This window comes from Robinsoniella sp. RHS, from assembly GCF_001029355.1.
Lineage (GTDB): Bacteria > Bacillota > Clostridia > Lachnospirales > Lachnospiraceae > Robinsoniella > Robinsoniella peoriensis.
This window is the reverse complement of the sequence record NZ_JNGB01000025.1, coordinates 1-57,671: the sequence shown is the minus strand read 5'-3', so window position 1 is coordinate 57,671 and position 57,671 is coordinate 1. Positions and strand designations below refer to the sequence as shown.

Here is a 57,671-nt window from a genome sequence, read left to right as displayed (position 1 = left end):
GATGCGGCGAAGATCGGAGGCGTGACCTATGGGGTACCAAATGAAAAGGAGATCGGCAGTTATCCAATGTGGGTATTTACCAAAGAATATGTGGATAAATATGATATTCCGGTTTCGGACATCCACACATTAGAAGATCTGGAACCATGGCTGCAGCTGATCAAAGAAAAAGAACCGGACGTAGTGCCCTTATATCTGATTAAGAGCTTTACTGCGCCAACCTATATGGATAAAATACAGGATCCCGTAGGAATCGAATATGGGGATGAATCATTGACGGTGAAAAACCTGTTTGAAACGGACCAGATGAAAAATACCCTGAATACCATAAGAAGGTATTATCTGGCTGGATATATCAATAAAGATGCGGCAACCGCAACGGATGACAAATCGGTGAAACGGTTTGTGACAAAAGGGGATGGACAGCCCTATGCAGATGTCGTCTGGGGAAAAGACCTTGGATACGAAGTGGCAATCTCTCCCATTATGGATATGCAGGTAACCAATGCTTCAGCCAGAGGTTCCCTGACTGCAATATCAAAGAACTGCAAAAACCCAGAGAAAGCGGTGGCGTTTTTAAATCTGGTAAACACGGATGAATATTTGAGAAATCTTCTAAACTATGGAATCGAAGGCGTACATTATGAAAAAGTTCCGGTATCGGCTGAAGAGAAAGAGGCCGTGAAAGGAAAGCCATATGTATATGACACTAAAGTGAAGCTGATTGAGGAAAAAAGAAAAGATTACTCCGTTCCGTACTGGATACAGGGGGGCTTGTTCAATACTTACGTGCAGGATACGGAACCGGCAGATAAATGGAGTACGTTTAAAGAGTTTAACGATCAGGCTGTTAATGCTCCTTCCTTTGGGTTTGATTTTAATTCCGAACCGGTAAGTACCGAGATCGCAGGTTTCCGGAATATTCTGGATGAATTCGGACCGTCCCTGTTTACCGGAAGTGTTGAACCTTCCGAATATCTGCCGGAGCTGCAGAAAAAACTGGAGGCGACAGGATTACAGAAGGTAATTGATGAGATGCAAAAGCAGATTGATGAATGGAAGGGGAAGGCGGCAAAATGACCCCATCTGCTCTCACCAAACACAGCCTCCATCTGCACAGCTGGTTTTCTCATCATGGCGGGCTTTAGAATTTATCCTGAATTCAAACAAAGTATCATTGAGGTATTAGTAAACTTGGTTTATAATATAAGTATTAACAGGAACATAAAAGGGTTTCAGGGTTTACAAAATAAAATTCAGGAGGAGAAAATCTATGGTTACTCAGATGTTACAGGATAACTTCAGAATGCGCAGGCTGGAGGAAGGGGAATGGCTGCCAGCGATTGTACCGGGAACGGTTTACACCGATTTGCTCTTAAACGGGGAGATGGAAAATCCATTCTGGAAAGACAACGAGGATCAGGCGCTAAAGCGAATGGAATTTGACTATGAGTACAGTACCATGTTCCGGGTGGATTCTGTGGTGTATGAAAAAGAAAGGGTATTACTCCGGTTTGACGGGCTGGATACGATTGCCGACATCTATGTAAATGGAGAACTTGCGGGGCAGGCTTATAATATGCACCGGATCTGGGAATTTGATGTAAAGAAGCTTTTAAACCCGGGGCAGGATAATGAGCTGCATGTAGTTCTGCACTCTCCCCTGCAGTATATCCGGGAAGCATTTGAAAAGTCTCCTACCCGGGGATCGGAAGATGCCATGGATGGATTTGTTCATATTCGAAAGGCACATTGTATGTTTGGCTGGGACTGGGGTGCACACCTTCCGGATGCGGGAATATTCAGACCGGTCAGGCTGATTGGAATAGACCATGCCCGCATTGACAGTGTTTATATTACCCAGATACACGAGAATGGAAAAGTACGGCTTCAGATCCGGGTGGAAGAAGATAAGTGCGACAGCGTTTCCACTACCTATGAAGTAAAGGTGACCGATCCCGAAGGCAATTGCTGGGACTATGAGAATTCACCGGATGAAATCACTATTGAAGAGCCAAGGCTCTGGTGGCCAAACGGATACGGCGCCCAGGATTTATATGAGCTGGAAGTAATTCAGAAAACTGGGGGAACCGAGACGGATTCCTGGAAACGCCGTATCGGGCTTAGAACCATGACCATGCATATTGAAAAAGACCAATGGGGGTCCTGTTTTGCACACCAGGTAAACGGGATATCTATTTTTGCCATGGGTGCGGACTATATTCCGGAAGACCATCTTCTTGGGAGAGTGAACAGCAAAACTACAAGAAATCTTCTGGAACAGTGCAAATCGGCAAATTTTAATGCTATACGTGTCTGGGGCGGCGGATACTATCCCGAGGACTGGTTTTATGATATCTGTGATGAATTAGGGCTGGTGGTATGGCAGGACTTTATGTTTGCATGTGCCGTGTATGATCTGACTCCGGAGTTTGAAGCGAATATCCGTCAGGAATTTACAGATAATATAAAGCGTCTGCGGCATCATGCATCACTGGGACTGTGGTGCGGAAACAATGAGATGGAACTGTTTGTCAAAGAAGGCAATTGGGTGAGCAGACACTCAGAAGTAAGGGATTATTTTCTGATGTACGAACGCATCATACCGGAGCTTTTAAAAGAATATGACCCGAATACGTTCTATTGGCCGGCAAGTCCTTCCTCAGGCGGATCTTTTGATGAACCAAATGATCCAAACAGAGGCGATGTACATTTCTGGGAAGTATGGCACGGAAATAAGCCGTTTTCTGAATACCGCCGGCATTATTTCCGTTATGCTTCGGAATTTGGTTTTCAGTCATTTCCAAGTGTTAAGACGATAGAAACGATAACGGATGATCCAAGAGATATGAATATTTTTTCATATGTGATGGAAAAGCATCAGAGAAATTTTGGCGCTAACGGGAAGATTATGAATTATCTTCAGCAGACCTACTGCTATCCTTACAGTTTTGAGACAGTAATCTATGCGTCCCAATTACTTCAGGCAGACGCGATCCGTTATGGAGTTGAGCATTTCAGGAGAAACAGAGGGCGCTGTATGGGAGCGATTTACTGGCAGCTCAATGACTGCTGGCCCGTGGCTTCCTGGGCATCCATCGATTACTGCCAGAGGTGGAAAGCACTTCACTATTATGCAAAGCGATTTTTTAGTCCGTGTATGATATCCTGTGAGGAAGAAGGACTTCTAACACAGGATGCAGATATGAACCGCCAGCATTACCATATTGAAAAATCGATTCATTTGAATGTTGCAAACGAAACCAGGGAAGATGAGAACGTAACAGTAAAATGGCAGCTGAGAGATGCCGGTGCCATGGTATTAAGAGAAGAGAGCAGAGAAATTATGGTTCCGGCATTGACCAGTGTATGGCTGGATAAGGAAGAGTTGCCGGACGTGGATATGTTTACAGAATATGTCAGCTATCAGTTGATGAAAAATGGAGAACTTATATCAGAAGGAACCGTAATCTTTTCACTTCCCAAATATTTTAAATACCAGGATCCGCAGCTTACGTGCCGGGTAGAAAATGGAGAGATCATTATTCAGTCGAAAACATACGCAAAAAATGTAGAGATTTTAAATCAGAAGGAGGACCTTATTTTATCCGATAATTATTTTGATATGAACGCAGGAGAGAAGCGGATAAAGATAATCAGTGGAAAGCCGGATAAACTGCGGCTCAGGAGTGTTTATGACATTGGATGATGAAAAAACAACACCCCCATAAGGAATTTGTCAAGGGCTAAAAGTTGACATAATTTTTTTCATATTTGAATATTTGAGAGCCATAATGTGAATCATTCTATTAAACAAATTAATAGGAGGATGAACGTTATGGCTCTTAATAAAGTAGAAATTTGTGGTGTGAATACATCAAAGCTTCCCCTTTTAAACAATGAAGAAAAAGATGCACTTTTTGCCCGGATTCAGGAGGGCGATGAAGAAGCAAGAGAACTATACATCAAAGGAAACTTAAGGTTGGTATTAAGTGTAATTAAACGTTTTTCAAGCAGCAATGAAAATGCGGATGATTTGTTTCAGATAGGCTGTATCGGTCTGATTAAGGCAATAGATAATTTTGACTCGACCTTAAATGTAAAATTTTCTACTTATGCGGTTCCGATGATTATTGGTGAGATCCGCAGATACTTAAGGGATAATAATTCAATAAGGGTAAGCAGGTCACTGAGGGACACGGCTTACAAGGCGATTTATGCAAAAGAAGGCTATATGAAGAAGCATTTAAAAGAGCCTACCATTAATGAGATCGCAGACGAGATTGGTATCGCAAAAGAAGACATTGTATTTGCTATGGATGCGATCCAGAGTCCGGTCAGCCTTTATGATCCGGTTTATACGGAAGGCGGAGACACCCTCTATGTAATGGACCAGATCAGTGATAAGAAGAATAAAGAAGAGAACTGGGTGGAATCCATCTCTTTAAATGAAGCAATTAAAAGATTGAACGAACGGGAACGCCATATTATTGAACTGCGTTTCTTCCAGGGGAAAACACAGATGGAAGTAGCAAATGAAATTAATATATCCCAGGCACAGGTTAGCCGACTGGAAAAAAATGCGTTAAAGAGCATGAAGAACTATTTAAGATAACGTAGTGGGGAATATCCTCATAATATCAGGCATGAAGGTGAGCACATGGAATCAATTTGGAGTAAAACAGCAGAAGTAACAGCTATGCCATCCCTTGCGGATAACCTGGAAACAGAGGTAGCTGTAATTGGTGGAGGTATGGCGGGAATTTTAATTGCATATTTTCTACAGCAGGAAGGCAAGAAAGTCATTGTATTTGAGGCGTCCAGAGTAGGCAGCGGACAGACGAAGAATACAACTGCAAAGATTTCATCCTCCCATAACCTGATCTACCATAAATTAATACGCGATTGTGGTATCGAAAAGGCGAGACAATATGCCCTTGCCAATCAGAAAGCTATCAAGGCTTATCAAAACCTGATTGACAAATACCAGATCCCCTGTCATTTTCAGGAGCTTCCTTCGTATCTTTATTCCGTAACCAGATCTGATAGCCTGGAAGCAGAAGTAAAGGCAGCTCAGAAATTAGGAATACACGCAGAATTCACCACTCAGACAGAACTGCCTTTCCCGGTTGCAGGAGCAGCCAAGTTTTATGGACAGGCGCAGTTTCATCCGTTGGAATTTCTGGATAAGATGATTAAGGAACTGACGATTTATGAAAATACAAAAGTAAAAAGTGTGGAAGGGCAGGAGATCGTTACCGACTCTTATGTAATTCATGCGGAACAGATTGTATTTGCCACTCATTATCCTTTTATCAATGTACCGGGATACTATTTTATGCGTATGCATCAGGAGCGAAGCTATGTACTGGCGCTTGAAAATGCTGTGCAGTTAGACGGCATGTATCTGGGTATTGATAAAGAAAACAGTTTTTCTTACCGCAATTACGAAGATCTGCTATTGATTGGCGACAGCGGGCACCGCACAGGAGAAAATAAAGTGGGAGGCTGTTATCAGAAATTGTGGGAAGAAGCATCCAAATACTGGCCTGGGAGCAGGGTATCAGCTTCCTGGTCGGCGCAGGACTGTATGACGCTGGATGGGATTCCTTATATCGGACAGTATTCCAGCCAGACTCCGGACTGGTATGTAGCGACAGGATTTGGGAAATGGGGAATGACTTCTTCTATGGTTTCCGCAATGCTGATTTCTGATTTGATCATGAAGCGGGAAAATCCTTTTATGGAAGTATTCTCACCCCAGCGATTCCATTTGTCGGCTTCCGCTAAAAATGTGGTAACGGATGGGTATAAAGCAGCGAAAGGAATTCTGTATGAGAATTTAAAAATCCCAAAAGAAAATATTGAGGAACTTCCGCTTTCCCATGGCGGTATCGTAGAATATGAAGGGAAGAAAGCCGGTGTTTATAAAAATGCAGAAGGGGAAGTCTTTATCGTTGATACCAGATGTCCTCATCTGGGCTGTCAACTGGAATGGAATCCCGATGAACTGTCCTGGGATTGTCCCTGCCATGGTTCCCGGTTTGATTATAAAGGAAATCTGATAGATAACCCGGCACAGGAAAATCTGAACACGGAATAAAACAAAAAGGGGGAAAAAGATGAAAAAAGTCCGGCAGTATCTGACCATACCCAGGAAAAGTTTCCATGGGGAGAAGAAGAAAAAAAGTTTTTTTGAAGGATGGTATCTGAAGCACCAGTCAGGGAAAGAGTCCTTAAGTTTTATTCCGGCTTTTCACATTGATGAAGAAGGAAACCGTTCGGCATCCATACAGGTAATCACCAATGATGAATCTTTCTACACAGAGTTTCCGGTGGAGTATTTTTATGCCAGTCCTCTGAATTTTTATTGCCGGATCGGAAAAAATACCTTTTCCGAAAAAGGGATCATTCTGGATATTAAAACAAAAGATTTAAGGGTTATTGGAAAAATAAGATATGGAGAACTGAAAGCACCCCGGAAAGACATTATGGGGCCTTTCCGCTTTGCACCGTTTATGCAGTGCAATCATGGGGTGCTGAGTATGCATCATGAACTGACTGGTACGGTAGTAGTAAATGGGCACAGATATGATTTTGCAGGCGGTACCGGATATATAGAAAAAGATTGGGGCAGCAGCTTTCCAAGCGAATATCTCTGGACCCAATGCAGCTGGAATGGAGGTGCCGGCGGTGACCTGATGCTGTCACTGGCAAAAATACCTTTGCTAAAAGGAAGCTTTACCGGTTGTATCTGCTGCATCATGCAAGGCGGAAAGGAATACCGGCTGGCAACATACCGCGGAGTCCGGATACTGATCTTTAACGATAAGGAGGCACTGATCCGACAGGGAAAATACTGGTTTCATGCGGAAGTCCTGAAACAGAATCCCTCTGATCTGAAAGCACCTGTAAACGGCAGTATGGGCAGGGCAGTGAAAGAGAGCCTCTCCTGTGAAATGCATTACCGTTTTTGGAAACGGGACGAATTAATCTTTGATGTGATCAGTCCACAGGCAAGCCTGGAAATAATGAAGGAATAATCATCGTCACATATCTAACGGGCCACTGCCTGCGCATATTGCGCAGGCAGTGGCTCCTTTCCGTTTGTCATCAACCCCTCTTTGCGTCATCCGAAAAACAAGCTTTACGTCAGTTCATGAGGCAGGTATAATGGGAACATAGAAAGACAGCAAGAACGAATAAACAGTCTGGATGGTGAGTGCAAAATGAATATGATGAAAATAACACAATGTCTCTACAAAGACGGATATTTCCATACCCTCCGGGCGGAAACGGAATGTTACCGCTATATGGGGGTTACCGATGGGAGAATCAGTTATCTTGGCGATGAGAAGCCCTATGGATATGAGAAAGAAGTTTCTTTAAACGGCAGGCATGTCTATCCGGCCATGATAGATGCACATCTGCACCTGATGTATACCATGGTGCTGGGCGCAAATAGTTTTTCGGTCTGCAAAATTGAGGATGGCAGAATATATCCGGATAAGCTGGAAGACGCAGCAAAGCTCATAACGAAAGAATGCCGGGAGAGAACCGGGAGGGATATCATTACAGCAAATCAATATATTGCTTCAGCAATTCCGGAAAAAAGGCTTCCCAACCGCCATGAGCTGGATGAATGGGCCAATGGTAAAAAAATTGTAATTTACAATATAGACGGGCATAGCAGCAGTATGTCAACAGCATTGCTAAAAGAACTGAATATTTATAAAGAGAACCATACCGGAATACTGACAGGCAGGGATCATGAAATTATACAGGGCAAAGTGATGGAGCTGATTGGAAAATCAGTAACACCCGCAGTATGGGCTAAAGGAATCGCAAGCTTTACAAATCTCTGTATAAAATACGGAATTGGCATTGTCTGTGCTATGGATGGAAATGGAGATGTAAATAAAGACAAGCAAACCAGAAGGTTGGCAAAAATAGCATCTCATATGGAGATTGGTGTGCGCCTTTTTCCACAATTTATGGATTTGAAAAAGGCCCGTTATTACCGAAAGTTTCAGAGGACGCCCAGGGTAGGAGGATGCGGCGACTGGGAAATGGATGGTTCTGTGGGATCTGGCAGTGCAGCATTTTACAGTCCTTATAAAGATACGAATGAGCTGGTGGACTGCTATTTCACATCAGAAGTAATTGCGGATAAATTAAAAGAAGCGGATGAGGCAGGATATCAAATCAGCAGCCATGCAATAGGAGAGAAGGCAATAGACGTTCTGTTAGACGGATATGACCGCTTTTGCCCGGCTAGAATGCATCGCATAGATCATTTTGAATTTCCGGATAAAGGAGCCGTAGAACGGGTTATGGAGAAGAACCTGGCATTGGCCGTGCAGCCGGGCTTTTCATGGATTGATAAAAATTATCTGAAAAGTTATGAGCAGTCTCTGCCGGAGCATATGATCAGTCAGCAGATTCCTTTGCGTACACTGATGGATCATCAGGTATGTATCTGCGGATCCAGCGATGCTCCGGTACAAGGCATCAATCCTTTTAACCAGATGCTTGGAATGATCGATTTTTATATACCGGAACAATCACTGACCATGTATCAGGCGCTCTGTACCTATACCAGGAATCCGGCGAAGATGCTGGGTGAGGAAAAGGAGCTGGGTACACTTGAAGTGGGAAAGCGGGCAAACTTTATGGTATCCGATAAAGATCTGTTAAAGATGGATAAAACCAATATAGCACAAGCTGAAATACAGTGCCTCTATCTGGATGGAATAAAGTGTAAAGAAAAAAAGGGAACGATTGGGGAGCTCATCCGGATGATGGCAGGAAGAAAACGCAAAATTTAAAATTAAATTCTATATAAATAGGAAGAAATATCGGATAAAAGTAAGAGATTTGCATTCATTTAAATTTCCAGGAAATAATGAATATATGAGGAAAAACAGAAAGGTTTGACAAGTTAGCATTTTACCACTTTATCTTAATACAATCTTAATGGTAAATCGAGAATTTAAATGCATTTTTAATATAGAAAACAGATAAATTATCACCGCCTTAACGAATAGTTTATTATAATTAGAACTTGCAGCAGGATGATTTAAGTTAAAATTTTTAAAGTGCGTATGAAGGAAAGGACATAAATAAAATGCTGAAGCTATTGTATAAAAAATTAACTCAAACCCAGATGATTGCAGTTGGGTTTCTTACAATCATATTGGCGGGTGCGCTGCTTTTGACTCTGCCGATTTCAAGTAAGGATGGACAGATGACCAATTTCCTGGATGCTTTTTTTACAGCAACTTCAGCCTCTTGTGTTACCGGCCTGGTGGTTAGCAATACCGTGGAGAAATGGTCACTGTTTGGACAGCTGGTTATCCTTGGAATGATTCAGATCGGCGGACTGGGATTTATGACCATCGGCGTATTTTTTTCAATTATATTAAGAAGAAAAATAGGACTCCGAACCAGAGGTATCTTACAGGAAAGTGTAAACACCATGCAGATTGGCGGTATTGTCCGCCTGGCAAAGAAAATCATAATCGGCACTGTCTTTTTCGAAGGACTTGGTGCTATATTATTAAGTATCCGGTTTATACCTGAATTCGGAGTGCTGCGGGGCAGCTTTTATGGAATCTTTCATTCAATTTCCGCATTTTGCAATGCTGGATTTGATCTGATGGGGAAAGAGATTCCCTATGCTTCCTTTACCGGATATTATGATGACTGGATTATAAACCTGACCATAATGACGTTAATTGTAGTAGGAGGTATCGGATTTCTGGTTTGGGATGATATCTGGACCCATAAATGGAAATTCCGCCAGTATAAACTGCATACGAAAATCGTAATTTCAGCAACCCTGGTATTGATTTTCGGCGGGGCGGTATTATTTTACTTATTTGAAAACAGCCACATCATCAGTGATATGTCCCCAAGCGGTAAAATTTTAAGTTCGCTGTTCAGCTCTGTTACCGCAAGAACTGCCGGATTTAATACCGTGGACACAGCGGCGCTTCAGGACAGCAGTAAGCTGCTGACCATAGTACTGATGTTCATAGGCGGCAGCCCGGGGTCTACAGCAGGCGGTATTAAGACAACAACGCTGGTAGTCATGATCTTCTATTTAAGAGAAAATATTACACAGAACCGCTGCTGTAATATATATGGCAGGAGATTGAGCGATGACGTAATTAAAAAAGCAAGTGCGGTTTTGTGCACTAATCTCTTCCTGTCTGTGGGAGCCGTGATACTGATCACTGCTATACAGCCAATACCAATGACAGACGTTTTACTGGAGGTATTCTCAGCAATTGGTACCGTAGGTATGTCTACCGGAATTACACGGGATCTGAATGCTATTTCTAAAATAATCATTATCTTTCTTATGTACTGCGGACGAATCGGAAGTTTATCGTTTGCATTATCATTGAGAGGGAATAAAAAAACGACACCGGTAGTACAGCCGGTTGAGCAAATTACGATAGGATAAGAAGGAGATAAACATGAAGACGATATTAATTATAGGGATGGGGCGGTTTGGCCACCATTTATGCATCAATTTATCGAAAATGAATAATGAGGTTATGATTATCGATAAAGATGAAGAGAAGGTTTCTGACCTTTTACCCTATGCAACTACAGCAAAGGTGGGAGATTGTACAAATGAGGAGGTCTTAAGAAGCCTTGGAATCAGTAATTTTGACCTTTGTTTCGTCTGTATCGGATCGAATTTCCAGAGCAGTCTTGAAATTACCAGCCTGGTAAAAGAAATGGGCGGTAAATATGTTGTAAGTAAAGCAAACAGAGATATTCATGCTAAATTCCTTCTTCGGAACGGAGCGGATGAGGTAGTTTATCCGGATCGGGATATTGCAGAAAAGATAGCGGTACGCCATAGTGCCAATCATGTATTCGACTATGTAGAATTGACAGAAGGATATTCTATTTTAGAGATCCCTCCCCTGCCATCCTGGGTAGGAAAGAGTATTAAACAGGTAGATGTAAGGGCTAAATACCATGTAAGTATATTAGGGATAAAGGTAGAGAGGGATGTGAAATTACTTCCTCATGCAGATTATGTACTGACCGGAAATGAACATCTGATGATTATCGGTCAGCGAAATGACATCGACAAGATATTGGCAAATATTAAATAACATGTTAGAATAGGATGAAAGAAGGAATTAAACGATTAAAGAGGTTTGGAAATGGATAAAAAAATATATCTTCAGCATATGAAATATATTGGCAGAGTCGTGGCCATTGTAGCGGGTACGACTCTTTTTTCCGTTCTGTTAAACAGTGCCGGAATTGCAAAAGAAAATACGCTGATGATCTATATGATCGGGGTACTTTTGACAACGGCATATACCAATGGTTATCAGTATGGAGTGGCGGTATCCTTTATCAGCGTTATGTCATTTAACTTCTTTTTTACGGCACCGCTGCATACCTTCCGGATTGCAGATATTAATGATATTGTCCTGATTATCATATTTCTGATTGCATCCCTTATTTCTTATAATCTGACAGTTAAATTCCAAAAGCAGCTGTTGATCGCACAGAAAAATGAACAGGCGGCCAGACTTTTGCATGAGATGTCGAAAAGTTTTATTAATGTGACGGGAAAGGAAAATATCGTCCGCCTTGGAATCCGCTATATTTTTGAGCATACCAAATTCGAAAGTGAAGTGGAGCTGATCGGAGACAAGAGTACCGAAATGCGGGACAAAAACCACAGGCTGGGTGACTATATGATGGTGCCGATCATTGGATTAGAAAAACAGTTAGGTGTTTTGAAAGTATATAACCGGAACGAGGGTCTTTCCATAGAGCAGGAGCTTTTGATCAAGACCGCTGCGAATCAGATCGGGATTGCACTGGACCGGGAACTGGTGTACCAGCAGCAGGAGCAGATCAAGGTGGAAATGGAACGGGAACATATGAAAAGCAGGATGCTGCGCAGTATTTCCCATGATTTTCGAACACCGCTTACGGGAATTATCGGCGACTGCGGACTAATTCTGGATTCCGAAAAATTGGAAAAAGACAATATCCAGTTATTAGCAACGGATATTAATGAACAGGCACTCTGGCTGATGAAGATGATGGAAAATATTTTGAATATGACTAAGATAGAAAGCGGAAGCCTTCATATTAATAAACAGCCGGAAGTAATTGATGATATTATCTACGAGGCGGCAAGCCATATCAGAGATCTTCATCAGAAGCGGAAATTTACCGTCTCCCTTCCCGATGAAGTGATTGTGGCGAAGATGGATGGGAAGATGATGGTTCAGGTGATGATCAATCTTCTGGACAATGCCATGAAGCATACAAAAGAGGGCGGGCGAATATCGGTACTTGCCAGCTTCCGGAACAAAAAGGTCTTCATACAGGTTGAAGATGATGGCGAAGGGATCGCAGATGCAATGATGGGAAAGCTGTTTGATGAATTTGTTACTTCCGCAAGCGGGGATTCCAAGCAAAAGCAGGGCATAGGCCTTGGGCTGGCGATCTGTAAGGCAGTTGTCACAGAACACGGCGGTGAGATATGGGCAGAGAATAAACCGGGCGGAGGCGCCAGATTGACATTTTGGCTGAATGCGGAAAGAGTGAATGCAGATGGAAGATAAGAAAAATATATTGATTGTGGAAGATGATAAATACATTATTAACTTTATTTCAATGAGCCTGAAGAAAGAAGGCTACCGATTCTGTGTGGCAAAAGAAGTGCAGGATGCCGTAAGCCTGTTCTATGCAAATCGTCCGGATATGATCATCCTGGATCTGGGGCTTCCGGATGGAGACGGTATGGAGGTTATTGAGAAAGTCAGGGAAGTATCGGAAGTACCGATTATTGTGGTTTCCGCACGTCAGGAAGAACAGGAAAAGATCAGGGCATTGGATGCCGGAGCAGACGACTATGTGACAAAGCCCTTTTATATGGGAGAATTGATGGCAAGAGTCAGAGCTGCACTTCGTAAACGCACCGGAGGTGTGGAAAAGATTCCGGAAGAGATCTTCCAGTGTGATTATCTCACGGTGGATAACGAAGCACATAAGGTTCTGATCGATGAAAAAGAAATCCATCTGACTCCGATCGAGTTTAAGATACTGAATTTATTAATAGAAAACAGAGGCAAGGTCCTTACTCATAATTATATTCTTCATCAGATCTGGGGTTATACAGAGGGCATAGAACCTGGGAACCTCAGAGTATTCATGGCAACGCTCAGAAGAAAAATCGAAAAGGATCCTGCCGATCCTAGATTTATTCTGACAGAAGTGGGAGTGGGTTATCGTTTTACTTCGTAAAACGGCCCTATTCGCACTTCTTTCTTATTTTTTCTTCATCAACCTCTACCAGGATGATGTCAGTGCCGATTTGTGTAACACATTCCCAGGGGATGATAAATTCGGTATCGCGGCCCAGAAATGAGCAGATTTTTCCGGGTCCCGGTACAATTAAGAAGAGGATTCGGCCGGTACGGGGGTCAATATCCACATCGCTGACGCATCCAATACAGCCGCAGGTACATACATTAATAACTTCCTTTTGTTTTAAATCACAAATACGCATAAAAGCTCCCCGGTCAGAGGCTATTTTAAAATTATGCACCAATCAGAAGGTACTTCCTGGTACAAGCATCTTTCAAACATACTCTGGATATTTTTACATTATATTGCACCACCCCGGCGATTATTCATATTTTTACATGAAATTGATTGACAGGGATTAAGGGATTGGATATACTCAAAACAGAAAATGCAATCTACATAATATTGGCAGGGGAGATATGCTCAAGAGGGGCAGATAAGGAGGTAATAATATGAAGTGTCCATTTTGCAACCAGGATAATACAAGAGTAGTGGACTCCAGACCGGCAGATGATAATAATTCCATCAGACGGCGCAGGCTGTGTGATGAATGCGGGAAGCGTTTTACTACATATGAAAAAGTTGAGACCATTCCGTTAATTGTAATCAAAAAAGATCAGAACAGAGAACAGTATGACCGGTCTAAAATAGAAGCAGGAGTACTTCGGGCATGTTATAAAAGACCAATACCGGTTCTTAAAATAAATGAAATGATAGATGCAGCAGAAACAGATGTTTTCAATCGGGAAGACAGAGAGATCGAAAGTACCATAATCGGCGAGATTGTCATGGACAAGTTAAAAGAACTGGATCCCGTGGCGTATGTCAGATTTGCATCGGTATATCGGGAATTTAAGGATGTAAATACATTTATGGATGAATTAAAGAAAATTTTAAAATAAGAATCAAAAAGAATCCGAAAGGATGTAATCGCCGGACGGCGGTACATCTTTTCGGATTCTTTTTAGATCAGTTTATATCTTTTTCCAATTCACTCAAAAAATGTCTGAGTGAAAAATCTTCTTCTTCCTTTTCTCTCCCAGTGATTTTATAAATGCCAGTATAGACTGATATTTGTAGATTAGCTGGAAGCAGATCAGGTTCAGAACCAGTGCAGCTATAACATCTATGATTGTGTGCTGTTTCAGGAAAACGGTTGCCATTACAATGGAGACTGTCAGCAAAAATACGCAGGTCTGTAAAATTCTGTGTTTTTTCAGTGCGCTGCTGCTGCGGATTGCGATGCAGCAGGCCACGGAATTAAAGACATGGATGCTGGGGAAAATATTGGTAGGTGTATCAATTGTATAAAGATATCTGACCATGTCGACAAAAATATTATCCCGTTCAAAGCTTCTTGGGCGCAGCGTATGTCCGTTGGGCCATAACAGAGAGATTACTAAAAACAGTGTCATCCCAATTGCAAGTGTGGCAATGAGGTGATAGTAATCTTTTATGTTTTTTTGAAACAGGGCAAAATAAATTACAGTTGCGGCTATGTACAAAAACCACAGAAAATAAGGAATTACAAAGATTTCTGAAAATGGGATCAGGTCGTCTAAACGGGATTGGATAATTTCCCTGTGATCAACAACGTGATTTTCCAGAAAGGAAAACGACAGCATATAAAAAATGCCGTACACTGGAATAATCCAGAGATGTTTACTGTTCTTTTTTGTATTCACGTAAAAGGTTCCTCCCATTGAATAAAGTTTTTCATAAGCACCGTAGAATCAAAAAAATTATACCATAATGAGCAGTTTTGAACAATGTAGTTCACGTTAAGTTCACAAAGTTCAGAAAATCTTAAGAGGAAGGTGATGGAAAGTTGAGGAAAAACAACCAAATCTTAACGGGCAGTAATTCCTTAAAAATGTCAAAAACAAAAACAAATTGTCGTTTAGACAGTTGCGCGTCATATACCTAAAGTGTTATACTCTTCATAGATTAAATAAAGTGCAGGTGATTCCTTTGAAAAGAAGAATTGAACAATTACTAAATGGTATTTTTGAATATAAAGCTCCCACGATGAACATTTCTGTTGATGAAATCAGGGTATTGGTCAAAAAGGGAGAGTCATACAGGGGCAGTTTTGAGATCGGCAATCCGGAAGAAAAGAAGATGAAGGGATTCATCTATTCTTCCAGCGCAAGAGTTGCCTATGAGCCATCTGATTTTTTTGGAAACAATGAAAAAATTGTATATGAGATCGATACGACAGGAATGGAAGAAGGCGAGGTATTAGAAGGCGCCTTTACGATTTGCTCCAATCTGGGAGAGTATCGTATTCCATTTCGTTTAGAGATAGAGTATTCTAAGGAGCAGGAACTGGCAGTGGCATATAAGAGTCTGGATGAATTTACGGCTTTGGCAAAAGAAGATTTCCAGAAAGCATATGTGCTTTTTATATCATCCGAGTTTTATCATATGCTGCCCAAATGGACGCCCTCCTTTGCATCGCTCTATGAAGGCATCCGTGGACAGAATTTCAGCTATCGCAGTCTGGAAGAGTTTCTGGTTGGCTGTGGAAAGAAAAAACCGGTAAAACTGCATATGTCTGAGTTGTCCAGAAGTTTTCCTGTTATGACCCAGTCTACGAAAGAAGTGTTGACACTTACCAAGGACAGCTGGGGATTTTTGCGTTTGGATATACAGGCAGATGCAGATTTTATAACAATTGATCATGAAACGGTTACCACGGATGAGTTCGTGGGAAGTACGTATTCACTGGAATATGTGATCGATTTGGAAAAACTCCATGGCGGGAAAAATTTTGGAAGGATTACCCTCTCTTCCGGATACGAAACACTTGTTTTTGAAATCGAGGCATTTAAGGCGGTAAAAGGTTCCGGGGAAAGGAAGGGATATAAGCAGCATCGGGCGGTTGCCAGGATGATGTCCGCTTATATGGACTTTCGGCTAAAGCGGAAAAAGCTGGGGGAATGGCTGGATGTATCCGAGAGGGCGCTGGGGGATTACCGCAACGCGGGAGGAAACCATGTATTTTTCGAACTTTATCAGGTGCAGCTTCTTTTCGCAAGAGAGCGGATGGTAGATGCATGTATGGCATTGGAAGAGATCGAGAATCATAAAGACAGGATAGACAGGCCGGAACTGGAGGGCTATTACCTTTATCTCACTACATTTTATAACCGGGATACGAAATATATTGATTATATAGAAGAGAAGGTATATGAACTATATCTGCAGAATAAGGAAAACTGGATGCTTCAGTGGATTCTTCTTTATCTGCAGGAACCTTCTGTCTGTGGTCCTCTGGATCGGATGTCAGCGGTGCGGGATCAGTATATCTGCGGATGTACAAGTCCGGTTATGTATGTGGAAGGTGTACAGATTCTTCAGAAGGAACCCCTGATATTAAAGCGTCTGGATGACTTTGAAATCCAGCTTCTTCGTTTTGTGTGCAAGGAAGAAGTTATGAACCGGGAAATCGCTGAGCAGGCGGCAGAACTAACCCTGCGTCACCGGGAATTTAACGAAGGACTTTTCGCAGTGCTGACTTACTGCTATGAGAAGTATCCGGTTAAGAGCATCATAACGGCGGTTTGCAGTCTCTTAATCAAGGGGCATAAAACAGAAAAGAAGTATTTCAAATGGTACGCAAAAGGGGTGGAATATGAACTGCGCCTGACAGGACTATACGAATATTATATTGAAACGATGGAGGATGATACGGATAGAATCCTGCCTCAGATGGTGCGGATGTATTTTGCCTATAATAATACTTTGAGCTACAATAAAAAGGCTTTTGTGTATGCCAATGTAATCAGAAATCACAGTAAAGATCCGGAGACCTACAAGAGTTACCGCCCTGCTATGGAGCGGTTTATGGTTGACCAGCTGGCACTGGGCAGAATCAGCAGGGATCTTGCGTTGATTTACGATACCTTTCTGACAAAAGCGATTATGAATAAACGGATGGCGGATGGTCTTGCCAGAGCAATTTTTACTTATGAATTAAAGTGTGATATTGCCCGCATGAAGTCAGTAATTGTAATTCACAGCCAGTTAAAGAATGAGATACGATCTGTTATTCAGGATGGAAAAGCTTATGTTCAACTGTATACCGGGGATTACCGGATCTTGTTTGAAGACGAAGAGGGTAACCGGTATGCTTCAGAGATTCCATATACATTGACAAAATTGATGGATCGACCGGCTTTTCGGGAATATTGCAGAGAACTTTGTCCGGATAATGCGGGCCTTGTACTAAACAGCTGTTATCTGGATTCCAAAGAAATTCTCATAACAGCAGAAAATGCGGACAGCTATGGAAGGCTGTTGGAAATTGAAGAGATCAGGGAGACTTATAAAGAACAGCTCAGGTGTAAGATTCTGGAGTATTATTATGAGAATCCTGCCGCTGAGCAGCGCTATGAGTATCTTCACAGGATTGATTACCATGAGTTTGTGAAAACTGACAAAAAGAAATTAATTGAGCTTCTGACAGAGGAAGGCATGTGCCAGGAGGCATTCGGACTTGTGAGTATCTATGGCCCGGAAAATATAGATCTGATTCAGCTGGTCCGCCTGTGCAGCAGAACGATTCTGGAAAAGGAATATGGGACGGATGACATGCTGCTGTTCCTGTGCGCTTATTGTTTTGCCAGCCAAAAATACGATGAGACAATCTTAGCCTACCTTCTGATGTATTATGATGGTCCGATTGAGATTATGAAAAACATCTGGAAAGCAGGCAGGGAATTTGGGCTGGATGGATTTGAAATGGAAGAGAAGATCCTGATATTTGTACTGTTTATGAGAGTAGGGTCGGAAGATACGGAAGAGATTTTCGATTCATACCGCAAAAAGATGGGGAAAAAGCAAATCTGCCTGGCATACGTTATCCTGAGTGCTTATAACTATTTTGTAAAAGAAAAGCAGGTTGCCCAGCCGGTATTCGACTATATTGAGCGTCTGGCTGTGAAGCAGCAGGTTCCGGAACGCATATGTGAATTGGCGCTCTTAAGAAACTATGCGGAAAAGCCGGATCTGACGGATGGGCAGGAAACTGTAATTAACCGTATGATGGAAGATATCTCCTATGAGGGACTCCGTTTTGCATTTTTTGAGGAACTGCCGGATGCCTTCACAAGGCCATACCAGCTATCTGATAAAACCTATGTGGAATATCGCGCCAATCCAAAGTCCAGAGTTGTGCTCCATTACCGTTTGGGCGGGGAAGAAAATGGATTTAAAACAGAACCGATGAAGAATATGTACGAAGGTATCTTTGTGAAAGAATTTACGCTGTTTTATGGAGATGAACTGACCTGGCATCTGGTGGAGGAATTGGATAACCAGACGATTACAACAGAAGATCAGACCATTTATTATACCAAAAAGTCAAAACCGGAAGGAAACAGCCAGTATGATTTGATTAACCATATGATGGAAGCGATACAAACTGGTAATAAACAGGCGGTAGAAGACAATAAGCAGACTTATATAGAGCAGAATTATTTTATCGGCCGTTTATTCGGCGGTTACACAAATTAGATGGAGGCACCTATGATTAACGAAATAAATGAGGTCATTGTCGGATTTGATCTGGGCAGAAATTTTTCGCTGATTACATTTTATAACCACAAAATTTCAGATCCGATTACGATCAGCACGGAGGAGGGACAGGAGAAATACCTGATTCCCACCCCCAGGGACATCTTCCCTCTGGTGGAGGGGAAAAAGGAGCTGGGAGATGTCCTTTTAAGTAATTTTTTTAAGGAGTGCTTTGACATGCTGGGAACAGAGGAACCGGCAAAAGATATCAGCATTATGGTTACAATGGAAAAAATGGAAGAACCCTGGGTGAGTGCAATTCCATCTTCCCTTGCCATGCTGGGGATAGAGAGAAGCCATGTGTTTCTCCAGGATTACCGGGAAAGTTTTTTCTACTTTACCCTGAACCAGAAAAAAGAACTCTGGAATTATAAAGTTGCGTTGTTTGAATACGAAGATTCTAAAATTACTGCATTTGAACTGGATATAGATTATAAGACCAGGCCGGCACTGGTACGGGTTACTAAAATGGCGCAGCTTTCCCTTGACAAAAAAGTCAGAAGAGGAAAAAAAGATACGGATTGGGATTTGGAAAGAGATCGTCTTTTTCTTGGTCTGATACAGAAGATATTTGCAAATAAGATTTTCTCGTCCACCTATCTCATTGGTGATAATTTTGATAAAACCTGGGCGGTACGTTCCCTTCAATATCTCTGTAATAACAGAAGACATGCTTTTCAGGGCAGGAATCTCTATACAAAAGGAGCCTGCTATGGAGCCATGCAGAGAAAAGGGATTGGCAATATCGGAGACTTTTTGTATGTCGGTGAAGATATGGTGGAAGTCAATGTGGGAATGCAGATGCTGATCCGGGGAAAAGATAATTACTATCTCTGCCTTAATGCAGGTATGGACTGGTATGAGGCATATCATACTTACGAACTGATTCTGGATGACACGGATGAATTAATCCTTTACTTCAAACCCATCGATTCCAGTCCCGCCAGAACTCACAGCATTTTGCTGGAAGGGCTTCCGGTACGGCCGAATAAGACAACCAGACTTGAAGTTAACATATCTTTTCAGTCAGTTCATAAGTGTAAAGTCTTTATACGGGATCTTGGATTTGGAGGACTGTTCCCTTCCTCAGGGAAGACCTGGGAAGAGATTATAGATGTATAGAAAGGAGATAAAGCATTGAGCGGATACGTATTATGCCAGATAAAAAAGGCGAAAAATCCATATTATATCGAGAGTATCAGTACGAATATTTATTCTATCGAAGAACTGTGCTATTATCTTCAGCAAAATATTTATCTTATTGATAATACGATTATCAACGAAAAACTGTGTGACTGGATAAGGGATGAACTGGGGCTTGATAAGCTTTACCGGAAGCTCTACCAGCAGTTAGATAAAGACGAGAGTATCGGAAACTTTATTCTTCCTATTTTCAAGGAAATCGGATATCTTTCCCATCAGGAGTTTCAGCAGATACAGGAGGAAATTTCAAAAATTGAAATCCAGCCCGACGATTTAAGAAGAAAGATGAAAGCCGATTACCTTGTGGAATATGGGATGTATATCAATGGGATACAAGAATATTATCAGATACTGAAAGACCGCAATCCGGGAAATCTTGGAATTCAGTTCTACGCTTCCATACTCTGCAATATGGCAGGCGCATATGCAAAACTCTTTTTATTTGAAGAAGCAGCAAACTGCCTGTGGCAGTCCTACGGCATTGTGAAATCAAAAGATACATTCCAGAAGTATCTTTCCCTTCTTCCGCTTTATCTGTCACAGGAAGCATACGAAAAACGTCTTGAAGAAGTCAAGGCGGATAAGATCATGGTAGCGGAGCTTCAAAAGAGGAATGCGCAGATTTGTAAAGAAGCAGAAGACAGTGATCTGGCAAGGAGCCTGAAAGGGATGGAGCCGGAGGAAATTGTAGAGAAATTAAAAGCGCAGTATCATAAAAGTACTTGTTCTTAGTACTACAGCGAACAATTTCTTGAATTTGGGTTTAGCTGATTAAGGGACGCTTTGTAGATGGAGATGGTGCAACAGAAAGATGGGAGTGGAAAACTTGTATGGACTCCGTTAGCTGGCCGCAGAACTGGTATTTTCTAACCTTTCCGAAGCGCTTTTTGGCGGCACGCGGGCATTCACCGAGAAATCCTGATGCATTTCTCGGTTCAGTGCCCGCTTAGTATCCGATGGGAGCCAGTCGAATACTATCCGCCAAAAAACACTTCGGAAAGGTAAGTAAATACTCAGCTCTGCTCTACGCTTCCTCCGTCCATACAAGTTTCCCACTCCCATCTTTCCGAGATTCAGGTTGCCGCCACAAAGCTGGTTTTCTCAGCAGGGTGTAGACCCTTGGGTTGTGGTCGGCTGTTCTTTTTTGGATGTAGCAGAGTGTGTTTCGTTTCTATTTGGAAAGGAGAAGGATTATGGCTAAAAGAATATTCTTATTATTAGTGACATTTATTATCTTCTGTTCAGTGATATTAATTGCATCGGCTGATGAGAATAAAGCAGAATCAGAGGATAATTTTGTTGTGTATGAGGGGCAAAAGTACGATAAAAATAATCTATCTGACGAAACATTAAAATGGTTAGATTGGTATAATGGTTTACCCGATGATCTGAAAGAGACGATAAGCTATGTTCCATCAGAGTTATTTACTGATAGCTTATACCAACAAAAAGCAAGGGCTTATGAAGCATCTGATTTTAAAAAAAATTGCACTCTGGAAAATATTTCTCCATTTTTAGCTCCTACAGGAGGCGTTGAGCCACCATATGATCCTAGTTATTGGAATGAATGCTGAAAGTTCGATACCGCATAGGGGTTGAACATATTCTGTGATGTCGCTCAGCCATTTCTCATTGGGTTTTGTAACACCGAGGTCCTGTTTGAGCAGGTTTTCGCTCTTTTGTGCTTTTGGATTTGCTTTTGTAAGACCATTCGGGTGCGTTTTTTCTTATCCGTTCCGGAACGGTATATTTTCACAATTGACAGTCATATCATTTTATGTTAGTATGATTTTACTGATTTACCAGAGCAGAGTGATCACTCGGTAAATATAAAAAGCGTTTGGTATAAAATGGAGGAATTGTTATTATGAAAAAGAAAATCTTAAGCGTTATGTTAGGGGCTGCTTTAGCAGCAGCTATGATGTCAGGATGCGGCTCATCCGGTACAGGTGAGACAAAGGCGGCGGCTGAGAGTGGAACTTCCAAAACAACAGAGGCAGCATCTTCCGAAGCAGCAACGACAGAAGCGGCATCTGAGGCGGGTACTACGGAAGCAAAGACAACGGAAGCAGCATCTGCAGATGGAGCAGCAGAAGGCGGCACCTTTACCGTAGGATTCGATCAGGATTTCCCACCAATGGGATTTGTGGGAGATGACGGTGAATTTACAGGATTTGACCTGGCTACAGCAGCTGAGGTTGCAAAGCGTATGGGTAAAGAAATAAAATATCAGCCCATTGCATGGGATGCCAAGGATATGGAATTAAATTCCGGAACAATTGATTGTATCTGGAATGGATTTACCATGAATGGACGTGAAGATGATTATACATGGTCTGATCCATATATGAAAAATGATCAGGTAATTGTCGTAAAAGCAGATTCAGGGATTGAAGCGTTAACAGATCTTGCCGGCAAAGTAGTAGATGTGCAGACAGATTCCAGTGCCCAGGCGGCATTAAATGACAAACCGGATCTCTCAGGCAGCTTTGGACAGTTAATTACAGTAGCGGATTATAATACCGCATTTATGGATCTGGAATCCGGAGCAGTGGATGCAATTGCAATGGACAATGTAGTAGCAAGCTATCAGATCCAAAAAAGAGATGCAGATTTCAAAGTGCTGGATGAAGCAATTGCAGCAGAAGAATATGGAATCGGATTCAAAAAAGGAAACGACGCATTAAAAGATGCTGTTCAGAAAGCTTTAGAAGAAATGGCAGCAGATGGAACGCTTGCTAAGATTTCCAATGAATGGTTTGGCAAGGATATTACAATTATAGGAAAATAAATAAAGACGCAAAACAATCAGAGGGGAAGATTCCCCTCTCTTTTGCGATTGATACAAAATGGAGGAAGCAAACATGGATTATGCAATGATGTTAACAAAATTATCGGAGGGAATGCTGACGTCTGTTGCAATATTTGGACTGACCCTATTGTTTTCCATACCGCTCGGACTGGTAATTACATTTGGCCGGATGTCGAAGAACGGTGTCATTCGAAATATTGCAAAAATTTACATATCAATCATGCGCGGAACACCGCTGATGCTGCAGCTTATGGTGGTTTATTTTGGACCATATTACCTGTTCGGCATAAAGATACAGGCATCATACCGTTTTATAGCAGTTATTATTGGATTTGCACTGAATTATGCTGCATATTTTGCTGAGATATACAGAAGCGGCATCGAGTCAATGCCCGTTGGACAGTACGAGGCGGCAAAGCTTCTGGGTTATAATAAAGTGCAGACCTTTTTTACCATTATACTGCCGCAGGTTATTAAGAGAATTCTTCCGTCTATTACAAATGAAGTGATTACATTGGTTAAAGATACTTCCCTGGCAATGGTAATTGCTGTATCAGAGATGTTTACGGTTGCCAAGGCACTCTCATCATCCAGTACAAACGTGATGCCCCTGGTGGCGGCTGGTATCTTCTATTACATTTTTAACTTCATTGTAGCATTTCTGATGGAGAAGGCAGAGAAGAAAATGAATTATTACCGATAAATATACCATAAGAAAATTAAGAATAGAAAGGAATGCCCGCAAGGATTCGATCCTTACGCAAACGGGCAGTGCTGCAGGTATTTCTGCGGCAAAGGTATGTCAGATGAATTATTTGGAAATTCATAACATAGAGAAGAAATTTGAAAATCTGGAAGTTCTGAAAGATATTTCACTTACCGTAAAACAGGGAGAAGTGGTGGCAATTATAGGTCCTTCCGGCTCCGGTAAATCCACGCTTTTGCGATGTGCAACCCTGTTGGAAACCATGGACTCCGGTGAGCTTTCTTATCTGGGGGAAAAAGCGGTTACTACGGGACCGGACGGAAAAGCAGTTTACGCAAAGGCAGACCAGCTGAAGAAGATTCAGCAGAACTTTGGACTGGTATTCCAGAATTTCAACTTATTTCCGCATTTTAATGTTCTGAAAAATGTGATGGATGCACCTGTCAGAGTACAGAAACGGGATAAAGAACAGGTGAAAAAAGAAGCAAAAGAACTGCTTGCCAAGATGGGATTATCCGAAAAAGAAGAGGCATATCCTTTTCAGTTATCTGGGGGACAGCAGCAGCGTGTGTCTATTGCAAGGGCACTGGCGCTGAATCCAAAGGTTTTATTTTTCGACGAACCAACATCCGCACTGGATCCGGAGCTGACAGGAGAAATCCTCAAAGTCATTAAAGATCTTGCGGCAGAACATATGACCATGGTCATTGTTACCCATGAAATGAATTTTGCGAAGAATGTGGCAGACCATATTATCTTCATGGAAGGCGGCGTGATAGTGGAACAGGGAAAACCTGAGGAATTATTTCGCTCAGACAATGCAAGAACTCAGGAGTTTTTGGGCAAATTCCACTAAAATGTAAATGCGTGTCGTATTTTAGAGAATTATTCTTGCTTTATAAATTACAATGTTATATAATTTTGTAGGTGATCGGTCGATTCTGGTCATGATACTGATAACTATATGAAGAAGGATAGGTGGATTCAAAATGGAAAAAAGAGAATTACTCTATGAAGGAAAAGCAAAAAAAGTTTACACAACGGAAGATCCGGATGTATTAATTGTAGACTACAAAGATGATGCGACAGCATTTAATGGCTTAAAAAAGGGTACTATCGTTGGTAAAGGTGTTGTTAATAACCGTATGACCAATCATGTTTTTAAAATTCTCGAAGCAGAAGGCGTTCCAACACATTTCGTTGAAGAGTTAAGCGACAGAGAAACAGCAGTTAAAAAAGTAGAGATTGTTCCATTAGAAGTTATCATTAGAAATGTTGCAGCAGGAAGCTTTTCAAAGAGACTTGGCGTACCGGAAGGAACGAAATTCTCAGCTCCTACTTTAGAGTTCAGTTATAAGAATGACGATTTAGGCGATCCGCTTATCAATGATTATTTTGCAATCGCATTAAACCTGGCAACAAGAGAAGAAATCGAAATAATTTCCAAATATGCTTTGAAAGTAAATGAAGTGTTAAAAGCATATTTCTTAAAAGCAAATATCGAATTAATCGACTTTAAGATTGAATTCGGAAGATATCATGGACAGATTATCCTGGCTGATGAAACTTCACCGGATACCTGCAGACTCTGGGATGCAGCAACCCATGAAAAATTAGATAAAGACCGTTTCAGAAGAGACATGGGAAATGTAGAAGAAGCTTACAACGAAGTTTTCTCTCGTCTTGGATTATAAGAAAAACAAAAGACACAGTGGATATTACATCCACTGTGATTTTCGTAAGAGCACTGTATTTTAAGACCCCTGGCCATGTAACCTGAATGCGGGGCAGATATGCCGCAAAGCGGGGCGTGCAGACGGCGGGAATGACTTTTCAAACGGGATATGGTAACAAGGTAACGGGTGCATGTAGAAAGGCTAGACGGATGAACAATCATTTACATGAACAAGTGGAAGAGTTTGACGGATTAAAAGAAGAATGTGGTGTATTCGGTATCTATGATTTTGATGGAAACGATGTTGCGTCCACCATTTATTATGGATTATTTGCATTGCAGCACAGAGGACAGGAAAGCTGTGGAATTGCGGTAAGTGATACCCAGGGTCCAAAAGGCAGGGTACAGTCCTACAAAGGAATGGGACTGGTAAATGAAGTATTTACAGAAGACAGTTTTGACAATCTGAAAGGTGACATTGGGGTTGGACATGTCCGCTATTCAACAGCGGGCAGCAGCACGCGTGAGAATGCCCAGCCGCTGGTATTAAATTATATAAAAGGAACGCTGGCTCTGGCGCATAATGGCAATCTGATCAATGCGACGGAACTTCGCGACCAGCTGGCTTATGACGGAGCTATTTTTCAGACCACAATCGATTCTGAAGTAATCGCGTATCATATTGCCAGAGAACGGGTAAAATCAAAAACGGCAGAAGAAGCTGTGAAACGTGCTATGATGAAAATTAAGGGAGCCTATTCCCTAATAGTCATGTCTCCAAGAAAATTAATGGGAGCAAGGGATCCCTATGGATTTCGACCCCTGTGCATTGGTAAAAGAGATCATGCGTACATTCTGGCAAGCGAGACCTGTGCTCTGGATACGGTAGGTGCAGAATTTGTAAGAGACGTGCTGCCCGGTGAAATTGTAACCATTACGAAAGATGGCATACAATCGGATACCAGTATGTGCCTTCCAAAAGAACAGGAAGCCAGATGCATTTTTGAATATATTTATTTTGCCAGACCGGACAGCAGGATTGACGGAGTCAGCGTTTATCATTCCAGAATACTTGCCGGAAAATTTCTTGCAATCGATTCACCGGTGGAAGCCGACCTGGTAGTAGGCGTGCCGGAATCAGGCAATGCTGCGGCTCTTGGGTATTCTCTTCAGTCCGGTATTCCATACGGTACGGCATTTGTCAAAAACGGATATGTGGGACGTACCTTTATTAAGCCAAAGCAGAGCAGCCGTGAGTCCAGCGTCCGTGTAAAATTAAACGTATTAAAAGAAGCAGTTAAAGGAAAAAGAGTTGTCATGATCGATGATTCCATCGTTCGCGGTACTACAAGCGACCGGATTGTAAGCATGCTCAAAGAAGCAGGAGCGGCCGAAGTACATGTAAGAGTCAGTTCGCCGCCGTTTTTATGGCCATGCTATTTTGGTACCGATGTACCGGCAAGAGAACAGCTGATTGCTTATAACCGCTCTATCGAGGAGATCAGACAGGTGATCGGAGCAGATTCCCTGGCCTATCTGGCGATCAGACGCCTGGGTGAAATGATTGGCAACCGCCCCATCTGCAAAGGATGTTTCACAGGCGAATATCCAATGGAACCGCCGACAGAAGACATCCGCGGTGAATACACGAAATAGGGAATACCCCTTAAATTCTACAGATAATAGAGGAGATATAAAATGAGTACAGATAGATATCAAAGTCCGTTATCGGAACGTTATGCAAGCAGGGAAATGCAGTATATTTTTTCTCCGGATATGAAATTCCGCACCTGGAGAAAATTATGGATTGCATTGGCAGAGACAGAAAAAGAACTGGGTTTGAATATTACACAAGAGCAGATAGAAGAATTAAAAGCTCATGCAGATGATATCAATTATGATGTTGCAAAAGAAAGAGAAAAAGTAGTACGTCATGATGTAATGTCCCATGTGTATGCATACGGTGTACAATGCCCGAAAGCAAAGGGGATTATCCATTTGGGAGCAACATCCTGTTACGTTGGGGATAATACAGATATCATTGTAATGACTGAAGCTCTAAAGCTAGTAAAGAGAAAATTAGTGAATGTAATTGCAGAACTTGCAAGCTTTGCAAATGAATATAAATCTCTTCCTACACTGGCATTTACGCATTTCCAGCCGGCACAGCCAACAACTGTGGGGAAGCGCGCTACACTTTGGATGCAGGAATTTATGCTGGATTTAGAAGATCTGGATTATGTTATTTCTACCATGAAACTTCTTGGCTCCAAGGGTACTACCGGAACACAGGCAAGCTTCCTGGAACTCTTTGACGGTAATCAGGAAACAATAGACAAGATTGATCCTATGATTGCATCAAAAATGGGATTCAGTGAATGCTATGCAGTATCCGGACAGACATATTCCCGTAAAGTAGATACCAGGGTGGTAAATGTATTAGCAGGAATCGCTGCAAGTGCACATAAATTTTCCAATGATATCCGTCTGCTTCAGCATCTGAAAGAAGTAGAAGAGCCATTTGAAAAGACCCAGATCGGTTCATCCGCAATGGCATATAAGAGAAATCCAATGAGAAGTGAACGAATTGCATCTTTATCCAGATTTGTAATGGCAGACGCTTTAAATCCTGCTATTACCTCTGCGACTCAGTGGTTCGAAAGAACGCTGGATGACTCTGCTAATAAACGTCTTTCTGTTCCGGAGGGATTCCTCGCGGTTGACGGTATCCTGGATCTGTGCCTGAACGTGGTAGACGGACTGGTGGTATATCCAAAAGTAATCGAAAAACGCCTGATGTCAGAGCTGCCGTTTATGGCAACGGAAAACATCATGATGGATGCAGTAAAAGCAGGCGGTGACAGACAGGAATTACATGAGAGAATCCGTGAACTTTCCATGGAAGCAGGTAAGAATGTGAAAGTGGAAGGAAAGGATAATAATCTGTTGGAACTGATTGCAGCAGATCCTGCATTCAACATGTCTCTGGAAGAATTGAAGAAGACCATGGATCCTTCTAAATATGTTGGACGTGCTCCATTACAGGTAGATAATTTCCTTACGAAGAATGTAAAGCCGGTTTTAGAAGAAAATAAAGAAATTCTGGGTATGAAAGCAGAAATTAACGTATAATATAAGCAGGTGAAATGCCGCAGGGGCCGTCGTACATATGTCTTGTGCGGCGGCTCTTTCAGCATTGATTTTATTTGGGAGGATCCCATGAAAATCTGTAACATACATGGGCAAAAGACAGGAGAGAAGAGATGATGGTAAAAGAAAATAAAAAAGAAAATCAATCAGAAAATAAAAGAGGAAACCCGGGGGCACTTCTGCCTATTGGTGTGTTTTTAGTTATATTTATCGGAATGGGCTGTGTGACCGGAGATTTTTACAGTATGCCGGCAATCGTTGGATTTTTGATTGCTCTGTTAGTAGCCTTTGCTCAGAACCGTAAACTGCCGTATGCGCAAAAAATCAGTGTTATTACAAAAGGAATCGGAGAAGAAAACATTGTTACCATGTGCCTGATTTTTCTGGTGGCAGGCGGTTTCTCCGGAGCGGTTAAAGCGGCAGGCGGTGTAGAGAGCACTGTGAATCTGGGCTTATCCATTCTGCCTTCCAATATCGCTGTTGTAGGGTTATTTTTAATTGGCTGCTTTATATCTATTTCCATGGGAACATCCATGGGAACCATAGCAGCTATGGCGCCAATCGGTGTGGGTATCAGTGATAAAACCGGGATTGCCCTTCCGATCTGTATCGGTGCAGTTGTGTGCGGTGCTATGTTTGGGGACAACCTATCCATGATTTCCGATACCACGATCGCCGCAGTACGTACCCAGGGATGTGAAATGAAGGATAAATTCAAGGAGAATTTTTTTATTGTACTTCCCGCTGCAATTATTACTATGGTGCTGTTCCTGGTTATCTCCGGGACAGGTGGAAAACAGGACTTTGGCAATCTGGAATATGATATTCTAAAGGTTGCTCCCTATCTCATAGTTTTGATCGGCGCATTAATTGGATTAAATGTATTCGTGGTGCTAATCAGCGGCATTGTATTATCTCTTGCAGTAGGTGTTGGTACCGGAACAATTCCCATAGGTGATATCTTTAAAGTGGTAGGTGAAGGTGTTACCGGAATGTATGACATAACAGTAATTTCATTAATTGTTGCGTGTATAGTGGCTTTGGTAAAGGCCTATGGCGGCATCGATTACATCCTGTACGTGATCAAGAGAAGTATTCGTGGTGAGAAGGGCGGAGAATTTGGAATTGCATTCCTGGCAGCAGCAGTAGATGCCTGTACCGCAAATAATACGGTAGCAATTGTAATGGCAGGTCCCATTGCAAAGGAAATCAGCGAGGAATACAATATTTCACCCAGAAGAAGTGCTTCTCTTCTGGATATCTTTGCTTCGGTAGGGCAGGGACTGATCCCTTATGGAGCGCAGCTGCTGTCAGCGGCAAGTCTGTCGGCACTCACACCGTTTCAGATTATGCCATACCTTTTCTATCCCATACTGATGGGGATCAGTGCAATTATTTTTATCATTTTCAGAAAAGGCACAAACAGATAAGGCGCAAACAGATAAGGCACAAACAGAGAAAGCACAAACAGAGAAAGCACGTTAACCCATTGCAAATGAATACGTAAGAAAAGCAGGGACATCCATGAATATAAATTTGGAGTATTATAAGATATTTTATTATGTTGGAAAACTTGGAGGAATCACCCTGGCTGCGGAAGAGCTTTCTATAACCCAGCCGGCCGTCAGCCAGGCGATTAAACAGCTGGAAAAGCTGCTTGGCATCACCTTGTTTGTCAGAACCGGAAAAGGTGTGCGGTTAACATCAGCGGGGGAGATGCTCTATTCTTATGTTGCCAGAGGATATGAATATATGATGTTGGGAGAGCGCAAACTCCGGGACATGCAGAATATGGAAACCGGTGAAATAAGGATTGGAGCCAGTGATATGACGCTCCAGTTCTATCTTCTGCCTTACCTTCAGCAGTTTCATGAAGCATATCCCAAGGTAAAGCTAACGGTAACAAACGGACCGACTCCGGAAACCCTGCGCTATATGCAGGAGGGGAAAATAGATTTCGGAGTTGTAACGGATCCGCTTCCGGCAAAGACAGAGCTGGAAATCCGGCCGGTACGTGAAATTGCAGATGTATTTGTGGCAGGCAGCAAATTTATGGATTTAAAAGAGCGTGAAATTTCTTTAAAGGAACTGGAAAGTCTCCCTATTATCTGTTTGGAGAAAAAGACCAGTACAAGAGCATATATGGATAAATTTCTGCAGGAAAACGGAGTTGTCCTGAATCCGGAAATTGAATTGGCTACCAGCGATATGATCGTTCAGTTTGCAGCCAGAAATCTGGGAGTGGCTACAGTTATGCAGGACTTTGCCAGTGCGTATATCGAAAACGGAACATTGTTTCAGTTAAAATTAAAAAAAGATATTCCAAAGAGAAATATATGCCTGGCAATAGACCGGAGAAATCCATTGTCGGTGGCGGCTCAGTGCCTGATTGATATAATGTGGAGTTATACAAAGCATAATCAATATTAATTTTACTTATGCAAAGAAAAGTAGTATACTATATCCGTAACATTGATTTAATACGATAACTATTTAAAAAACAGATACAGGAGGATCTCATTATGGTACAAGCAGTTGTAGGAGCAAACTGGGGAGATGAAGGCAAGGGCAAGATCACAGATATGCTTGCCGAGAAAGCAGACATAATCGTAAGATTTCAGGGAGGCGCAAACGCAGGTCATACTATCGTTAATAACTATGGTAAATTTGCTTTGCATACGCTGCCGTCAGGAGTATTTTATGATCATACAACCAGTGTAATAGGCAATGGCGTAGCATTGAACATTCCTGTATTATTTAATGAAATAAAAGGGATTGTAGACAGAGGGGTTCCGGCTCCCAAAATTCTGGTTTCCGACCGTGCACAGATGGTAATGTCTTATCACATTCTATTTGACCAGTGTGAAGAAGAACGTCTGGGAGGAAAGTCCTTTGGTTCTACAAAATCAGGAATTGCACCGTTTTATTCGGATAAATATGCCAAGATCGGCTTCCAGGTAAGTGAGTTATTTGATGAAGAAGCTTTAAGAGAAAAAGTGGAGCGCATATGTGTTCAGAAAAACGTAATCTTAGAGCATTTATATCAGAAACCTGCATTAAACCCGGATGAAATCCTGGCAGAATTAAAAGGCTATAAAGAAATGGTAGAGCCTTATGTATGTGATGTATCTGCTTTCTTATGGGATGCAATTCAGGAAGGAAAGACTATCCTGTTAGAAGGCCAGCTAGGCTCTTTAAAGGACCCGGATCATGGAATCTATCCAATGGTTACATCTTCGTCTACATTAGCAGCATATGGTGCTATAGGGGCAGGTATTCCGCCATATGAAATCAAAAAGATTGTTACGGTTGTAAAAGCATATTCCAGCGCAGTTGGAGCAGGTGCGTTCGTAAGTGAAATATTTGGTGAAGAAGCAGATGAATTAAGAAGACGCGGCGGAGACGGCGGTGAATACGGAGCAACGACAGGACGTCCAAGACGTATGGGATGGTTCGACTGTGTAGCATCCAAATACGGCTGCAGAATTCAGGGAACGACAGATGTTGCCTTTACTGTTCTGGATGTTTTGGGTTACTTAGAAGAGATCCCGGTATGTACCGGATATGAAATTAATGGTAAAGTAACTACAGATTTCCCTACAACTTCACAATTGGAGAAGGCAAAACCGGTAATCGAAGTTCTGCCAGGCTGGAATTCAGATATCCGCGGAATTAAAAATTATGAAGATTTACCGGAAAACTGCAGAAAATATGTAGAATTTGTTGAAAAACATTTAGGATTCCCAATTACCATGATTTCCAACGGACCTGGAAGAGACGATATTATTTATAGGAAATAATGGATTACCGGGAAAACAGCTAGATATAAACAGCAATATAAAACAGCCGGAATAAACGGGAGTATTTACTTTACTTCTGATTATTCCGGCTTTTATAATTATTAAATTTGCATCAATGATTGTAATTGTTCTACTGCCTGTGAGTAGCTGCTAAATGGAAAGGCAATGATTCCAAGATTTGCGGCAGCTCTGACATTATCCGCATTATCATCAAAGAAAACAGTTTCTTCCGGAATCAGATGGTACCGGTCCAGAATCGTTTGATAAATTCTGGGATCGGGTTTTATTAAATGATCCTGATAAGAGATCAGAGCACCATCCATTAATTCTAAAAAGTTCACTTCTTTCCCTGTCTGTGCAAACATCCGCTCTCCGTAATTGGAAAGTGCATAGATCTGAAGCCCTTTACTCTTTAAATCCTGAATCCAGGGTATTGCATAATCATACTGTTTTATGCATCCGCCTACAGTGGCGTAGACTTCTCTGATTTCTTTTTCATAATCTGGGGCATTGCTGATAAAAGCAGATAAAAGTTCCCGGTCAGAGAGAACCCCGCGATCGCATTCGATCCAGGTGGGGCTCAAAAAGACTGCATTTGCAACAGCCTGGTATGTTTTTTCATCGTAAGAAAAAGTTTGCAGATATTTGGGCCAGTTATAATCAGCTAAAACCATTCCAATATCAAAAATAATTGATTTGATCATGATGACAGATCCTCCTTGGTACGTCCGTTATAAGTAATAAAAAAGGTGCAGTCAGTATGCACATATTTATTTCATATATCATAATATGACAAGCATTTACTTGTCAATTCTTAATATAATTAAGAAACTTTTTAGAAGTCCGACATCATGTATTCACAATTAAATGCTATAATAAAACTATAAAATGCGAATAAAAAATGTTCAGTCATTTTATACAGAAAAAGTTTAAAAACATGCATGTTGCAGGGACGTCATTCATATAGTATAAGGTGGAAGATAGGGGGATTTTTCATGAGATACACCACGTATTATGAAGAAAATGAAACAGTTAGAAAAGATAAGTACGAACAAATGAAACAGGCTGCGCTTACAGGCCAGCCGAAAAAGAAAATTGAAAAATACAGCCTGAAGAAACTGAGGTTTATGCAGACCGGAGTAGCAGGGGAGCTACACAATGACACGGTGCCAAAATACTATATCTGTATGAAGAACGACGACGAAACCCAGATTTATATAGAGAAAAAATATATACAGAATGAAATTGTATATAAGAGATGCGTAAAGATAACAAGAGAAGAAGCGCAGAGGATATTAAACCAGGATGTTGAATGGATGAAGGGACATAAAAAGCAGCTGCTATCTGATTTCTATCTGCAATACACACTTAACAGCCTGCGGCCGAAGCATATAACAGAATATCAAAGAGAAATGATGAATTATAAGAAAGGTTACATCACGTTTGCCCATCGAATCAGCCGAATTGCAGGCGGTGAGGTGGATATTTTTGGAAGTGATGGAATACCGATCCAGTGTCTTTCAGAAGACCGGGTTAATGTGAGTTATAAATGGGAAGTCACGCTTCCACAGATGATTATGAATTTGATCCAGACGGCGGAAGAACCGGCAGATGATTTAGCATTTGCATTTTAAAGGATAAGCAAGGAAAACGGGAACATAATTTCTCAATATCAGAGGAAAAACCAGATAACCTATTTTTTGTGGTTATCCGGTTTTTCTTTTTCTTTTCCCTTTTTTGAAATCCGGTAAAAAAGAATGTAGCCATACAGCAGGACTGGAACAATGATTGTACATGCTACAGAGATGCGGAACATGTCATAGGCGAAGTCACTTTTTAAGAGTGAGAATATAAGTGTGCTCAGGTAAAGGGCTACCAGCAGTACAATGCCGATCCAGGCCAGAATTTGTTTCTTTTTCATAGTTTAGATACCTCATAACGTTTTGAAATATTATACAACAGTTGGGGGGAAAAAGCAAATAGTTGGTATTTTGCCTCTTGTTGTATTTTTTCCTTGCTTTTTAGAGTAAAATTTTGTACAGTAAAGATATGCACGGAAGACATACATTAAAGAGAATTGAGGTTTGACAACATGATACGTTTTAATTGTGACTATGCAGAAGGTGCTCACGAGAATATTTTGAAGAAACTGATGGAAACGAATTTGGAGCAGACACCTGGATATGGGGAAGACAGATATTGTGAAGAGGCCGGCAGGCTGATCAGGGAAAAGTGCAAAAGAGAGGATGCAGATGTACATTTTTTAGTAGGAGGCACCCAGACAAATCTGACTGTGATTGATGCTGCACTGCGTTCTTACCAGGGTGTGATCTCTGCGGTATCCGGACATATTAATGTACATGAGACAGGAGCCATCGAAGCCTGTGGACATAAGGTACTGGTTTTGCCAAGTGATGATGGAAAAATTCAGGCACAGCAGATTGAAAAGCTTTATCGGGATCATGTGGAAGATGAGACACATGAACATATGGTCCAGCCTAAAATGGTGTATATATCCAACCCAACAGAGAATGGAACTATTTACAGCAAAAAGGAACTGACTGAGATTGGCAGTGTCTGCAAAAAATATGGATTGTATTTATTTATGGATGGCGCCAGACTCGGATACGGGCTTACGGCGAAAGGAAATGATCTGGATCTGCCAGATGTTGCCCATATCTGCGATGTATTTTACATTGGCGGGACAAAAGTAGGAGCTTTGTTTGGAGAGGCGGTTGTCATTACTAATCCGGCACTAAAAGAAGATTTTCGTTATCTGATAAAACAAAAAGGCGGAATGCTGGCAAAGGGACGTCTGCTGGGTATCCAGTTTGGTGAATTGTTTCGCGACGACCTCTATTTTAAAATAGCAGAGCATGCCAATGAGCTGGCAATGATGCTGAAAAATGCATTACTGGAAAAAGGATATCCGTTATTTATCGATAGTACAACGAATCAGCAGTTTCCGATTATGGAAGACAGCTTTTTGGAAACGTTAAGAGAGAAGTATAGTTTTGCTTATATTCAGCGTTATGATGATACGCATAGTGTTGTGCGTTTTTGCACTAGTTGGGCGACGAAAGAGGAGGATGTCCAAACATTGATTTCAGATTTATAGACTACGATAGGAGAAAAAGGGGAATGTCAAAAAGAGGTGACGAGAGCGCAAAGTTTGGAAGCAGACTGGGTTTTGTTCTGGCAAGTGTCGGATCAGCAGTAGGAATGGGAAATATATGGATGTTTCCTTATCGTGTTGGGCAATATGGCGGAGCTGCATTTTTAATTATTTATTTTTTATTTATAGTATTATTTGGAATGGTTGGATTATCGGGAGAATTTGCCCTGGGGCGTCTCACCGGTACCGGACCCGTTGGTGCATATGACTATGCATTAAAATCCAGAGGAAAAAAGGGCGGTAAAATACTGGGCAGTATTCCCCTTCTGGGATCTCTGGGTATCGCAACCGGTTATGCCGTTATTGTAGGATGGGTGCTGCGCTACCTGTTTGGGGCGGTAACCGGAAGTTTTTTAAATACAGAGTCAGAACAGTATTTTAGTGAGATTACGGGAACCCTTGGAAGTATTCCATGGCATACCGTTGTAATCTGTATCACCGTCATTATCTTAATTGGCGGGGTATTAAAAGGCATAGAAAAAGTAAACCGGATTATCATGCCTGCATTTTTTATTTTATTTGCGATTGTGGCAATACGTGTTTTTTTCCTTCCGGGATCTATGGAAGGGTACCGATATCTGCTGATACCCAAGTGGGAGAAGCTTCTTGATCCTATGACCTGGGTAATGGCCATGGGGCAGGCATTTTTCTCATTGTCAATTACCGGTTCCGGAATGATTATATATGGAAGTTATTTAAGCAGAAAAGAAGATATACCAAAGGCATCCATGCAGACGGCTCTTTTAGATACCTGTGCAGCTCTGCTTGCGGGATTTGCAATCATTCCGGCAGTATTTGCATTTGGAATGAATCCAAGTTCCGGACCGCCGCTGATGTTTATCACTCTGCCGAAGGTATTTGCCCAGATGCCGGCGGGAAGACTGATTGCTGTATTATTCTTTATTTCCGTTTTATTTGCCGGAATTACCTCTCTGGTTAATATGTTTGAGGTATGTGCAGAAGCGGTAATGAAGCAGCTGAAAATGAAAAGAACGGCAGCAATCCTGATTGTGGGAGCCATTGCTCTTGCAGTTGGTTTATTTGTAGAAAACGAAGCATATCTTGGTACGTGGATGGATATCATTACGATTTATGTTGTTCCATTTGGAGCAGTGATGTGCGCAATTATTATTTATTGGGTACTTGGGACCAAGAAGATTGACGAAGAATTAAATTTGGGACGAAAGAAGCCGGTGGGTAAAATTTTTGATTTTACTGCGAAATATGTTTATATTTTTCTGGCTGTCCTGGTACTGATTTTAAGTGTTGTATACAAAGGAATCGGTTAAGCATGAAAGTCAATTTTAAATATAAGCTCTAAAAGGATACCGTAAGAGAAATCGGCAATGTCACCTGAAACGTGAAACTACTGGGAAACAATTGAAATGGAGGAATCTTATGGAAAATAGTACGGTATATTATGATGGACATAGTTTAAAAAGTAAGGAAATTGCAAAGATGTTTCAAGAAAGAAACGAGGGTGTACTGCTTGTAGAGGCATCTTCTGTTACAGAATCCATCGTTTATGAAGAGAATAAAACAGTCGGGTTTATATTTGCAAGTGTAAAGGGGCACCTGCCGGATTGCATTAAGCAGATGCTGGGCCGCCTGGTGGTTGATAAACAGGCATATATTTACGCATTTGTCGTAGGCGGGAATCATGAAATCAGAGTTATCAAAGAAATGAATGAAATTCTGAAACACCGCGGCATGAAGCTTGCCAGTGCCTATGCGGAATACATTCTTCAGAGAATATCGGCAAATGAAGTAAAGCAGCTGGAAAAAATTGAAGAAGATGTAAAAAGCCAGCGAAGGCTGTTGGATGAATTTCATGACCAGATGGCAAAGGCAAATAAAGATGATGTGAAAAAGCAGTTAAAAAGAGATATCAGGGACTATATCAAGTTTAAGATTAAAAAGAAATTTTAAAAATACCGGGCCCGCCGCGCTGTTGCGGCCGGACCCGGTATTTGGGGGAGGATAAGTATTAATTTTCTCTTTTGTAGATGTTAGTAGTATGAGCAGAAATTTGGTTTCTATACAATTTTTTTATAAAAAATAAAATTCTTTTGAAAAATAATCAAAAGTGTTATATACTATACGTGTTATGATTACGAATATGAAACAAAGGATGGATTAGATATGGGATTATTACAGGATTGGAGAGACGTAGCATACTCTCAGGAAACAGATAAGAAGCAGCTTCAGAAGTTTTGGACTGATTATTTTTTAATTGAAAAAGGAATCTATGAGAAATTATTGGCTAATCCGGAAGAAGTGGTAAAAGGTACCGTTAAGGATTTGGCTGAGAAGTTTGAAATTCCGGTAATGACAATGGTAGGCTTTCTGGATGGAATTGATGAAAGTTTGAAAGTGAAGAATCCAATTGAAGAAATGGATGAGAACACTGAGGTAAACTTAGGTTTTGATAAAGAGCTTCTTTACAAAAATATGGTAGACGCAAAGGCTGACTGGTTATACGAGCTGCCTATGTGGGATGAAATCTTCGATGAAGAGAAAAAGAAAGTGCTGTATAGAGAAGCAAAGAAAGCAAATACGATTGTCAAAGGCAAGAAGATTGGAAGAAATGATCCATGTCCTTGCGGAAGTGGTAAGAAATATAAAAAATGCTGCGGTAAAAACGCATAATAAAAACCGGGTGAAAGCGAGTAAGCTTTTCATCCGGTTTTGGAGTATCCGGCTGCATTTACCTTGTAGTTATGGGATGCCGGTTGTTTCGGATGAATAGATTAGGATAGAATCGAAAGGAGAAGCACAGCTGTTGATGCCGCTGTGTTTCTTCTTTTTTTTATGGACGGTATTGAAGCCGGTATTGTTCCGGAGTCATGTGTTCATATTTTTTGAAGATACGGAAAAAATATTTTACATTATCATATCCGGATGCTTTGGCGATCTGATACATCTTTTTGTCTGTTTCAGAGAGCATTTGTTTAGCTCTGGCGATCCGTATGGTGTTCAGGCAGTGTACAAAGGTCTCTCCGGTACGTTGTTTGAATAAATGGCTGCAATAACTGCGGTTCAGGTAAAAAAGTGAGGACAGGAACTCTATGGTCAGATTATTCTGGTAGTGGCGCTCCATGTAAATCTTCATCTTTTCTATGATATCATCTGTGGCATATATATTATCTGCTTTAAAAAGGGAGGCGATATTCTGGTAAAACTGCTGGTAGTAATCTTTTATTTCCGGCAGGCTGAACATATTGTTGAGAATATTCTGCATACTGCTATTAGCGGAGGACGGGTTTATCTGGTCAAAGTAGGTACTCATCATATAGCGTGTCTGGTCAGCCAGTGAAAAACAGAATACTTTTATATCATAGAGACTGCAGTCAGGTATTGTAAGAAAATAATTAAAAAGTTCTTCTAAAAGCGCTTCTGTCTGGGGAATCATTCCGGCTTCGATACGGAATAAAAATTCTTCTGTTTTATCCCAGGTAATAATAATCGGTTCCCGTTTCCTGTTCAAGGAGAAAAAAGCCGTTGAGCTGCCGGCTACAGTTTTTGTATTCAGAGCGGTTACTGTTTCCAGGAAAGCAGTATTCAGTTCCAGAAGAGAATGGTGTGTCCGGCTGCATCCGAATAAAACAGTTATTTGTGAAGAATATAAAGTGTTGTTTAGCTGCTGGATCAGCTGCCTGCACATTTCCTCAGAGCTTAAGACGGAATGTTCCGGTTTGAACAAAATAAAAAATCCCAGGTTTTGGTTGGTTGTGTGTTCCAGCAATAATGCCAGGTCTCCAAAAGAATTATCGGACAGGAAAGCCTCCAGCATAGTAAAATCAAGGGCGGTCTGAGAATAGACCGTGATCATAACCAGGTGGTGGATCTGGTTAATGAAGTTCAGGCGTTTGGAAGTAATGGAGAAATCAGAGGTATGGTAACCCATAATCATATTTTGCAGCATTTGTATATCGTATTTATAACGGGCCTGTTCTTTTTTCTCATCTGAGGAAACGAGACGGTTTTGTATGGATTGATGGTCATTCAGCTGCTTTACGGCATTCATGACAGCCTCGGTCAGGGCTTCCTTGCCAAAGGGTTTTAGCAGATAGTCAACAGCCTGGGCGGCAATGGCATGCTTCATATAGTCGAAGTCCTTATAACCACTGATGACAATTGCTTTTATATGAGGGAATCTTTGGGTAAGCAGTGTTAAAAAAGCTGTTCCGTCCATGAGGGGCATTTTCATATCGGTTATCACGATATCCGGATCGATGGACTCAATCAGTGAGAGAGCCTCCTCGCCATTAGAGGCCTCGCCGGTACATAAAACCGTATCCCGGATCGAAGATAATTTCTTGATAATTCCTTTGCGGATCAGTGATTCATCATCAATTACAATATAAGTGTACATAGAATCCTCCTAACAGTTTAGTTTGGGGAGCTTAATCAGTATGGAAGTTCCCTCGTTCTTTTGACTCTGGATCTTAAGTCCGTATTCATCTCCGTAATATAACTGTATCCGGGTATGAATATTTTTAATACCGATACTTTGTTTGTTCCGGTGCCCCAGCTCCGTGAATTCAGCTTTCTGCTTTAAAACCAGGTTTAGCTGTTCAAGTTGTGGCTCATCCATACCAATCCCATCATCACTGACTGTAAAATAAATGAAGGAAGATTCCGTCCAGCAGTCAATGCGGATAAAACTCCCGTACTGGCAATAATCCAGACCATGGTAAAAGGCATTTTCCACCAGAGGCTGGAGAATCAGCTTAAGAACCTGAAATTTGAGTATTGCTTCCGGAATATTTATGATCATACGAAAACGGTTTTCAAAGCGGATCTGCTGAATTGAAATATAATTCTGGACGTGCTTCAGCTCTTCCTCAATCGTAACCAGTTCACACTGTGTTTTAATACTGTAGCGGAACATGTCTCCCAGGGCAAGTGACATGGTTGCAATACTTTCCACTTCCTCCAGTTCCGCAATGCTGTTGATGGATTCCAGTGTATTATAAAGAAAATGGGAATTAATCTGAGCTTCCAGGGATTTCATCTGAGAGTCCAGAGAGATTAGTTTGTTTTGTAATTCTTTTTCTATGTATTCGCTCAATGTCTCGATCATGTGATTATACTCATTGTACAGGATCCCAATCTCATCGTTCCTGTTCAGGTAGTGGGAAGCGGTAAGAAGCTTCTGGTTTTTGGAGTCAGCCATCTTGCTGCTCAGGTAGGTGACCGGCCGGGACAGTGAGTAGGAAAAAAAGAAGGATAGTATGATAAAAACACCTGCGCAAATACCTGCAATTGTCAGGATCATTACTCTAGTCGCATCAAACTCTTTATAAAGAGATTCATAATTTACGGTAAAAATCAGCTGCAGATTGTCAGAAGGAAATTCTTTAATCAATGTATGGCTGTTTTTCGGTGTAAAGCTTTTTTCCGATGAAGCAGGATCGCTATAGACCACGTTATTGGTGTCTGATTTAACGGTAATCATTGATGTTTCATTCAGCGTATTTACCTTAGAAAAATCAAAAACAGCCGGGGAGCAGTCGATCAGAAGAACACCCAGGAATTTCTTGGAATATCCGTCATAAAGGGCTTTGGAAAAGGAAATGGAGGGTCTGCTGTTAATCAGAAAATCTTTCTTGGATATCCCGTCTATATAAAAGGAGCCTTCCAGACCTATCGTTTTTTCGTACCAGTCTTCCTTTCGTGGATCATAGCCGGGGAATACATCAATATTACTGTTTAATCCATAACCCAGGGTAGGACCACTGGGCGTAAAGACAAATATACCGTTTATGAATTCGCTGCTATAGGTTACGTTTTTCATAATGAAATGTATGTTCTGATTACTTTGGAATATGTCGTAAGTAGAATAACCTTCGGAATCTCCGGCATATTTTCGAAGTTCTTTATTTAAAGATATCTGATCAGATTCGCTGTGGAAATTGAAGAGATCTCCGATATGTTCCAGTGATTTGAGGTTTGTCTCCAGCTCTTCTCCGGATTTTTCAAATATGTTCTCAGTAATGCTGTTGATCTGTTTGTCAATCAGTTTGGTATACCGGGTATAAGTAAATGTGGTAATAAAGATAACCGGTATTATGGATATCAGAAGAAATATGATAAGAAACTTATGCTTTAGTTTCATTCCGCTCCCCTTTCCTGTATATAATGATATTAAATGTTGAAGTTTGTCAGATATGGTCTTTTGAAAAGAAGTATATCACAAATTATGTTCAGGGTAATGATAATTTTGTCATATTACCTGGAAAAAATTTTGAATAACAAAAGAACGAAAGAATCCCGATAGTAGAGAAAAATTGATCCAACAAATGTGCACCATTACTTTGAACAAATGTATACCGGCAATATGGTATGATAAAACCATGAAGAAAGTTATTCATAGGAGGAAAACAAAATGAAAATGAAAAGATTTTTAGCTTTAGCCCTGACGGGAAGCATGATAGCCCTTTCCTTAGCGGGCTGCAAAGACACCAAAAAAGCAGAAAGCAGTAAGGGGGCAGAGACCGCCACCGTAAAGCAGGAGGAGAGCAAAGCATCGGGGGATAAGACCGTAATCACTATGATGTATTCCGGTACACCCGCTGATCCGGATTTCGAAACAGAAATTTTACCGGGGCTTGTGGAAAAGGAATTCCCCAATATAAAACTGGAAGTTACAAAGCTGCCGGATGACCAGTACTACACAGCTTTGAAGACGAAGCTGGCATCGGGAGAGTGTCCGGACATTATTCTTGTGCACCCTAAGTATGCGGGAGCAAATGGGGTAATCAATCTGGCAAAGGCGGGATATCTGGAACCGCTGACAGATCTGAAAGTGCTGGATAAGGTAGGAGAGGGAGCAAGAGATGCATTCACCTATGATGGAGAAATCTATGGAGTAGGTTCCAACGTATCTATGCTGGGAACTTATTTCAACAAAGATATGTTTGAAAAACACAATCTGGAGATCCCCAAGAACTGGGATGAATTTTTGAATTGCTGCAAAGTTCTGAAAGAAGCAGGGATTCAGCCAATTGTCATGGGCGATAAGGATATGTATGTGATGCAGTTTGGTCTCTATCAGATTGCAGCCAGCAAAGTATATGCCAAGAACCTCAAGTTTGATGACCAGCTCCGAACCGGAGAAACGAAGTTTACGGATAAGGACACCTGGGATGAAGTAATATCTATGTATAAGACGCTGTATGATGAGGGCTATATTGACAGCTCATCACTTGGACTGAGCGCGCAGCAGGCAATCCAGAAATTTGTGGACGGGGAGGCTGCTATGACATTTGACCATAATGGAGATAAAAAATCCTTGTGTGCAAAAGGTGCAGTCGATTTTGAACGGGGATACTTCCCACTGCCGGGAAACAGCGCGGATGAGGAACTCTGGGCATCAATGTCTATCGGAGCTACGCCGGCTATTTATTCCGGTTCCAAACACATAGAAGAGAGTAAAGCGATTCTGGAAAAATGGTTTGATGGAGAGTCTGAGATCTGGAAGAGCATGGTGGATATGGGGAATATTGTAGTTACTTATGGTTATGGATCTGAAAATGTGGATGAGTTCTGGAAACCGTTTATGGATTTGTATAATGAAGGAAAGTCCTCTTATTGGTGCAACCAGGGCTGGCCATCGGGAACCGAAAACGAGATGGAAGCATTGTTCTCTGAAGCGATCGGCGGACAAGGGACTACGGTAGATGATATTGTAAATGGAATGCAGGCGAAATTTGAGGAACTATATACAGAGTAATAAGCTGATTGAGATGTGGCAGAATTCCGGAGGGAGCCTGTAAAGCCTCCCTCTGACTTGCCGGAAAGGATAATTATGAAGAAAGCAAAACGAAAAACCCTTGTATTTCCCAACCGGATGTATGTATTTGTGATTCCGGCACTGATCTTGTTTGTGATCTTTTGGATCGTACCGGTACTTCAGCTATTTTACTATAGTGTAACAAACTTTAATGGAATTAATAGCGATTATGATTACGTGGGATTTAAAAACTATCTGACTTTGCTGAAAGATGGTTCTATGATAAATGCAATTAAGAACACGTTGATTTATGCAGTTGTGGTAGTTGTTCTGAATAATCTGCTGGGACTGGTGATTGCCATGGCACTGAACGTAAAACTTAAGGGAAAAGCATTATTCCGGACGGTATCCTATATTCCGGCACTGTTTAGTGCCATCGTGGTAGGTTTTATCTGGTCATATGTTTACATGCCGGATTCAGGTATGATTGCATCAGTAATGAAGGCAGTCGGATTAGACGGATCATCCTTTAATGTACTGGGCAATTATAAGACAGCCTTATATGCCATTGCTATGGTTGAAGTATGGAAAGGCTTCGGCTCTACCATGATTATTTATCTTGCGGGACTGCAGACGGTAGATGACAGCCTTCTGGAGGCCGGTAAAATAGACGGGTGTTCGGAATGGCAGCTGATTCGAAAAATTAAGCTACCGCTGATCTCGGCAACAGTCACTATCAATGTAATTCTGGCTGTAATCGGTGGTCTGAAAGCTTTTGATTATTCTTTTATCATGACAAATGGAGGACCGGGAAAATCAACAAATACCCTGATGTTTTCCATCTATAGAATTGCGTTTAATGATCAGATGATGGGAAAAGCCAGTGCATTCTCTGTGGCTGCATTTGCGGTCATCATCCTGATTACCGTGTTCATGCTGTTCTACATGAATAAAAGGGAGGTGGAATTATGATGGGAAGAAGGAGAAAAACATATAAAGAAGTGGAAGCAAAGGTTAAACTTTCACCGATGGTTTTCATTCTCTATATTATGCTGACCTTATTTTGCTGCCTTATTATTTTCCCTCTTTTAATCGTATTGTCCAGTTCCCTTAGAAGTCCCGACAATATGATTTCACCTTTGCTTTTATTTCAAGAGTTTTCGTTAGACAGCTATATAAATGCTTTTACAAAGATGAAGTATCCCAAGCAGCTGCTGAACAGTATCATGACAACAGGGGGATCAGTGTTTCTGGTTGTAATGTTTTCCACAATGGCGGCATATCCAATTTCCAGGATTAAACAAAAGACCAGCCGGTTCTTGTATTACTTCTTTATAGCAGGCTTAATTATACCATCCCAGATGGTCATCGTTCCAATTGCCCAGATGTTCGGACGCTTATCGCTGCCTAACACCAGGTTTACGCCAATGATCATGTTTATCACCTGCAGCCTTCCATTCTCTATTTTCTTACTGACGGGTTTTATGAAAGGGGTTCCTGTTGAAATTGAGGAATCTGCTTATATCGATGGATGCGGTCTGTGGAAACGTTTCATAAGTGTAGTTTTCCCTTTGCTAAAACCGGCTGTTGTATCGGTTGTGATCACACAGGGTATGTGGATTTGGAACGATTATTTTTATCCAATGATCTTCATATCAAAATCGGATCAGTACTCCCTGCCGGTAGGAATGATACAGTTTCTGGGAGATCGTGAAAACCCGGCGCAGTGGAATACCCTGTTTGCAGCCTGCGTGCTGTGTGCGCTCCCGCTGATCCTTTTATTTGCAGTGCTGCAAAAGCAGTTTATCAATGGAATAGCAGCCGGAGCAGTTAAAGGCTGAGTACAGGTTTTTATATTTAAATAAAATACTGATTTGTAAGCAGGCAGCTTCCGTTAAACCAGATTCAGTTTGGCTTTAACGGGGGCTGCTTTTTGCGTGAAAGAACCCATCTTGCTGTATAAATATGAAAAATTTAAGAAATGTTTAAAATATATGGTGTATTGGTCAGATTGACAGACCTTGTAAAATACAGTAAACTGAAGAAGATATCGTAAATAATTATAGAAAATAATCATAAATAAAAGGAGGCATAAAAAACAATGCAGATTTTATGGTTGATTTTAGGAGCAGCATCATTGCTATATTTTGTGATTTTAGTCAGCGTAGGAATGGATTTTTCAATTATATGGCTTTGTGGAGCGGCCGTGTTTTTTGGACTTGCCTTTTTCAGTCATTATTGTAAAACCCATCCGGGTGTACATCTTTTTCCCTCGTGGTGCAAAGTGATTTTTGGCGGGGTATTGGCAGTGGGACTATTTGTGTTCTTGCTTGTGGAAATATTTATTTTTACCGGCATGTTTCAGCATGGTGAAAAGAATCTGGACTACGTGGTGATTCTGGGAGCCCAGGTGAAAGGGGAAGTACCCAGTAAAGCATTGACATTGCGTCTGGAAGCAGCAGCAGAATACTTGAAAGAAAATACGGACAGCAAGGCCGTTCTTTCCGGCGGAAAGGGTCCGGGGGAAAATATCACCGAGGCAGAGGCAATGAGACGGTACCTGTCAGCTGAGGGAATCGAAGAAAGCCGGCTTATTTTGGAAGATAAATCTACCAGCACGGAAGAAAATTTAAAATACAGTGCACAGGTAATTGGAAGTAAAGATGCCAAAGTCGGTATTGTAACAAATAATTTCCATGTGTTTCGTGCAATGCAGCTGGGGGAGAAACAGGGATATACAAATCTGTCCGGAATTGCGGCGGCTTCCGATCCAAGATTTCAAGTCCATTATCTGTTGCGGGAATTTTTTGCTTTGGTAAAAGAAAAACTGGTTGGAAATATTTAAATTAATTTCAGGTGTTGACAAATGAAGCTTAAATGCTATAATCAAGGGTAGATAATGTTAATACGTTGAAGAGAAGAGTAAAATGCGGAATAACCCAGAGAGGGATTGGTGCTGGAAATATCCTGTTAGGAAACATTTGAAAACTGCCTCTGAGTGACCCTAATCCGGTCCGGTGATCCCGTTATCATCAAAATGAAGTGGTTTCTTAGAAACAATCAGGGTGGAACCGCGAGTAAGAATACTCGTCCCTGGATCGTACCGGCAGGTATGGTCCGGGGACTTTTTGCGTGGAAATACTATCCCTGTACAAAAGTAAATCTGTGTAAATGATACTGTATATCTGGTATGCAGTAAGAAAGCCTGCGTGATACATGTTGTTAAAGCTGAAATAAAAAAGAAAGGTAACCACATTTTAATTTGTGGCGTGCTGCAGAAAAGCCTGCAGCATGTAATGGGTAGTAAAATGATTATTACATTAAAAGATGGATCAAAAAAAGAATATGAAGAAAGTAAATCCGTACATGATATCGCTTTGGATATCAGTGAAGGACTGGCAAGAATGGCATGTGCCGGAGAAGTAAATGGAGAGGTTGTGGATCTGCGTACAGTCGTAGACCGGGATTGTGAACTCTCTATATTAACTGCAAATGATGAAAAGGGATTGGCGGCGCTGCGCCATACCACGTCCCATGTGCTGGCAGAGGCTGTAAAGCGCCTTTATCCGGAAGCAAAACTGGCAATTGGGCCATCTATTGACACCGGTTTTTATTATGACTTTGATCATGAGCCATTCTCCAGAGATGACCTTGATAATATTGAAAAAGAAATGAAGAAAATCATCAAAGAAGGAGCAAAGCTTGAGAAATTCACTTTGCCAAGAGCAGAAGCGATTCAGTTTATGGAAGAAAAAGGTGAGCCTTACAAAGTAGAATTAATCCGGGATCTTCCGGAAGATTCAATTATCTCTTTTTATCGTCAGGGAGATTTTACAGATCTCTGTGCAGGACCTCATTTAATGAGCACAAAGTCTATCAAAGCATTTAAACTGACGTCTTCTTCCGGTGCATATTGGAGAGGAAACGAAAAAAATAAAATGCTTGCACGTATTTACGGAACAGCATTTGCGAAAAAAGATGAATTAAATGCATATCTGTTACAGATGGAAGAAGCAAAAAAACGTGACCATAATAAACTGGGCCGTGAAATGGAACTTTTCACTACGGTAGACGTAATTGGTCAGGGTTTGCCCCTTATTATGCCTAAGGGAGTAACCATCATCCAGACATTGCAGAGATGGATCGAAGACGAAGAAGAAAAAAGAGGTTATGTGAGAACGAAAACACCATTAATGGCAAAAAGTGATCTGTATAAGATTTCCGGTCACTGGGATCACTATAAAGATGGGATGTTTGTTCTGGGAGACGAGGAAAAGGACGACGAAGTATTTGCACTTCGTCCGATGACCTGTCCATTCCAGTATTATGTATATAAAGCAAGCCAGAAGAGCTATCGTGATCTGCCGCTGCGTTATGGCGAAACCTCTACATTATTCAGGAATGAGGAATCCGGAGAAATGCATGGACTTACCAGAGTACGTCAGTTTACTATTTCTGAAGGACATTTAATCATGACTCCGGAGCAGATACACGAAGAGTTCAAAGGATGTGTAAATCTGGCACTGTATTGCCTTAAGACTCTGGGATTGGAAAATGATGTAACATACCGTTTGTCCAAATGGGATCCAAACAATACAGAAAAATATATTGGAGATGCAGCATATTGGGAAGAATCCCAGGGTGTAATGCGTGAAATGCTATTAGAGCTGGGACTTCCATTTGTAGAAGCCGATGGAGAAGCAGCATTCTACGGACCAAAACTGGATATCCAGGCGAAAAATGTCTATGGAAAAGAAGATACCATGATTACGATTCAGTTAGATTTTGCATTGGCTGAGCAGTTCGATATGTATTATGTAGATAAAGACGGCGAAAAGAAACGTCCGTTTATTATCCACAGAACAAGCATGGGCTGCTATGAAAGGACACTTGCATGGCTGATTGAAAAATATGCAGGAAAATTCCCTACATGGCTGTGTCCGGAACAAGTACGTGTACTCCCGATATCTGAAAAATATCATGATTACGCAAAAAAAGTGGAAGACCAGTTGAAATTAAACGGCATCCGCTGTACAACAGATGAACGTTCCGAAAAGATTGGTTATAAAATCCGTGAAGCCCGTCTGGACAAAGTGCCTTATATGCTGGTAGTAGGTGCGAAAGAAGAAGAAGACGGCGTAGTTTCTGTAAGAAGCAGATTTAAAGGGGATGAAGGGCAAAAAGCCCTGGATACTTTTATAGATGATATCTGTAAAGAGATCCGTACAAAAGAAATCCGTAAAATCGAAGTGGAAGATTGATCACGCTCTAAAATATTAACGAATAAAAAATCTAAAAAGGCAGATACTATCCCAAATAAATCAAAGGAGGTAGTATCATGCCATTATTAGTATGTTCCGCTCAAAGTTGTGTCTATAACGATGCAGAGTGTTGCTGCAAAGGTGATATCCAGGTTGGTGGAGACCATGCAGAAAAATGCCAGGAAACATGTTGTTCCAGTTTCAGGGAAAGAAAAGGTGACAATGCCAGAAGTTCCATGGGAACTCCATGTCAGAAGATTGATGTAGACTGTGAAGCACGTAACTGCACATTCAATGAATCCTGTAAATGCAGTGCAGATAAGATCGGTATAGCCGGTGCAGCTGCAAAGCATTGCGACCAGACAGAATGCGCAAGCTTCGAAGAAAAATAATTTGTGAAGTATAAGGAAAAGCGGCTCGGAAGTTAGAGCTGCTTTTCTGATGTACGTGTTAAAATAATAAATTAATAGTTGACAATAAATTTTGAATGTGGTAAAGTAAATAAGGTTACAAGAAATCAAAGTAGAGTATCCACTCTCACCGTAGCACAGAGGTGACTATCGGTTAATATGTTACATAGGAACGTTCTATGGGAATATTATGTGGATAGTCTATCTATCCACTTTTTTTATGCGGATAATTAGCAGCGAAGTGGTATTTATTTCAAGCATTTTATGGAGGTGCAAGACAATTAGCGAATTAATGATTAACGAGCAAATCAGAGACAGAGAGATCCGTTTGATTGGTGAAAACGGAGAACAATTAGGTGTTATGCCTACAAAAGAGGCAATGAGACTGGCTAAAGAAGCAGAATTAGACCTGGTTAAAATCGCTCCGACAGCGAAACCGCCTGTTTGTAAGATTATCGATTACGGAAAGTATCGTTACGAACTGGTGAGAAAAGAAAAAGAAGCGAAGAAAAAGCAAAAGGTTATTGATGTAAAGGAAGTTCGTTTATCGCCAAATATCGATGTAAATGACTTGAATACAAAAGTAAGTGCTGCCAGAAAGTTTATTCAAAAAGGCAACAAAGTAAAGGTAACACTTCGTTTTAGAGGTAGAGAAATGGCACATATCCAGAGCAGCAGGCATATTCTGGATGATTTTGCAAAAGAACTTGAAGACATTGCAGTAGTGGATAAGCCGGCCAAAATGGAAGGCAGAAGCATTATGATGTTTTTAACTGAAAAACGTAGTTAAGAATTTTTTAGTTAAAATAGATAAGTCTAAATATAAGGAGGAACATATACAATGCCAAAGATCAAAACAAGCAGAGCAGCTGCGAAACGTTTCAAAAAAACAGGTACAGGTAAATTAAAAAGAAATAAAGCTTATAAGCGCCATATCTTAACCAAAAAATCTGCCAAGAGAAAAAGAAACTTAAGAAAAGCAATCATCACAGATGCTACAAATTTCAAAAACATGAAGAAGATTTTACCTTATTTATAAGAGTAGGCGAAGGAGGAAATAAGACATGGCAAGAATTAAAGGCGGAATGAACGCTAAAAAAAGACATAATAGAACATTAAAGCTGGCAAAAGGTTACAGAGGTGCCAGATCTAAACAGTATAAAGTAGCAAAACAGTCCGTAATGAGAGCATTGACAAGCTCTTATGCAGGAAGAAAAGAAAGAAAACGTCAGTTCAGACAGTTATGGATCGCTCGTATCAACGCAGCAGCTAGAATCAACGGATTATCCTACAGCAAATTTATGTATGGATTAAAACTTGCTGAAGTTGAAATGAATAGAAAAATCTTAGCTGATATGGCTGTTAATGATGCAGAAGGTTTTGCAACACTTGCAGAACTGGCTAAATCTAAATTGGCATAATAGTGTTTTAGATACCCCGGGGATACTTAATCTTCGGGGAATTTTGTCGTAAAAAGACGATCGAATTCTTTGAAAAAGTGCGAAAACCCTCTTGACATATTTCATATAAGGTTTATAATATGATTTGTATTCCTCGATAGCTCAATGGTAGAGCATTCGGCTGTTAACCGAAGGGTTGTTGGTTCGAGCCCAACTCGGGGAGTTTTTGCTGCTTATTTTTTGAGTAAGAGAATTTCATAATGAAGATTATTTGCGGAAGCCTAAACATTTTATGTGGTTGGCTTCCGTTTTTTGTACGATAAATAGTGGTCAGGCCGTAATCAGATCTAATTATAACCTGTTTTCCAGTTAAAAAACCGAAAGATTTACAAAAGAAGATAAAATATTACCACAAATCGATAAAAATTTCTATTTTAAATACAAAATAAGATTGGTAAAATAAGATTAAGAAGAAATAATACAGAATAGAAAAATAGAACACAAAATAAAGTACAAGATAAAGTACAAGATAAAGCACAAAATAAAGCACAAGATAAAGCACAAAATAAAACACAGACAGGAGGGCATCAGATGTACAGTCACGAAATTGATTCATATCTGCGAAGCAGAAACTGGGAGCTGAATCCCATAGAGTATATGAATATTATAAATGTTAATGCAAATCCTGAATTGGATCACATTACTTATAATCATAAAGATAATGACTACAAAGTATGGACAAAGAATGGTTATGCATGGACAATTAAAGTAATACCGTCGTAAAAAATAAATTCAATTAAGAAATCCTGAAGACTGGTTTACAATCACTGTCTTCAGGATTTTTTGCGATTAATATGAAAATTTAATTCTTTCTGTGATTAAGTATAAAAAAATATGTCTATCATATTATTATAAATAGAGAAGTGTATTCTTACAGGGGGATTGTCATATGGGTCTGGAGATATTGATGGGATTCGGGTTGTTTTTTGCCGGAATGGCGAGCGGCGTTTTTGTAATAGCCTTATGTCAGGTATCCGGTAATTCAAAAGACAAAGATCAGGAAGATCGGGAGCAAATAGAATATTTGCGTAAATACAACAGTAAATAAGATTCTTGGATACTATATGAGAAAGAAAGCCGTATTAGCACAGATAAAGGCTCTAAAGTGGTGCCGGGGGGCTCCTGACAGGTAGGGAAACAAAAGAAAAAGGAAATATCATATTCTGCCCTGTTGGGGGAAGTGTATATCTTCTTCCGGCAGGGTTATTTTATAACAAAAAAATTTTTGGGTTATAACATAAATTTCTATATTTAGATTATTGCGAATTTTGTATAAATATGTTAATATACAAATTATATTAGCGGAAGCTGGTATATTTCACAACTCGTTCAGTCTGGTAAAACCCCACGACGTTACCAGTCTGACTCCCTCAAAAATAAAAAAGTAATGTGGCTGCCGTACATCTTAAGGATTTACGGCAGCCACATTATTATTATTCCTCTTCCGATTGTTCGTATGCAACGATGGCAATTTGTTTATTTAACTTATTACTGATAGTGCTTTCTAATGCATCAATATCACTTTTGCAGGATTCATTAATATCTGCAAACGTATAATCATTTTTATTAGTATTTTTAGTTTCCATAATACACACTCCTTTTTTGAGATAGTATTTCGTAATTTATAGTTTATTATGCATGGGAAAAAATGGACAGAAAAAAAGTAAAAAAGGTCCATAAAAAGAGGGAGGCCAGTACTGTTAACAGTACTGGCAGAGTTATGAAAAAGATTTTATATAAACCAATAATAGGATAGTTGTTTGTCGAAGTCCAGCGGCAGCTCACATAACAAGGTGTTAGGTAAAACCGCTGTTCTTCATTTGATATATATAGTATACCGAAGATTTGTGTCCGAAGTGTGGCAGAGAAATAAATGATTTATAAAAAAGCTTTAGATTGTATTAAGAAATTGGTAGGGAAATATGAAATAGATAGAGTCTGGTTCTCATAAATACTTTCCGCTTATGCTGACGATACCCATTAATTTTTACGGATTTCAACCTGATAAATCGGACTGGGTGGTCATGGTTGGCTCGTGGCTGCGATATTTTTTTATATCTCTGAACGGAGGGAGAGCCCTGTACTGTGAGTACAGGGCTGAGTTATGAAAAAGTTTATGTTAACCAATATTGTTTGGATAATTGTTAGTCGAAGTCCAACGGCAGTCCACGATAGGTAAGCTAATTTATTTATGTTGTGAAACCGCTGTCCTTCATTTGATGATATTAGTATATCGAATATTTGTGTCAAGATTATGACGTGGGAATAAAGCATTTCTAAAAAAGCTTGTGATTCTATTAAGAAAATTATATGGAAAATGAAAAGATTGGGTTATGTAGCCCGCTATGTGCCCTTCATCCTGGACCAATCTCCTACAAACTAATCTCGTAACCTGAGAGGGGGGAGTAAAAAATAGCACAGTTTGATTGAACAAAAAAAGAATACCCAATAAATTAGGTATTCTTCTCAAAATTAACTATGCGGGAGATGGGACTTGAACCCACACGTACATGCATACACAAGATCCTTAGTCTTGCCTGTCTGCCAATTCCAGCACTCCCGCCTATGTAGTTATATCCGCTGTGATGTGTTTCTCTCAGCTGCGAACAGATAGAATTATAGCATTGGTAGGAACAGATGTCAACACTAAAATCGAAAAAAGTTGAAAATTTTTTATTTGTATAAATTTTTGAAAAAATTTAAAATTCTTGTTGACAAGTGGTTACAAATATTGTATTATATAGCATGTAAGTTGCGCAAGTAACTACATAGAACGCGGAAGTGGCGGAATTGGCAGACGCGCAGGCTTCAGGTGCCTGTGGTAGCAATATCGTGTGGGTTCAAGTCCCATCTTCCGCATCAAAGAAATATTGGGTTTTTATATAAGAGTAGTCTTCCGAAATGGAGGGCTATTTTTTGTTTTACGTATGATTGAAAAGTATGGGGGTACCATATACTTGATCAATACACTGGGGATAGATTTGTTATATCCGATAGGAACGGAAGAACGTATTCTATGAAATTTGTAATGCATAATCGATAGGAACTGCAACTTATAATATGACGGTTACTGCTTCTGAGTCCGGTTTGGGAATCTTATAAGCTTATGGTTCGGTGATACGTTTTTGGCAAATGAGGAACTGCATGACTGGTTAATAAATACAGAAGGGGCATGGCCTCGTGGAGTTTGCCCTCAAAATAGTCTCCTTTATAAATGGAATTCATGCCCATAAAGTAGAAAAAAACCACATAATACGACACTATAACAGAAAAAAGATGCAAATATACCATTTTGCATCTTTTTTTGCGCCTAATTTTGAAGGAGTTTACAATTGATAATTCGATAGATAAATGATATACTTATGGATAAGTTAAATTGATAAATAAAGAAGAATGATTGAATTTAGAATGGAGAACAGGATGAAGAAGCTAGACGATTATGTAAGAAGTATCCCGGATTTTCCGGAACCAGGAGTTATTTTCAGAGATGTTACCAGTATTTTGCAGGATGCAGACGGATTGAAGCTTGCAATTGATTCCATGCAGGAATTAATTGGAGATATACCGGTAGATGTAATTGTTGGAACAGAATCCAGAGGATTCATTTTTGGAATGCCCCTGGCATATAATTTGCATACTTCCTTTGTACCTGTGAGGAAAAAGGGGAAATTGCCCTGTGAGACAATTTCTGAGGAATATGACCTGGAGTATGGCAGTGCCGAAATTGAAATTCACAAGGATGCGGTTAAGCCTGGACAGAAGGTTGTTATTATTGATGATTTAATTGCTACAGGCGGAACTATAGAAGCCAGCGTGAAGCTGATTGAAAGTCTGGGCGGAGAAGTAGTCAAGATTGTATTTTTAATGGAACTTGCAGGGCTGAAAGGCAGAGAACGTCTGAAAGGCTATGATGTTCAGTCTGTGCTCTGCTATGAGGGTATATAGACGCAAAACAGCAGCGAATATAACAATTAGAAGACGGTGATATGAATGCCAATGAATGGGACGATTAAAAATGAAAAATTAGATAAGATTAAAAAGGCGGATGCCATTATAAAGGGCATGGCTGATTTTACGAGCCCGGATATCCTGTATGATGAGCTGATCAGCAGTGTTAGAAAATATCATCCGTCTACCGATATCTCGATGATCGAAAAGGCGTATCATCTTGCGAATGATGCCCATCAGGATCAGAAGAGGAAATCAGGAGAACCATATATTATCCATCCTTTAAGTGTTGCAATCATACTTGCGGATCTGGAACTGGATAAAGAAACCATTGTAGCAGGACTTCTGCACGATGTGGTGGAAGACACGGTTCTGACTTCCGATGAGGTACGCAGGGAATTTGGTGCAGAGGTGGAACTTCTGGTGGATGGCGTAACCAAACTGGGGCAGTTGTCCTATTCAGCAGATAAAGTTGAAGTTCAGGCGGAGAACCTGCGTAAAATGTTTTTGGCAATGGCGAAAGACATTCGGGTTATATTAATTAAACTGGCGGACAGACTGCATAACATGCGGACTTTGAAGTATATGAAGCCGGAAAAGCAGAAGGAAAAAGCAAGGGAAACCATGGATATTTATGCACCCATTGCCCAACGGCTTGGTATTTCCAAGATTAAAGTGGAGCTGGATGATCTTTCTTTAAAATATCTGGAGCCTGAAGTGTACTATGACCTTGTGGAAAAAGTTTCACTGCGTAAAACGGAGCGGGAGCAGTTCGTGCAGAGTATTGTCGATGAAGTCAGCCTCCATGTAGAAAGTGCCGGGATTAGGGCGCAGATTGATGGAAGGGTGAAACATTTCTTTAGTATCTATAAGAAAATGGTCAATCAGCAGAAGACGATTGAACAGATCTATGATTTGTTTGCAGTTCGGATAATTGTGGACACAGTGAAGGATTGTTATGCAGCTCTCGGGGTAATTCACGAGATGTATAAACCGATTCCGGGGCGTTTTAAGGATTACATTGCGATGCCTAAGCCCAACATGTACCAATCCCTGCATACCACCTTGATTGGCCCCAGCGGTCAGCCTTTTGAAATTCAGATCCGTACATTTGAAATGCACCGGACAGCAGAATTTGGTATTGCTGCCCATTGGAAATACAAAGAAAGCTCCGACGGTAAAAAAGGAGTGGCTGAGCAGGAAGAAGAAAAATTAAGCTGGCTGCGTCAGATTCTGGAATGGCAGCGTGATATGTCTGACAATAAAGAATTCATGAGCCTGTTAAAAAGTGATTTGGATTTGTTTGCCGAGAATGTATACTGCTTCACACCTGCGGGAGATGTGAAGAACCTTCCAAATGGTTCAACACCAATTGATTTTGCTTACAGTATCCACAGTGCAGTTGGGAACAAAATGATTGGTGCAAGAGTAAATGGCAAGCTTGTGAATATCGATTACGTGATTCAAAACGGAGACCGTATTGAGATTGTGACTTCACAAAATTCCAGAGGTCCAAGCCGTGACTGGCTGGGGATTGTAAAAAGTACTCAGGCAAAGAACAAGATTAACCAATGGTTTAAGAATGAACTGAAAGAAGATAATATTATTAAAGGCAAGGAAATGTTTGCACAGTATTGCAAATCGAAAGCAATTGTACAAAGCGACATTACTAAGCCGGCATATATGGAAAGTGTGATGCGTAAATATGGTTTCCGGGACTGGGAATCTGTATTGGCGGCCATCGGCCATGGCGGACTGAAAGAGGGCCAGGTGGTGAACAAACTTCTGGAGGAGTATCAGAAGCAGCATAAGAAGCAGATCACGGATGAAAATATTATTGAAGCAGCAGAATCAAAAGAAAAAGTCCGCATTGCCAGAACGAAAAGCGGCATTGTCGTAAAAGGCATTCATGATGTTGCTGTACGTTTTTCCAAATGCTGCAGCCCTGTACCGGGAGATGAAATCGTTGGATTTGTTACTAGAGGAAGAGGTGTGTCAATTCACAGGACAGATTGTGTAAATATTATTAATCTGGGTGGAGAAGACAGGGTACGTCTTATTGATGCTGAATGGCAGGAGCCGGAGGAAACCGGATCTAATGGACTTTATACTGCAGAGATTAAGATCTACGGTAATAACAGAACCGGACTTCTGGTAGATATATCCAGGATTTTTACCGAACGTAAGATTGATGTTACCAGTGTAAATTCCAGAACAAGCAAACAGGGAACGGCAACCATTGCCATGAGCTTTGATGTGCCGGGACGGGAAGTTCTAAACAGTCTTATTGAAAAAATCAGACAGGTGGAAAGCGTGATTGATATTGAACGTACCACCGGATAAGGAGTAGGTTGTATGAGTAAGCTGCATATCGAGAAGATGGTGCTGGGGATGGTGCAGACCAATTGTTATCTGGCAATCAACGAAGAGAACAAAGAAGCTGTTATTATCGATCCGGCAGACAGAGCACAGGCGATTATACAAAAGATAAAAAGCCTGCAGGTTAAAGTGGCAGCCATTTTATTAACCCATGGTCATTTTGACCATACTGGTGCAGCTATGGATTTGAAGAAAGAGCTCCAGGTTCCGGTCTGTGTATTAGAGCAGGAAAAGGCGGTCACTGAGGATAATCATTTAAACTTATCCTCCATGTTTGGACTGCCGTTTGTGATTAAGGCAGACCGCTATTTTAAGGATCAGGAAGAAGCAGAACTTGCGGGCTTCAAAATCAAAGTATTGCATACACCGGGACATACAAAAGGCGGGGCATGTTATTACCTGCCGGAAGAAAAGACCTTATTCAGCGGGGATACATTATTTCGTGAAAGTATAGGCAGAACTGATTTTCCAACCGGAAACCAGGCGGAATTATCACGATCGGTAAAAGAGCTTTTAAACACTTTGCCGGAAGATACGCAGGTCTGCCCAGGGCATGAATCTATGACAGACATCGGTCACGAAAAAAAGTATAATCCTTTTGCTTAATATCGTTTTACAGGAGAAAATGATGATTGCAGTACAATTGAATAAGAGAGATTTCGAATATGATATCCATTCACTGGTGAGAGCATTCTATCCGGGGGTGGATGTACCTGTCTATTACGGGGAAGATCTGGTGGAAGGGTCTTTTGATTTTTATATCATGATATCCTACAGTGACACCGGCATTGCTATAACATTTTATGGACCGGATCGGGAAAAGCTGGATGGACGAAGCATTCAGCTGGATTATTATGCCAATCGTAAGGAAACAAAGAACCGGCTGAAACGCCTGCTTTATGAAATGCTTAGAGAACGTTCGGGTCAGGAACTGCCCTGGGGGACGTTGACAGGCATTCGCCCTACGAAGATTCCAATGGCTCTGTTAGAACAGGGACTTAAGAATACTGAG

50 protein-coding genes, 3 tRNA genes, 1 pseudogene and 1 other annotated feature (1 of these 55 running past the window's edge) are annotated in these 57,671 nt (G+C 40.9%); of the genes and pseudogenes, 46 read left to right on the top strand and 8 right to left on the bottom strand.

Features of this window, described 5'->3' with window-relative positions:
* The 10 genes from RHS_RS13520 to RHS_RS13475 form a co-directional block, all read left to right on the top strand.
* Positions 1-1,080, top strand: partial view of an ABC transporter substrate-binding protein gene (locus RHS_RS13520; RefSeq protein WP_027293545.1) — the 3' portion only. Its footprint begins 426 nt before the window's first position; the window shows 1,080 of its 1,506 coding nt (coding positions 427-1,506); the start codon falls outside the window, past its left edge; it ends in the stop codon at positions 1,078-1,080.
* A 193-nt stretch (positions 1,081-1,273) separates the two neighbouring features.
* Positions 1,274-3,709: a glycoside hydrolase family 2 protein gene (locus RHS_RS13515; protein ID WP_047833491.1), complete on the top strand. Its 2,436-nt coding sequence runs from the start codon at positions 1,274-1,276 to the stop codon at positions 3,707-3,709.
* Positions 3,710-3,838: 129 nt separating this feature from the next.
* Complete coding sequence (sigG, locus tag RHS_RS13510) at positions 3,839-4,615, top strand: RNA polymerase sporulation sigma factor SigG (RefSeq protein ID WP_027293547.1); 777 nt, start codon at positions 3,839-3,841, stop codon at positions 4,613-4,615.
* A 45-nt stretch (positions 4,616-4,660) separates the two neighbouring features.
* Complete coding sequence (locus RHS_RS13505) at positions 4,661-6,103, top strand: FAD-dependent oxidoreductase (protein WP_027293548.1); 1,443 nt, start codon at positions 4,661-4,663, stop codon at positions 6,101-6,103.
* Between the two features lie 19 nt (positions 6,104-6,122).
* Complete coding sequence (locus RHS_RS13500) at positions 6,123-7,043, top strand: tocopherol cyclase family protein (RefSeq protein ID WP_047833490.1); 921 nt, start codon at positions 6,123-6,125, stop codon at positions 7,041-7,043.
* A 186-nt stretch (positions 7,044-7,229) separates the two neighbouring features.
* A complete protein-coding gene (locus tag RHS_RS13495) occupies positions 7,230-8,828 on the top strand; it encodes an amidohydrolase (RefSeq protein ID WP_047833489.1) in 1,599 nt (532 codons plus the stop codon).
* 299 nt (positions 8,829-9,127) lie between these two features.
* Positions 9,128-10,471 carry a TrkH family potassium uptake protein gene (locus RHS_RS13490; protein ID WP_176731009.1) on the top strand — a complete coding sequence of 448 codons (1,344 nt, stop codon included), beginning with the start codon at positions 9,128-9,130 and terminating at the stop codon, positions 10,469-10,471.
* 13 nt (positions 10,472-10,484) lie between these two features.
* The gene (locus RHS_RS13485) at positions 10,485-11,138 is read left to right on the top strand and encodes a TrkA family potassium uptake protein (protein WP_027293552.1); all 654 of its coding nucleotides are present in this window, start codon (positions 10,485-10,487) and stop codon (positions 11,136-11,138) included.
* A 51-nt stretch (positions 11,139-11,189) separates the two neighbouring features.
* Complete coding sequence (locus RHS_RS13480) at positions 11,190-12,617, top strand: ATP-binding protein (protein WP_044289292.1); 1,428 nt, start codon at positions 11,190-11,192, stop codon at positions 12,615-12,617.
* Positions 12,607-13,299, top strand: a complete 693-nt coding sequence (locus tag RHS_RS13475; protein WP_027293554.1) for a response regulator — start codon at positions 12,607-12,609, stop codon at positions 13,297-13,299. Before RHS_RS13480 ends, RHS_RS13475 begins: the two co-directional genes overlap by 11 nt.
* 7 nt (positions 13,300-13,306) lie before the next feature.
* On the opposite strand, the gene RHS_RS13470 is transcribed toward RHS_RS13475, so the two are convergent.
* Complete coding sequence (locus RHS_RS13470) at positions 13,307-13,564, bottom strand: YlmC/YmxH family sporulation protein (RefSeq protein WP_027293555.1); 258 nt, start codon at positions 13,562-13,564, stop codon at positions 13,307-13,309.
* 250 nt (positions 13,565-13,814) lie between these two features.
* On the opposite strand from RHS_RS13470, the gene nrdR reads away from it, so the two are divergent.
* Positions 13,815-14,264 (top strand): transcriptional regulator NrdR, encoded by a 450-nt coding sequence (nrdR, locus tag RHS_RS13465; RefSeq protein WP_047833488.1) that lies wholly within the window; start codon positions 13,815-13,817, stop codon positions 14,262-14,264.
* A gap of 93 nt (positions 14,265-14,357) precedes the next feature.
* Here nrdR and RHS_RS13460 read toward each other — a convergent pair whose 3' ends face one another.
* A complete protein-coding gene (locus RHS_RS13460; RefSeq protein WP_242849079.1) occupies positions 14,358-15,047 on the bottom strand; it encodes a phosphatase PAP2 family protein in 690 nt (229 codons plus the stop codon).
* A gap of 286 nt (positions 15,048-15,333) precedes the next feature.
* On the opposite strand from RHS_RS13460, the gene RHS_RS13455 reads away from it, so the two are divergent.
* From RHS_RS13455 to RHS_RS13395, 13 genes are all read left to right on the top strand, one after another.
* The gene (locus tag RHS_RS13455) at positions 15,334-18,882 is read left to right on the top strand and encodes a DUF5717 family protein (RefSeq protein WP_044293088.1); all 3,549 of its coding nucleotides are present in this window, start codon (positions 15,334-15,336) and stop codon (positions 18,880-18,882) included.
* A gap of 12 nt (positions 18,883-18,894) precedes the next feature.
* The gene (locus tag RHS_RS13450; RefSeq protein WP_027293558.1) at positions 18,895-20,064 is read left to right on the top strand and encodes a DUF5716 family protein; all 1,170 of its coding nucleotides are present in this window, start codon (positions 18,895-18,897) and stop codon (positions 20,062-20,064) included.
* Between the two features lie 15 nt (positions 20,065-20,079).
* Positions 20,080-20,877, top strand: coding sequence for a hypothetical protein (locus tag RHS_RS13445; RefSeq protein WP_027293559.1), 798 nt, complete (start codon positions 20,080-20,082; stop codon positions 20,875-20,877).
* Between the two features lie 461 nt (positions 20,878-21,338).
* On the top strand, positions 21,339-21,719 hold the full coding sequence (locus RHS_RS13440) for a hypothetical protein (RefSeq protein ID WP_047833487.1): 381 nt from the start codon (positions 21,339-21,341) through the stop codon (positions 21,717-21,719).
* Positions 21,720-22,012: 293 nt separating this feature from the next.
* Positions 22,013-22,936, top strand: a complete 924-nt coding sequence (locus tag RHS_RS13435; RefSeq protein WP_027293561.1) for an amino acid ABC transporter substrate-binding protein — start codon at positions 22,013-22,015, stop codon at positions 22,934-22,936.
* A 73-nt stretch (positions 22,937-23,009) separates the two neighbouring features.
* Complete coding sequence (locus tag RHS_RS13430) at positions 23,010-23,660, top strand: amino acid ABC transporter permease (RefSeq protein ID WP_027293562.1); 651 nt, start codon at positions 23,010-23,012, stop codon at positions 23,658-23,660.
* A gap of 103 nt (positions 23,661-23,763) precedes the next feature.
* Positions 23,764-24,519 carry an amino acid ABC transporter ATP-binding protein gene (locus RHS_RS13425; protein ID WP_027293563.1) on the top strand — a complete coding sequence of 252 codons (756 nt, stop codon included), beginning with the start codon at positions 23,764-23,766 and terminating at the stop codon, positions 24,517-24,519.
* 133 nt (positions 24,520-24,652) lie between these two features.
* Complete coding sequence (gene purC, locus RHS_RS13420) at positions 24,653-25,357, top strand: phosphoribosylaminoimidazolesuccinocarboxamide synthase (protein ID WP_027293564.1); 705 nt, start codon at positions 24,653-24,655, stop codon at positions 25,355-25,357.
* Positions 25,358-25,548: 191 nt separating this feature from the next.
* Complete coding sequence (gene purF / locus RHS_RS13415; RefSeq protein ID WP_027293565.1) at positions 25,549-26,994, top strand: amidophosphoribosyltransferase; 1,446 nt, start codon at positions 25,549-25,551, stop codon at positions 26,992-26,994.
* Between the two features lie 42 nt (positions 26,995-27,036).
* A complete protein-coding gene (purB, locus tag RHS_RS13410; RefSeq protein WP_044293084.1) occupies positions 27,037-28,470 on the top strand; it encodes an adenylosuccinate lyase in 1,434 nt (477 codons plus the stop codon).
* 131 nt (positions 28,471-28,601) lie between these two features.
* A complete protein-coding gene (locus RHS_RS13405; RefSeq protein ID WP_081820213.1) occupies positions 28,602-29,918 on the top strand; it encodes a Na+/H+ antiporter NhaC family protein in 1,317 nt (438 codons plus the stop codon).
* Positions 29,919-30,012: 94 nt separating this feature from the next.
* Positions 30,013-30,918, top strand: a complete 906-nt coding sequence (locus RHS_RS13400; RefSeq protein ID WP_047833486.1) for a LysR family transcriptional regulator — start codon at positions 30,013-30,015, stop codon at positions 30,916-30,918.
* 92 nt (positions 30,919-31,010) lie between these two features.
* Positions 31,011-32,288, top strand: a complete 1,278-nt coding sequence (locus tag RHS_RS13395) for an adenylosuccinate synthase (RefSeq protein WP_027293569.1) — start codon at positions 31,011-31,013, stop codon at positions 32,286-32,288.
* Between the two features lie 101 nt (positions 32,289-32,389).
* Here the strand turns inward: RHS_RS13395 and RHS_RS13390 are convergent, their stop codons facing one another.
* Positions 32,390-32,992 carry an HAD family phosphatase gene (locus tag RHS_RS13390; RefSeq protein ID WP_047833485.1) on the bottom strand — a complete coding sequence of 201 codons (603 nt, stop codon included), beginning with the start codon at positions 32,990-32,992 and terminating at the stop codon, positions 32,390-32,392.
* A 291-nt stretch (positions 32,993-33,283) separates the two neighbouring features.
* Between RHS_RS13390 and RHS_RS13385 the strand changes: the two genes are divergently transcribed.
* A complete protein-coding gene (locus RHS_RS13385; protein ID WP_044293081.1) occupies positions 33,284-33,922 on the top strand; it encodes a VTC domain-containing protein in 639 nt (212 codons plus the stop codon).
* A 59-nt stretch (positions 33,923-33,981) separates the two neighbouring features.
* On the opposite strand, the gene RHS_RS13380 is transcribed toward RHS_RS13385, so the two are convergent.
* Complete coding sequence (locus RHS_RS13380) at positions 33,982-34,209, bottom strand: hypothetical protein (RefSeq protein ID WP_027293572.1); 228 nt, start codon at positions 34,207-34,209, stop codon at positions 33,982-33,984.
* A 171-nt stretch (positions 34,210-34,380) separates the two neighbouring features.
* Here RHS_RS13380 and RHS_RS13375 point away from each other — a divergent pair, with 171 nt between their 5' ends.
* From RHS_RS13375 to RHS_RS13360, 4 genes are all read left to right on the top strand, one after another.
* On the top strand, positions 34,381-35,406 hold the full coding sequence (locus RHS_RS13375) for a low specificity L-threonine aldolase (protein WP_044293080.1): 1,026 nt from the start codon (positions 34,381-34,383) through the stop codon (positions 35,404-35,406).
* 23 nt (positions 35,407-35,429) lie between these two features.
* On the top strand, positions 35,430-36,752 hold the full coding sequence (locus RHS_RS13370) for a sodium-dependent transporter (protein ID WP_027293574.1): 1,323 nt from the start codon (positions 35,430-35,432) through the stop codon (positions 36,750-36,752).
* A gap of 109 nt (positions 36,753-36,861) precedes the next feature.
* Positions 36,862-37,392, top strand: a complete 531-nt coding sequence (locus RHS_RS13365) for a hypothetical protein (protein WP_027293575.1) — start codon at positions 36,862-36,864, stop codon at positions 37,390-37,392.
* A gap of 213 nt (positions 37,393-37,605) precedes the next feature.
* Positions 37,606-38,112: an SEC-C metal-binding domain-containing protein gene (locus RHS_RS13360; RefSeq protein WP_027293576.1), complete on the top strand. Its 507-nt coding sequence runs from the start codon at positions 37,606-37,608 to the stop codon at positions 38,110-38,112.
* Positions 38,113-38,272: 160 nt separating this feature from the next.
* Here the strand turns inward: RHS_RS13360 and RHS_RS13355 are convergent, their stop codons facing one another.
* Positions 38,273-39,838 carry a response regulator gene (locus tag RHS_RS13355; protein WP_047833484.1) on the bottom strand — a complete coding sequence of 522 codons (1,566 nt, stop codon included), beginning with the start codon at positions 39,836-39,838 and terminating at the stop codon, positions 38,273-38,275.
* Positions 39,839-39,847: 9 nt separating this feature from the next.
* Positions 39,848-41,584: a sensor histidine kinase gene (locus RHS_RS13350; RefSeq protein WP_047833483.1), complete on the bottom strand. Its 1,737-nt coding sequence runs from the start codon at positions 41,582-41,584 to the stop codon at positions 39,848-39,850.
* Between the two features lie 270 nt (positions 41,585-41,854).
* Here RHS_RS13350 and RHS_RS13345 point away from each other — a divergent pair, with 270 nt between their 5' ends.
* The 12 genes from RHS_RS13345 (at position 41,855) to RHS_RS31000 (ending at position 51,380) form a co-directional block, all read left to right on the top strand.
* Positions 41,855-43,201: an ABC transporter substrate-binding protein gene (locus RHS_RS13345; protein ID WP_047833482.1), complete on the top strand. Its 1,347-nt coding sequence runs from the start codon at positions 41,855-41,857 to the stop codon at positions 43,199-43,201.
* 75 nt (positions 43,202-43,276) lie between these two features.
* Positions 43,277-44,173, top strand: a complete 897-nt coding sequence (locus RHS_RS13340; RefSeq protein WP_047833481.1) for a carbohydrate ABC transporter permease — start codon at positions 43,277-43,279, stop codon at positions 44,171-44,173.
* Positions 44,170-45,042 (top strand): carbohydrate ABC transporter permease, encoded by an 873-nt coding sequence (locus tag RHS_RS13335; RefSeq protein WP_138002413.1) that lies wholly within the window; start codon positions 44,170-44,172, stop codon positions 45,040-45,042. Before RHS_RS13340 ends, RHS_RS13335 begins: the two co-directional genes overlap by 4 nt.
* 260 nt (positions 45,043-45,302) lie before the next feature.
* Positions 45,303-46,046: a YdcF family protein gene (locus RHS_RS13330; protein WP_044293076.1), complete on the top strand. Its 744-nt coding sequence runs from the start codon at positions 45,303-45,305 to the stop codon at positions 46,044-46,046.
* Between the two features lie 56 nt (positions 46,047-46,102).
* Positions 46,103-46,299, top strand: a binding site (T-box leader).
* A 210-nt stretch (positions 46,300-46,509) separates the two neighbouring features.
* Positions 46,510-48,462, top strand: coding sequence for a threonine--tRNA ligase (thrS, locus tag RHS_RS13325; RefSeq protein ID WP_027293583.1), 1,953 nt, complete (start codon positions 46,510-46,512; stop codon positions 48,460-48,462).
* Positions 48,463-48,539: 77 nt separating this feature from the next.
* Positions 48,540-48,854, top strand: coding sequence for a DUF1540 domain-containing protein (locus tag RHS_RS13320; protein ID WP_027293584.1), 315 nt, complete (start codon positions 48,540-48,542; stop codon positions 48,852-48,854).
* Positions 48,855-49,164: 310 nt separating this feature from the next.
* Positions 49,165-49,662, top strand: a complete 498-nt coding sequence (infC, locus tag RHS_RS13315; protein ID WP_027293585.1) for a translation initiation factor IF-3 — start codon at positions 49,165-49,167, stop codon at positions 49,660-49,662.
* A 51-nt stretch (positions 49,663-49,713) separates the two neighbouring features.
* Positions 49,714-49,911: a 50S ribosomal protein L35 gene (gene rpmI, locus RHS_RS13310; protein WP_027293586.1), complete on the top strand. Its 198-nt coding sequence runs from the start codon at positions 49,714-49,716 to the stop codon at positions 49,909-49,911.
* 25 nt (positions 49,912-49,936) lie between these two features.
* Complete coding sequence (gene rplT, locus RHS_RS13305) at positions 49,937-50,293, top strand: 50S ribosomal protein L20 (RefSeq protein ID WP_027293587.1); 357 nt, start codon at positions 49,937-49,939, stop codon at positions 50,291-50,293.
* Between the two features lie 130 nt (positions 50,294-50,423).
* Positions 50,424-50,495: transfer RNA gene (locus RHS_RS13300), tRNA-Asn, on the top strand.
* Between the two features lie 368 nt (positions 50,496-50,863).
* Positions 50,864-51,055, top strand: a complete 192-nt coding sequence (locus RHS_RS13295; RefSeq protein ID WP_027293588.1) for a hypothetical protein — start codon at positions 50,864-50,866, stop codon at positions 51,053-51,055.
* 166 nt (positions 51,056-51,221) lie between these two features.
* On the top strand, positions 51,222-51,380 hold the full coding sequence (locus RHS_RS31000; protein ID WP_156042854.1) for a hypothetical protein: 159 nt from the start codon (positions 51,222-51,224) through the stop codon (positions 51,378-51,380).
* A 385-nt stretch (positions 51,381-51,765) separates the two neighbouring features.
* Here the strand turns inward: RHS_RS31000 and RHS_RS30995 are convergent, their stop codons facing one another.
* Positions 51,766-51,918, bottom strand: coding sequence for a hypothetical protein (locus RHS_RS30995; protein ID WP_395022336.1), 153 nt, complete (start codon positions 51,916-51,918; stop codon positions 51,766-51,768).
* 893 nt (positions 51,919-52,811) lie between these two features.
* Positions 52,812-52,895: transfer RNA gene (locus RHS_RS13290), tRNA-Leu, on the bottom strand.
* A gap of 212 nt (positions 52,896-53,107) precedes the next feature.
* On the opposite strand from RHS_RS13290, the gene RHS_RS13285 reads away from it, so the two are divergent.
* The 5 genes and pseudogenes from RHS_RS13285 to RHS_RS13265 form a co-directional block, all read left to right on the top strand.
* A tRNA-Leu gene (locus tag RHS_RS13285) sits at positions 53,108-53,191 on the top strand.
* 561 nt (positions 53,192-53,752) lie between these two features.
* A complete protein-coding gene (locus tag RHS_RS13280; RefSeq protein WP_027293589.1) occupies positions 53,753-54,277 on the top strand; it encodes an adenine phosphoribosyltransferase in 525 nt (174 codons plus the stop codon).
* A 45-nt stretch (positions 54,278-54,322) separates the two neighbouring features.
* Positions 54,323-56,623 carry a bifunctional (p)ppGpp synthetase/guanosine-3',5'-bis(diphosphate) 3'-pyrophosphohydrolase gene (locus RHS_RS13275; RefSeq protein WP_027293590.1) on the top strand — a complete coding sequence of 767 codons (2,301 nt, stop codon included), beginning with the start codon at positions 54,323-54,325 and terminating at the stop codon, positions 56,621-56,623.
* A 12-nt stretch (positions 56,624-56,635) separates the two neighbouring features.
* A complete protein-coding gene (locus RHS_RS13270) occupies positions 56,636-57,265 on the top strand; it encodes an MBL fold metallo-hydrolase (RefSeq protein WP_176731119.1) in 630 nt (209 codons plus the stop codon).
* A gap of 19 nt (positions 57,266-57,284) precedes the next feature.
* Positions 57,285-57,671 (top strand): annotated as a pseudogene (locus tag RHS_RS13265) (coproporphyrinogen dehydrogenase HemZ); the annotation flags it as partial.

Coding starts and splice junctions, on each gene's coding strand:
- RHS_RS13475 (WP_027293554.1), top strand. CDS start 12,607: ATGGAAGATAAGAAAAATATATTGATTGTGGAAGATGATAAATACATT.
- RHS_RS13470 (WP_027293555.1), bottom strand. CDS start 13,564: ATGCGTATTTGTGATTTAAAACAAAAGGAAGTTATTAATGTATGTACC.
- purF (WP_027293565.1), top strand. CDS start 25,549: ATGAACAATCATTTACATGAACAAGTGGAAGAGTTTGACGGATTAAAA.
- RHS_RS13385 (WP_044293081.1), top strand. CDS start 33,284: ATGAGATACACCACGTATTATGAAGAAAATGAAACAGTTAGAAAAGAT.
- RHS_RS13335 (WP_138002413.1), top strand. CDS start 44,170: ATGATGGGAAGAAGGAGAAAAACATATAAAGAAGTGGAAGCAAAGGTT.
- RHS_RS13320 (WP_027293584.1), top strand. CDS start 48,540: ATGCCATTATTAGTATGTTCCGCTCAAAGTTGTGTCTATAACGATGCA.
- RHS_RS13480 (WP_044289292.1), top strand. CDS start 11,190: ATGGATAAAAAAATATATCTTCAGCATATGAAATATATTGGCAGAGTC.
- RHS_RS13280 (WP_027293589.1), top strand. CDS start 53,753: ATGAAGAAGCTAGACGATTATGTAAGAAGTATCCCGGATTTTCCGGAA.
- RHS_RS13375 (WP_044293080.1), top strand. CDS start 34,381: ATGATACGTTTTAATTGTGACTATGCAGAAGGTGCTCACGAGAATATT.
- rpmI (WP_027293586.1), top strand. CDS start 49,714: ATGCCAAAGATCAAAACAAGCAGAGCAGCTGCGAAACGTTTCAAAAAA.
- RHS_RS13395 (WP_027293569.1), top strand. CDS start 31,011: ATGGTACAAGCAGTTGTAGGAGCAAACTGGGGAGATGAAGGCAAGGGC.
- RHS_RS31000 (WP_156042854.1), top strand. CDS start 51,222: ATGGGTCTGGAGATATTGATGGGATTCGGGTTGTTTTTTGCCGGAATG.
- RHS_RS13360 (WP_027293576.1), top strand. CDS start 37,606: ATGGGATTATTACAGGATTGGAGAGACGTAGCATACTCTCAGGAAACA.
- RHS_RS13295 (WP_027293588.1), top strand. CDS start 50,864: ATGTACAGTCACGAAATTGATTCATATCTGCGAAGCAGAAACTGGGAG.
- purB (WP_044293084.1), top strand. CDS start 27,037: ATGAGTACAGATAGATATCAAAGTCCGTTATCGGAACGTTATGCAAGC.
- RHS_RS13450 (WP_027293558.1), top strand. CDS start 18,895: ATGATTAACGAAATAAATGAGGTCATTGTCGGATTTGATCTGGGCAGA.
- rplT (WP_027293587.1), top strand. CDS start 49,937: ATGGCAAGAATTAAAGGCGGAATGAACGCTAAAAAAAGACATAATAGA.
- RHS_RS13370 (WP_027293574.1), top strand. CDS start 35,430: ATGTCAAAAAGAGGTGACGAGAGCGCAAAGTTTGGAAGCAGACTGGGT.
- RHS_RS13430 (WP_027293562.1), top strand. CDS start 23,010: ATGGATTATGCAATGATGTTAACAAAATTATCGGAGGGAATGCTGACG.
- RHS_RS13270 (WP_176731119.1), top strand. CDS start 56,636: ATGAGTAAGCTGCATATCGAGAAGATGGTGCTGGGGATGGTGCAGACC.
- RHS_RS13340 (WP_047833481.1), top strand. CDS start 43,277: ATGAAGAAAGCAAAACGAAAAACCCTTGTATTTCCCAACCGGATGTAT.
- RHS_RS13350 (WP_047833483.1), bottom strand. CDS start 41,584: ATGAAACTAAAGCATAAGTTTCTTATCATATTTCTTCTGATATCCATA.
- RHS_RS30995 (WP_395022336.1), bottom strand. CDS start 51,918: ATGGAAACTAAAAATACTAATAAAAATGATTATACGTTTGCAGATATT.
- RHS_RS13275 (WP_027293590.1), top strand. CDS start 54,323: ATGCCAATGAATGGGACGATTAAAAATGAAAAATTAGATAAGATTAAA.
- RHS_RS13440 (WP_047833487.1), top strand. CDS start 21,339: ATGGCTAAAAGAATATTCTTATTATTAGTGACATTTATTATCTTCTGT.
- RHS_RS13405 (WP_081820213.1), top strand. CDS start 28,602: ATGATGGTAAAAGAAAATAAAAAAGAAAATCAATCAGAAAATAAAAGA.
- RHS_RS13505 (WP_027293548.1), top strand. CDS start 4,661: ATGGAATCAATTTGGAGTAAAACAGCAGAAGTAACAGCTATGCCATCC.
- nrdR (WP_047833488.1), top strand. CDS start 13,815: ATGAAGTGTCCATTTTGCAACCAGGATAATACAAGAGTAGTGGACTCC.
- RHS_RS13425 (WP_027293563.1), top strand. CDS start 23,764: ATGAATTATTTGGAAATTCATAACATAGAGAAGAAATTTGAAAATCTG.
- RHS_RS13495 (WP_047833489.1), top strand. CDS start 7,230: ATGAATATGATGAAAATAACACAATGTCTCTACAAAGACGGATATTTC.
- RHS_RS13365 (WP_027293575.1), top strand. CDS start 36,862: ATGGAAAATAGTACGGTATATTATGATGGACATAGTTTAAAAAGTAAG.
- RHS_RS13500 (WP_047833490.1), top strand. CDS start 6,123: ATGAAAAAAGTCCGGCAGTATCTGACCATACCCAGGAAAAGTTTCCAT.
- RHS_RS13390 (WP_047833485.1), bottom strand. CDS start 32,992: ATGATCAAATCAATTATTTTTGATATTGGAATGGTTTTAGCTGATTAT.
- RHS_RS13330 (WP_044293076.1), top strand. CDS start 45,303: ATGCAGATTTTATGGTTGATTTTAGGAGCAGCATCATTGCTATATTTT.
- RHS_RS13345 (WP_047833482.1), top strand. CDS start 41,855: ATGAAAATGAAAAGATTTTTAGCTTTAGCCCTGACGGGAAGCATGATA.
- thrS (WP_027293583.1), top strand. CDS start 46,510: ATGATTATTACATTAAAAGATGGATCAAAAAAAGAATATGAAGAAAGT.
- purC (WP_027293564.1), top strand. CDS start 24,653: ATGGAAAAAAGAGAATTACTCTATGAAGGAAAAGCAAAAAAAGTTTAC.
- RHS_RS13380 (WP_027293572.1), bottom strand. CDS start 34,209: ATGAAAAAGAAACAAATTCTGGCCTGGATCGGCATTGTACTGCTGGTA.
- RHS_RS13400 (WP_047833486.1), top strand. CDS start 30,013: ATGAATATAAATTTGGAGTATTATAAGATATTTTATTATGTTGGAAAA.
- infC (WP_027293585.1), top strand. CDS start 49,165: ATGATTAACGAGCAAATCAGAGACAGAGAGATCCGTTTGATTGGTGAA.
- RHS_RS13355 (WP_047833484.1), bottom strand. CDS start 39,838: ATGTACACTTATATTGTAATTGATGATGAATCACTGATCCGCAAAGGA.
- RHS_RS13485 (WP_027293552.1), top strand. CDS start 10,485: ATGAAGACGATATTAATTATAGGGATGGGGCGGTTTGGCCACCATTTA.
- sigG (WP_027293547.1), top strand. CDS start 3,839: ATGGCTCTTAATAAAGTAGAAATTTGTGGTGTGAATACATCAAAGCTT.
- RHS_RS13515 (WP_047833491.1), top strand. CDS start 1,274: ATGGTTACTCAGATGTTACAGGATAACTTCAGAATGCGCAGGCTGGAG.
- RHS_RS13490 (WP_176731009.1), top strand. CDS start 9,128: ATGCTGAAGCTATTGTATAAAAAATTAACTCAAACCCAGATGATTGCA.
- RHS_RS13435 (WP_027293561.1), top strand. CDS start 22,013: ATGAAAAAGAAAATCTTAAGCGTTATGTTAGGGGCTGCTTTAGCAGCA.